Origin of the sequence: Spirosoma luteum DSM 19990 (genome assembly GCF_000374065.1) — a bacterium.
Lineage (GTDB): Bacteria > Bacteroidota > Bacteroidia > Cytophagales > Spirosomataceae > Spirosoma > Spirosoma luteum.
The window spans coordinates 57,672-115,342 of record NZ_KB893249.1; the positions used below are offsets into that span (position 1 = coordinate 57,672).

Below are 57,671 nucleotides of genomic sequence, written 5' to 3' on the forward strand. Positions count from 1 at the left end.
GGACCTGGTCCGGCGATTCAACCTATTAGTCGAAATCCATTTCCGACAGCTCCATACCGTGAGCAATTATGCCAATCTGCTGAACAAATCGCCCAAAACCCTTTCTAACCTATTTGCGCTGTACCATCAGCAAAGTCCACTACAGGTCATTCACGAACGTATTGCGCTGGAAGCCCGTCGGCTGTTGCTCTATACTGATAAATCAACGAAAGAGATCGGTTTTGAACTGGGATTTGATGAGGTGCCTCACTTTAGTCGTTTTTTCAAAAAACATATCGGTTCACCGCCTTCAACTTTTAAAGAGCAGATGAAGCACAATGTAGCCCATTACCCATACATCGGGAAGAATTGATAACAGAGCGGGAAATACAGCCATTTTAAGGGTTATTTGGGAGGTGCACCTTTGTCTTGTTAGCAAGACAAACAGAATAGCCTATCAATGAAAACGTTAGTTGTACCAAAGGCTGAACTATTGTTTTTGGCTTATACACGTAACTGTGAGACATCATTCAACGGCTGAAATTGAATCTGGGAAACGTACAGAATGCTGGAAATAGTAACCCCGAAAAGTTGCGTATATACCCACAAACCAATACCTTAACTGACTGAAAATAACCACCATGAAACGAATTGTTCACAAACACCCTTTAGCCATTCGGTGGTTTCACTGGATCAACTTTCCGGTTCTATTCGTTATGATCTGGAGTGGACTGCTTATTTACTGGGCCTATGACCCTTATAAAATCAGCTTTGGTGACTATACACTTGTATCGTTTTTTCCGGATGGGTTCTACAAGTTTCTGAACGTTCCTTTTCGGCTGGCCGAGGGGATGGCCTGGCACTGGGTGTTCATGTGGTTATTTATGTTAAACGGATTACTATACATCGGATACACCTTTCTTTCGGGCGAGTGGCGGCATCTGGTTCCTGACCGAAACTCATTCCGGGAGGCTATAGACGTAACTCTATATGACCTTGGCCTCCGCAAAACACAACCCCCGTTCATTAAGTATAACGGTGCCCAGAAAATCGCTTATTTCTCCATCATGCTCATGGGCGTTGGCTCTGTACTAACGGGATTTGCTATCTATAAACCCGCCCAGTTTTCGTGGCTGACCGCTATACTCGGTGGCTACGAAGCAGCCCGACTAGAGCACTTTATCCTGACGATTGGCTATGTCCTATTCTTTTTTATCCACGTCGGCCAGGTTATCCGGGCTGGCTGGCAAAACTTTCAGTCGATGGTAACAGGGTTTGAGTTTACCAAAAACACCGGGACGCCGGACCGCGGGACGCCGGACCGCGATCCTCCCGTAACACCCGACCCAGTCAACAACCAGCCTGTTGCTCCCTCACCAACGCCAAACCCGCTGCTACCCGCATGAGCCAGTTAAAAGAGCCAAACCTGCCCGAAAGTGATGTGCCCGAATCAACGGCCCGTCGACGCATGATTACTTCCTTCAGCCTGTTTGCGCTGGCGGCAGCCATACCGGTTGGCGTGTACGAATGGATTACCAACAGCCCAAAACTATACGGTGCCCGTAAACCCCTTCGGCGGGTGCTGGATGCCAATGCAGCCCTTGCCAAAACGTATTTTAGCAACACCCATCTGGTAGCCACATTTCCGGTAGAAGAAGCCGCTAAAAAACCTCGTCAGAACGGTTACGATGGATTAAAGACTCCCCTGCCGGAAGACTGGAAACTACAGATAGACAGACCACAGGGCGCTCCTTTACTGATTACGATGGATGAGGTAAAAGCGCTGCCGAAGCACGAAATCGTATATGAATTTAAGTGCATTGAGGGTTGGAGTCAGGTGCAGCACTGGGGCGGGGTTCGACTATCCGATTTCATGGCGAACTATAAACTGGGCACGAAAAGTGGCAACGCCCCTAATCCGGAAAGCGCTGACGATCTGTATAGCTACGTTGGCATGGAAACGCCCGATAAAGGCTATTACGTAGGTATCGATATGGAAAGTGCCATGCACCCTCAAACCCTGCTGGCCTATGAGATGAACGGTCAGCCTATTTCGGCCCCGCACGGTGCCCCGCTCCGGCTGATTATTCCGGTAAAGTATGGGGTGAAGAACTTAAAGCGCATTGGCCGGATGTTTTTTTCCGACGAACGTCCCCGCGACTTCTGGGCCGAACGGGGTTACGACTATTACGTTGGCTTATAAGGAAAACTAAACTCATTATGAACTACTTACTGATATTTCTGATAGCTGTTGGTATAGAAATCAATCCGCCTGCTGGTGAACCCATGGCTCAGCCCGTGGTGGTACTGGAATTATTTACTTCGCAGGGTTGCTCCAGTTGTCCACCTGCCGATAAGGCATTACAGGACATAACCCAGCAGGCTGCCCGCTCTGGTCAGGCAATTTACGGTTTGTCATTTCATGTCGATTACTGGAATCGGCTGGGCTGGCAGGACCCGTTCAGCACCAAACAATTTACGGATCGTCAGCGAAACTACGACCGGGCACTAAAAACCCAAACGTACACGCCCCAGCTTATTATTAACGGAAAACAAGATGAAGTGGGCGGGCAACGAGGCCGCATTGAGCAGGTTATTCAAACCATCCAAAAACAACCTGCAACAACGTTTATACGTGTAGATGGCAACGTTAGTCAGGACGCCAATCAGGTAACGGTCAAATACACCCTCTCCACCGCCGGACCATACCGGGTCAATGTAGCTCTGGTGCAAAAAGAAGCTCGAACATCCGTCAAAAATGGCGAAAACGGGGGTCGGACACTGGTTAATACGAACGTTGTACGACAGTTCAAAACGATTGACGAAGCCGACAAAACCGGTAGCATTTCGCTCCCTCTTCCTATTAACCTTCCCGCCAGCCAGACAGCCGTACTGGTGTACGTGCAGCGTACGGATAGCGGGCAGGTTGTGGGCGCAAAAATGTTTTAGACGCTCACTTTCGGGCTCTAAAGTCGAGGTCGTAATCGACGTTCAGCCGGAAGCCAGTGTCTATATCGAAGATGGGTTTTTTAGTCACCGGCTCCGGTTCAGCGTGCTGTAGGATGCGGCTAAAGTAGTTGAACTCCAACCTAAAGTTATCCCGAATCTGGTAGCCTAACCCGCCCGATATACGGTTCTGGTTAAACACATTATTACCCACGTTCCGACCAAAACTGATAAATAGTTCATCAAACGCATTGAGGTAAAACTCTCCGTCGTCAATAGTAGAACCACGGAGCGGAAAGGTGGCTGCTATCTGGTAACGGGCCCGGTGCTGGTATTCCCAGTCAGCTATATCACGCGGATTAGTATCGGACGATTGCCCAATCCATCGCTGCTCCAGCCGGAAGCGGTGCGTTAGTTTTAGCCGACCAAACGTATCTGCCAGACTAATGTCTTCGTAAATACGGTGCTCAGGTTTCGGTACTCCCGCATTGGCAGATGGGTAGTTGCCGTAGGGATACGTGACAAACAGCGTATAGCCACCCGATACCTTAACCCGATCGGCCAGTTTATACACCAACCCCACCCGTGCCAGTGATTGCTGCCACGAACGGATAAGGTCAATCCGGCGCCATTGGTATTCGGTATGCAGTTCCCAGCGGCTGGCCAGTTTATGGTCGCCGTTGTAGGTATACCAGCCAACCGTATTACGCTCCAGTACTCTATTTCCCTGAGCAAACCCATTGCTTGTTTGCAGCGCAAAGAAGAGTACCACCTGGTACCACCTTATGCGTGTTATTTGTTCGAAAGTGTAACGTATCATCCGAGAGTAGACTCATCCCGTTGATAATATGTTTTATCAATGCACTTTAAGAGGCTATAAAAGTGCAGTTGTTTCATTGTAAACTCACTGTTTGTAGACCACCCTTTAGCTGAACCGTTTTTCCCTTCCAGCGTAGGGTGCCGGTGAGTTTTTCGGGCAGCGTAACGATGCCCGTCAAACCGCCCGTCGCGGTTTTCTGAAACTGCACAGCAATGTCACCCAATGGATGCGGCATTTTGCCTTCTACACGGGTCAAATCACCGAAAGCTGGCTCAATAGTGACGGATGTAAAACCGGGTTCGGCCGGTCGAATGCCGCAGGTAATGGATAGAAATTCGTAGAGGGGCGAGGCACTCCAGGCGTGGCAGTCGGAGCGGGAGGATGGTCCGTCAATACGGTCTGGTTGCTCGGCAAAGGTGGTCAGCCCCAACGCCAGCATATCGCGCCAGGGTTTCAACTGCGGGATAAACTGGTCGCCGAGGCCCGTTTTTTTAAGCGCTTCGAACAGGTAGAATTTAAAGTAAAATGTAGCCTGAGTCAGGGAGTCGGAACCATCGTTACGGGTTGCCATCGTTTGCTGCAATAAAGCCGCCTGCTTCGCGACGGGTACAGCATCGGTCAGTACAGCCAGAATAGTAGCGTGCTGGCTGAACGAGTTCTTTGCGGGTGTATCGGCAAACAGGCCACGTCCGGCATCCCAGCACTGTTCATACACCGCTTTGTTCAATTGGCGGCCCAGGGCGCGGTAATGCTCGGCGCGTTCATTCTGCCCGTAGTGCGCCAGCAAATCACCCGCCCGAAAGTAGGTGTACGCCTGTTGCAGCGTCAGTACACTAGACCCGCCCGTACGCGCCCCATTTGGTACGCCCCCGGCAATTTCCTGTTTCGCATTTTTCCAGTCGGCCCAATCCACAAAATTCCACCATTCCAGCGGCCCGTTCAGTCCGGTTTTGGCGATACGCTGCTCGTGCCAGTCCAGCACGGCCAGCATACCGGGTAGCATGGACTCTATGAATGCATCGTCCTGCCGGTGCATCCAGTAGTCATGAAGCATACACACCCAGAATAGGGAAAAGGTTGGAATCACCTGAAAATCGGCCGATGGATAGCGGCTTTGCGTTAGCCCATCGTTGAACCGGCTATGGTCATAATCCTGAATGGCCTTGCGCATAAGCCGGTCATCGCCCGCCACGTACAGCGAAATCAGGGCCTGAATCCGCGTATCGCCGGTGTATTGCAACTGTTCGTAATAGGGGCAGTCATAATAAGTTTCACCCGCACAGAGCTGGGCGGTTCGCCAGCCTACATTCCAGATGGGGGTAAGGGTAGTGTCACTGGTCGCAAACCGCGCTTTCTCTTCGAATGGGTACCCCGTAAACTTCCCCACCAAATCATTCAGCACCACCGTATCATTCTTCGTTTCTACCGTCAGTTGCAGGTAGCGATACGTACGAAACCAGAGCGGACGAAAAATACGTTTGCCCCACCCCGCCGAATCACTGCCATCGGCAATAAACTGGTCGTCAAAACCGCGCATCGTCCGCCCCTCCACCTCATTCCGGTTACCCTTCCGTCCTTTGGCGTCGAACAGCGCTTCGGCATACGATAACGTTATAACAGCACCCTTTCCCCGGCTGACGGTCAGTTCAGGGTAGGCATTCGTCAATACGCCGTTATCGAGCAAAAAAACGGCTTTTGTGTTTTTGGGCACCTTAACGGGGGATTTTCCCTCTAAAAAGTCATTGCTCATGGTGCCGTTCTCCACCCGCCGAACGGTTGCCAGCCGGGTTGTCCGTTCGGCCATCATAGGAATGGTGCGTGGTACCAGTGCCCAGTTACCATCCGTACCCAGCCCGCGCGGTTTGGTGGGGAAGCCAAAAACCCTGGCCGCTACCCAGGCTTTGTCATCAAACTCCGGCTGCTCCCAGCCCCAGGGATAGTTGGCCGCATCAACCCGGTCTCCGTCGCCCATTACGATGTAGGTACGGAGTTTTGGTATATCGTTTTTAATGGGTGAGTAGGCCGGATTCTGATACACTTTCCAGGTAGCGTCGGTGTTGGCTATTTTTTCCGTTTCGCCATCACCCTGCAACAAGAAGCCAAGCTGGTAACTCATCTGGGCAAAGGGAGCGCTCTCACCCATGTACCACACCTGTGCTGCCAGCACGTTCCGGCCTGCCTTCAAAAAAGGAGAGAGGTCAATGGTTTCATAATTCCAGTTTTGAGTATCGCTCCGGGCCGGACCTAGTGCCACCGCTTTCCCATTCACAAACAGCCGGTAGCGGTTATCGGCTGATACATGCACCACAAACCGGGTGGGTTTTTGCGGCAGGTCGATGGCTTTGCGGAAGTGAAAAATACCGTACTGTCGGGCGGGCGCCGTGGGATGCACCAGCCAGCGGGCAGGCCAGTACTGGTTGGTCCAGTTGGTTCCTTCCAGTACTTTCGTTTGTCCAAAAGAAATCGACAACGACACAAAAAAAAGGATGGCAAGTCGCAGAGCAGGTTTCATACGGGGCTGTAAAGTATAGCCAAGATAAGGTACATTTTAGTTACACTTACTGATTTTGCGGTTCTCGTTGTACTTTAGCAACGGATTTTCCTAACTCCTCAACCGCATGTATTTTATTGGATTTGATCTTGGTAGTTCGTCTGTCAAAGCCTGTTTACTGGAAGCTGATAGTGGTCATGTCGTTGCTTCGGCCTTCTTCCCTGAAACCGAAATGCCCATCGAAGCCCCTCAGCCGGGCTTTGCCGAGCAACAGCCGTCAGCCTGGTGGAAAAACGCCTGCCGGGCCAGTAAGGCCGTTATGCAGCAGGCCAACGTCCGGCCCGAGGATGTAAAAGCCATCGGCATTTCGTATCAGATGCACGGACTGGTCATTGTCGATAAAGAGTTCAATGTACTGCGCCCGTCTATTATCTGGTGCGACAGCCGGGCTGTTCCCTACGGCAACCGGGCTTTCGACAAACTGGGCCATGAATATACGCTCCATCACCTGCTCAACTCGCCGGGCAATTTTACGGCTGCCAAACTGGCTTGGGTGAAAGAGAACGAGCCTGATGTGTACGCTCAGGCAACGAATTTTATGCTGCCTGGCGATTACCTGGCGGCTTGTATGACAGGTGAGATTGTCACGACTGCATCGGGTTTATCAGAAGGGGCTTTCTGGGATTTCCAGGAAAACCAGCCGGCCCAATTTCTGCTGGACTATTTTGGTTTCGACCCCGCCCTGATACCGACCATTAAACCCACATTTGCGCCACAGGGAGAGATAACCGCGTCGGCAGCCGCTGAACTGGGCCTTGCCGCCGGTACCCCCGTCACCTACCGCGCGGGCGACCAGCCCAACAATGCCTGGTCGCTAAATGTGCTGGAACCGGGTCAAATTGCCGCCACTGCCGGTACATCGGGGGTGGTATACGGCGTTAGTGACCAGGCCAAATATGACCCGCAATCGCGGGTGAACACGTTCCTGCATGTTAGCAACACCAAAGAAGCCCCACGCTACGGCGTTTTGCTGTGCGTGAATGGTACTGGTATTCTGAATAGCTGGTTACGAAATCAGGTACTGCAACGGTCCATTAGCTATTCCGACATGAACAAATTGGCCCACGAAGCGCCCATTGGCGCTGATGGGCTGTTCTGTTTACCGTTCGGCAACGGGGCCGAACGGATGCTCGAGAACGCTGATTTAGGTGCGTCTTTTCACGGACTGCAGCTAACACGTCACGGCCTGCCGCACCTGATTCGGGCTGCGCAGGAAGGCATTGTGTTTGCGCTCTACTACGGTATTCAAATCATGGAAAGCGTTGGCGTTGGGCTGCAAAAAATTAGGGCGGGAGAGGCTAATATGTTTCAGAGTCCGCTCTTCCGCGATACGCTGGCCAACCTCACCGGAGCTACCATCGAACTCTACAATACCGACGGTGCCCAGGGTGCCGCCCGTGGCGCCGGACTGGGACTGGGCCACTACAAAAACGCGCAAGAAGCCTTCACCGGCCTGCACGTAACGAAAACCATCGAACCCGACATGCGGGCGCAGGAAGCCTACCGGGATGCCTATGGAAAGTGGCTGGTCAAATTAAATCACCTTTGATATACCAATTAGAGTATTAGTATAAATTTGCCAGAAACAATGCGCTATGAAATTCACCTTGTTTCTCCTTGCTTCACTAGCACTGTTAACCAGCTGCAGCCCTAATATCCAGGTTGTTACGTTGCGCGGGTCCAACGTTCAGCCCGTTGAGGAAGGGCTGGTACTCGATAACGATACCCTGACGCTGCAGTACAATTTTGCCAGCGAACGGGGCCGCATGAACTTGTCTATCGTTAATAAACTTGATCGGCCGCTCTACATCGACTGGAAGCGATCGTCATTTATCATTGGTCAGGACAAAATAGATTATTGGCGTGATGTATCCGATGTGCAGTTATCGGGGTCATCCACTTCCTACGCTGCCCTTTACAATCGCTACGCGGTTGGGTACATGAATGGGCAAATATCGAGAGACGATGCGGTCGGGTTTATTCCGCCCAAGACCAAACTCGAAAAACAGCAGTTTGTCATCGTACCCAATGGCTCGCTCAGATTACCCGGTGACTTCACTGTTGAACAGGAAAAAGCGAATTGGGTGGACCGAAAAAAACCGGTCGATGTTAAACTGTACACCTACGATGACAACAAATCACCCCTGACGTTCCGCAACTACCTGACTCTTTCGACGGATAAAGATTTCAAAACGGAATTTCACATCGACACCAAGTTCTGGGCATCAGACGTGAAAGTACTCCCTCGTGATCAGGTCCTTACCCGTAAAATGAGTAGTGAGTACGATTACTCCCTGCCGATTCCGTTCAAAAAAGCCGATAGCTTTTACGTAACACTGCCGGTGCAATAGTTTCTGATTACAATTATGGCTTTCCCCACTGCGGCTTGCGCTTTTCCAGAAAAGCAGCAATGCCTTCTCTGGCATCGGGCGTTTGCTGAAGTCGCTGAAACTCATCCTGTAAAAAAGCCTGTCTCTGCTCCGGCGACAGGCTTTTTAGTTCCTGGGCGGCTCGCAGGCCAAACTGCATCGCTGTGGGCGAAAATTGCTTCAATTCATCGGTTAGTTGCGTAATGGCGGTATCCAGTTCGTTGGCCGGTACTACGCTGGTGACCAGTCCAACCGCCATTGCCTCCATAGCCGTCAGCGTTTTGGCACGTAGGCAAAGGTCGAGCGCGGTACGGACGGTCATGATGTCCAGTAACACGTCCAGCACCTGAAACGGAAACAGGCCGCGCTTTACTTCGGGTAAACTGAATGTGGCTGACTCAGCCGCAACGACGTACGTACTGCCTCCTACCAGCAAAAACCCGCCGGCATATACTGACCCCTGCACCCTAGCGATACAGGGTTTATGCAGGCCCGCCATCAACTCGCCCAACCGAATTGGGCCGGATGGTTCGGGAACCGAAAACGTTTCAGAATCCCCCGACGATAGGCTCTTCAAGTCCATACCAGCACAAAAAGTGTCGCCTGTAGCGGCCAGCACTACTATCCACACATCGGTAGTATAGTATGCATAAGTCAGTGCAAAAGCCAATTCGGCCAGCAGGGGCGGATTGAGGGCGTTCTTTTTTTCGGGCCGGTTTAGCGTGATGGTCAAAACATGATCATCGAATAAGGTCAATAGATAACGAAAACCGTCAACCGGTAGCTGAACTGTTTGAGAAGCCGTGTAAACCATAGCAGAAAGGTACGAATATACCGTTTACGAAACTTTTAGCGGGAGGTATATGGCTAGTTACCCATTCAGAGTTATAGGATAAATCTAACGCTTCCTGCTCACCCATGAAAACGGTTTTACTTCTGGTTCTGGTACTCTTCAGCATGGGGATGGCACAGGCTTCTCATTTGCTGGGTGGCTATATCCGGGCAACGCCCGTTTCGGGTTCATCACTCACCTACCAAATCTCAGCCGTGCTTTATCTGGATGAGGTCACTGGAAAAACAGCAACGAATCAGACGGATGCCATCCAAATCTGTCTGGGTGATGGCACTACAGCCACTGCCTACCGGGCGAGTCGGATGATACTTACCAATCAAACGACCAGCATCAACAGCTACACGCTGATTCATACCTACGTCGGGCCGGGTACGTATACGCTAACAACGTCTGTTTCCAACCGGACGCCCAATAAAGTGATACCTAACGCCGAAAATCTGTTGCTCACCCTCAATACTACGTTTACGACCAATACAACAGCCGCAAACCAAACACCAGCAGCGGGCTTCCCTCCTACTAGTTTTCGCATTGGCGTTAACAGCCGAGCGGTGCTATCATTGAAGGCTACCGATGCCGAGGGAGATAGCCTTGTTTACGGTCTGGCGAAGCCACTAACGACGCTGAGCATTAGTCAGTCCTGTACAGCGCAGGTTATTCCTACTTATCAGTATCCTAATGATATTACTAAGCGTGGTACGTTCAAAGTCAATAGTACTACGGGAGATTTAGTTTGGGATAGCCCTGTTGAAGTAGGGTTATATAGTGTTGCCCTGAACATAAGTGAATATCGAACTGGTGTTCTGATTAGTCAGACAACGCAGGAAATTACGCTGTTTGTCGATGACCTGCCCGGTACGCCCGGTGTTAGTCCACCTTACGAACCAGCCATTCAGGGCGTAGGCGGTGGCCTGGTAATGGCAACGACCTCGTATGCCGACACCGATTTCCTGCTAACTACCTTTCCCAGCCCGGTTGATGACCAGTTACAGGTCGTAATTCAGACGAGTAATCTTACTTCTCCAATGGTTGAGATGACCGATATAAACGGCCGAATTCTCCATAAACTGATATTCAACCGGCTAGCCCGGCAGCACGAGCAGGTCATTGGCATGGGTAGTATGACACCCGGAGTTTACATTCTTCGGGTCAGTATTGGGGAGCGGTCTATTTCGCGGAAGATTGTGAAACGCTAGTCAAAGCAACTGTTTCCAGGTGCCTTTCACCCAGTTGTATCTGAGCGTACTGGGCAGGGCCTGCCAGAAATATTTGCTGACTTCAACGGCAAAGGATGGCTGCATGTAGCAATTGATGGCGCAGCCCTGGCAGGCGGGTAAGCGCCCTTCCAAAGCGACTAATTTTTGTACGTCGGCCGAATTATACAGTTCGTACAGGTTATCGGCTATCGCAAATTCTTTCAGGCCCAGGTGATAGCATGGAAGCACCAGTTTATTCTCCGGCGAAATGACAATGGTGGTGCTTCCCGCCCGGCAGACAGGCTTTTCAATGTGGTTACCCCCATCCCGCCGAAGCTGAATAAACCCTTCATTCAGGTAAACCATCTTCTGCTTACCCCAGGCAGATAGTTGTTGCAACGCATCTTCCGAAAGACTCCCCCCGGTTTCAACGGTGTTATAGTCGAATACGGGATTCAGGATGAGAACAAGGTCATTAGGGCGGCAGATTTCCTCATACATCGGTCTGATTTGATGTACGTTGTGGGGAAATACCGTGAATAAAATATCCGGCCGTTCGCCCAGTTTTCGGGCTAAGGCAATGGATTCCATCACCTTATCGAAGCACTTTACCCCGCGCGACTGGTCATGTTCAGTTCCTACCGGCGAATCGAGCGAGAAGTGAAGCATATCCACCAGGCCCCGGAGCCGTTCGGCTAGTTTGGGATACAGCAGGGCGTTGGTCGTGAGAGTGGTAATGAAGCCCAGTTCTTTAGCTTCGCGGAGCAGTTCGGGCAACTGCCGATGCAGTAGCGGTTCGCCCCCGGTAAAATCAATAACCCGAACGCCTAACTTCTTGAGGTCACGGAAGTTTTGCCGGGCATTGTCGAGGGTGACATAAGGCGAGGGACGCTCCCATATATCGCAGAAACTACAGGTCGCATTGCAGCGATAGGTCAGGTAATAATTGCACAGAACCGGGTGGGAGACAAGGCGCATAGGCATGAGACTTGGGGCACAGGGCTAAGGGTTAACAGGAAGAATATCCCCTACGCTCCAAACCCCTGCCCTGTGCTACAAAAGCATTTTAAACAAACTAACCACCTTGTCTTTCAAATCTTTCCGGTCGACGATAAAATCCAGAAAGCCATGGTCGAGCACGAATTCGGCACTCTGAAAGTCTTTGGGCAGGTCTTTGCCGATGGTTTCGCGGATAACGCGTGGCCCGGCAAATCCAATCAGTGCTTCGGGTTCGGCAATGTTAAAATCACCGAGCATAGCGTACGAAGCCGTTACGCCCCCGGTGGTTGGATCGGTTAGCAACGATATATAGGGTAATCTGGCTTTGTCCAGCAGGGCCAGTTTAGCGGAAGTTTTAGCCATTTGCATCAGCGAAAAACCGGCTTCCATCATACGTGCCCCTCCCGACCGGGAAACCATCAGAAACGGGGTCCTGTGCTGAATAGCGTGATCGATGGCACGGGCTATTTTTTCCCCAACTACGGACCCCATGGAACCGCCAATAAAATTAAAATCCATAACGGCCACCGTCACGGTCAGCCCATACATCGGCCCGTGGGCAGTACGTACGGCATCGTTCAACCCGGTTTTCTCAATGGTTGCTTTTACCCGGGCCGGATACGGTTTTGTATCGGTAAACTTCAGTGGATCGGCGGAGGTCATGCTGGCATCCAGTTCGGTGAACGTATCTTCATCGAACAGAAGGGAAAAATAGGCTTCAGAACCAATCCGGTCGTGGTAATTACAATGAACACAGGTGTAAGCATTGAGCTTATGTTCCCGGGTTTGCATTGCTTTTTTACAGTTCGGACACTGATACCACAACCCATCGGGAGCTTCCCGCTTCATTTCGGTTGGGGTCTGAATACCTTTATCTTTTCGGACGAACCAGGACATTTTCAGTAAGTAATTAGCAAGAAAGGACTGTAAAGGTACAAAGAAATCAAGTCCAACGATTATATAAAGCAGTTGTCATACCTTCGCCGAAAAATGTTCCCAGCCTAAAACGTGGCTCGATTACCCCAAAACCAGATAGTCAGTTTCCGATTGCTTCGGTTTTTTTATGGCTGATAAAGTTGTTGCTTTGCTTCATGAAACATCTCTTAGCTGTCCTGTTATTGGGCTTTACCCTGTCGGCATCTGGTCAGGCATCGGTGGCCTATTACCCGTGGAGTGATTTGATTACGGTCAGTTCCAATGCCGACCGGGCTTTCTGGGTTGATGCCCGTGTTCAGACCAATACCCTGTTTGGTTCATTGAGTACTACCATCTGCCCGATGGTAAACGTGGCCCGCCGGTCGCAGGTAAATTATTATACTGGTTTGGGAATTCGATTCAACGCGTTAAACGTAATCGATAACCGCGATGTGCTGGAAGGATACTCGCTGCACGTCGGTGTCCGGATCATGCCCCTCACGTTTATGCCTAACCTGCGTGTTGCATTCGAGTTGGCACCTTATTCACGTAAGGATTTCAAGACAGGCAACTTGCAGTCGTTCCTGGGACTGGCATGTCAGTTTGGCAAAAAATAGGTTCACGGTTTACAGTAGCTGACGCATACATGTGTTTATGCGTCAGCTACTGTAAACCGTGAACCGAATACTTTAAACCGTAACCCTACTTCTGATTATACGACATTGCGCCGTGCTCCAGTTTATCGGCCCGGTCAAACAGTTGGAGGGCTTTCTGATAGGTATCGTCCGTTTGGCTGATGACCCGGAAGAATTCGTTGTTTTGGCCGGACTTGTTTTCCTTCTGATAAATAGACCGGGCTACCAGTGCTTTAATCTGGTTCCGGATGTAATTCTTGGAGCGGTTATACTCTTTCTCGTTGAATTTAATCCCTTCAGCCGTCGCATCTTTCACCAGCCGGTTCATTTGCTCATCGGTAATGGTAACGGTGCGGTTAAACTCGGCAAAAGGCATCTTTTCGAGTTTCTGCTTATTCTCATTCGTGTACTCCATCGCGAATTCGCGAATAATACTCTTTCCGTAAAGCTGCACCAGGTATGCAGTCTGCCAGGTTGAGTCACGCGGAATAAAGTAGTCGGGCGTGATACCACCCCCGCCGTACACAACCCGGCCACCGTCGGTTTTGAATTTCAGTTTAGGATCGTTTTTGATGGAATCGGCAATATAATATTCACCCCGTTTTGAGCGCAATTCGAGGTCTTTTTCATAATCGCCTTCCTGCCCCAGCACATAAGGTTTCTGGATGCTCCGGCCACTTGGCGTGTAATAGCGCGAGATGGTGAGCCGCAACTCCGACCCATCGGAGAGCGTTACCGGCATCTGCACCAGGCCTTTACCAAACGACCGCCGACCCGCAACCAGGGCACGGTCATGGTCCTGCAACGCTCCTGACACAATTTCGGAAGCTGACGCGCTACCCTCATCAATCAACACAACCAGAGCTCCCTCCTCAAACTGACCGGCAATATGGGCATAGGTTTTACGGTCGTAGCGGTTGTCTTTCCCATCCGTATATACCAGTAGTTTATTACCCGAAATAAATTCGTCGGCAATGTTGGTAGCCCGGTCCATATAACCGCCGGGGTTGTTACGGAGGTCCATCAACAATTGCGTCATTCCTTTCGATTTGAGGGAGGCCAGCGCAGTTTTGAATTCGTCGTAGGTTGTTTCGGAGAACCGGTTGATCTTGATATAGCCCGTTTTTCCATCAATCATATAAGCCGCGTCAATCGAGTACGTCGGAATACGGTCTCGGGTAACAATAAAGTCCTTAGGCTTCGGATCCCCCTTCCGCAAAACAGTCAGTTTAACGTCGGTACCGCGTTTGCCACGAAGGGCTTTAAACACGGCACTGTTCTCGATTTTACCGTTTCCCAGCGGTTTGTCATCCACCTCAATAATCTTGTCGCCACTCCGAATACCAACCGCTTCGGACGGACCACCCGCCAGGGGCGTTACCACGTAAACCGTGTCTTTATAGATGTTGAACTCAACACCAATCCCGTCGAAGCCCCCCTCCAGCTGCGACCGGGCGGCAACAGCATCCTGTGGGTTCATGTAGGCGGTATGCGGGTCGAGTTTCTCGAGCATTTTCTCGATTGAATAATCCACCAGTTCGTCGGTATTAACCGAGTCAACGTAGTTATTTTCGATCAACTGCAAAATTTCCCGGTACTTGGTATACCCGCGTCCAATCCCATTCATGCTTTTTGTTGCACCAAAGAATGTAGCGCCAATGAGCATCCCCCCGGCCAGTGTAATACCCAGCAGCATGGGTAGCCTAACCGTTGCTTTATTGTTCTGAATGCCCGATTTTGTTGATGAGGATCTACGCCCGGCCCATTCATTTTCGGCCTTATTATCTTTCTCCATTCGTTCGTATCTTCTATAAGCAATTAACGGTCTTAAGGTAGCGAAATGTTTACCGGAAATGTTATTTGTTGTTAAAAAATGTAGCTGCACCCATTGGCTATTCCAGGTTATGAACAGCCGGTTATCACCCGTCTTATACGCTGAACGATGCACGACCGGATTGACTCAGTACAGGCACGCAAATAAGATGATTTTAGCCAGAACACCCGAACCGACTGCTCAGCTAACAGGAGAGTATTTTTCATACGACCTGATAGTAACAAAAACGCCATTCCCGGGTCAAACCAGGAATGGCGTGTCTATTGACTGAGTGGACCGGCTTACACCATCACCTCAATTTTCATGTCCATATTGCCCTTCACTGCTTTGGAGTAAGGACAAACCGCATGGGCAGTTTCGGCTAACTGCTGGAGTTCGTCATGGTCCATGCCTGGTGCTTTCACCGTGATTTTCCCAGACAGAAACATGTTGTTCCCGTCTTTATTGAGCGATATTCCTACCTCCACAGCGTGCTGGGGCAGAATAACCTTTTTGCGTTCGGCAACGGCCATCAGTGCACCGTTGTAACACGCGCTGTAAGCAGCGGCAAACAACATTTCCGGATTGGGTTTTCCCCCTTCGCCATGCATTTCGAGCGGGCGTTTCACATCCAGTTCCAGAATACCATCGAGCGATTTCACGTCGCCATCGCGGCCACCGACATTACTGACGATGGCAGTATACAAGGTCTCCATTTTTCTTTTTAGTTCTCGTTTATTGTATCAGCAACTACTGCTTTTATAAGTAGTAAACCCTTCATCTATCGAAAAGTTATCTATTTAAGGTATCACCCTACACGGACATAAGTCGGATTTAACCAGTAAGTTCCTTTTTTTGCCACGTTAGAACGGGAGGATCACGAACGAAACAGGCACAATCCTGACTTGCATACCGCTTCACCGACATTCCATCATTTTGAACTACCTTTGTTTAAGGACTTTATTAACCCCAAAGCCGCAATAGAACGGCAGAGAACGCGTTTTTTTAGACAGGTTCCACTATACGCTGACCAGCATGAATACGGTATACAAATTTTACACAAGCCGGGTCCTGATTGGGTGGATTGGTAGTTATGGGTTGATCTTATGGGTCATCCTAACACCCGCCCAGGCTCAGCGTCGACGCGAAAAAATCCTTCCTGATACGAGCCTTGCCCGAGTTGTATCGACCACAACCAACCGCATTGAAGCCGAAACGCAGTTTACGGAAGGAGTCCGGTATCTGATGACCGATGAGCCAGCTAAGGCCATTGCCCAGTTTGGTAAAGTATTGCAGAAAGACCCGAACAATGCTGCCGCGCAGTACGCTACAGCCAGTGCCTTGCAGAAAACCGGCAAAGTTGCGGAGGCTATTCCGTTTGCGCTTAAAGCGTACGGGCTGGATAATCAAAACAAGTACTACACCCTCCTGCTGGCCGAACTGTACGTGAAGCAAAAACGCTACACGGAAGCCGAAGATCTTTACGAAAAGCTACTAAAAAAAGGCCCCGAAAATGCTGAATACGGGGTTGAACTGGCCGCCATTTACCTCTTTAATGACAAGCCGGATAAGGCTCTGGACACCTACAACCGGGTAGAGCGTGAACTAGGCCTGAATGAGGAAATTATCCGGCAGAAGCAACGCATCTATCTGAAGCAGAATAAAATAGACAAAGCCATTGAAGAAGCCGAGAAATTAGTGGCTTCAGAACCAGCCGAACCGGAATACCTGCTCGAAGGTGCCGAAATGTTGATTGCCAATGACCGGGCCGATAAGGCCATTAGCTGGATAGACCAGGCGCTGAAACTCAACCCTGATTTACCGCAAGCCCACGTTTTACTAGCCGACATTTACCGGCAGAAAGGGGATATGGCCCGCGTAACGCAGGAGTTGAATCAGGTGCTGGCCAACCCGAACCTCGAAGCGGGCCTGAAAGCCAGAATCCTGTCGAGTTACGTAGGCATGACCGGCGAAAGTGCAGCGGGGCAAAAAGATGCGCTGGGCATGGCGCAGAATTTAGCAAAGTCCTCCCCCAATGACCCTAAAACACAGATAATGCTGGCCGATTTGCTCATGCAGCAGGGCAAGAAAGTAGAAGCTCGTGATGCCTACGCCAGGGCCTCCCAGCTTGATGGCTCTGTTTATGAAGTGTGGGGCGCCTTGCTCCAATTGGATGGTGAACTCAATCAGGTAGACAGTTTGCTGATTCACTCTGAGAAAGCGCTGGAGGTTTTCCCAACGCAAGGATTGTTCTGGTATTCCAATGGCTCCGCCAATTTGTTCAAACGCAAGTATCAGCAGGCCGTCGATGCGCTGGAAGAAAGCCAGAAATTGTTAGCCGCCACCTCGAATAACGAACTTAAAAAAGGCATTGGCGTACAGTTAGGTGATGCCTACAACGGCCTTGGCGACCACGCCAAGTCGGATGAGTACTACGAAGCCGTCTTGAAAGTAGACCCGCTGAACGATCACGTACTCAACAATTACAGCTACTTTCTGTCATTGCGCAATGAAAAATTACCCCGCGCCTTACAACTTGCCCAGAAACTGGTGGAACGCCACCCAGCCAATGCTACCTATCTGGATACCTATGCCTGGGTATTGTACGTGTCCAAAGACTATGCGAAAGCAAAGCAATACCTGGAAAAAGCCCTGGCCGATCCGGCCAATGTGAGTGGTACAATCATTGAGCATTACGGAGATGTTCTGTATAAGTTGGGCCAGCCCGAAAAAGCCGTTGACCAGTGGAAAGCGGCTAAGGCAAAGGGGAACGCTGGCCCTGATATAGATAAAAAGATTACTACCGGAAAGTTGTAAAAATGAGGGTAGCATTTGGTAGTCGGCTTTCGGTAGCCGGTTTACGCCGGTCTGACAATCGGTAACCCGTTACCCCAATTAGTTCAAATGAATAACTACTTGTTTTTCATCCTATTGGTGAGCGTTCTGGCCAGTTCGGAAGGTTGTCGGCGCAACGCTATGCCACGCGCTTCCCGTTCTACTCAATCTTCGCCTTCGGATACATCAAACTCAGCCTCACAAACGGCAGGTATTTCTGCTGGTACTACCACTACTACCACAGTATCATCGTCAGGGTCAGTGCCTGTGGAAGCCAGCGCCAGCGTAGCAGCGGTTGATTTCCGCTACCTCACGGCCAAATCGAGAATCTCGTTCAAAAGTGAAAAGCAGGAAATTGATAATGCCAGCGTAACCATCCGTATTCAGCAGGATAGTCTTATCTGGGTATCCGTTTCCAAGCTGGGCATCGAAGCGGCCAGGGTACTAATCACCCGCGACTCCATCATGATTCTGGATAAAATAAACCGGGCGTACGCAGTAGCTGATTTTGCTACTCTGAGCAGGCAATTTTCGTTCAGCCTGAGTTATCCACTACTACAGACCCTGATTGTTGGTAACCTGCCGCTACCAAACCGCATGGCTCACAAAAGTAGATCCGCCGACGAAGCAAATTACCTGTTGCTTCGTCAACAGGAAGGCCCGGTTCTGGTTGAAAACTACATCGATGAAACCGACCGTAAACTAAAGAAGCTGGTGATGACCCAGCAACCAGCCAACAATACATTACGGATAGCCTACACCGATTTTGCCCCACTCGATAGCTTTCTGTTTCCTTTGTCCAGCGTGCTGACGCTCGATTACCGGTCACAAACGGATGGACAGTTTTCTCAGACTGTGTTGCGCAGTAAGTACACCAAAGTTGAATTGATCGACAAAAATCCGGGCTTCCCCTTCACCGTTCCGGCTACTTATCAGCGTCGGCCGTAAAAATATTCGTTAGTTTTAGGCCTATGTATTCTAACAGTCTATCTTCTTCCCGGTTTTCGTTCCGGGCCGTCATCTATCTCGCTTTGTTCGGTCTGGTATGGTGTAGCAACCCGGTACGGGCACAGCAAACCCAGCGAAGCCGACAGGTACTGGAGAAAGAAAAGAAGCAGAATCTGGAAAAAATGAACCAGATACGCACAATACTCAAACAAACATCGTCGGAAAAACAGGCTGGTTTGGGTCAGTTGAAAGCCCTGAATCAGCAGATTCAGATTCAGTCCAAACAGATAGGCCTGCTGAGTAAAGACCTCCAGTTGACCGAATCGGAAATCACCGAACTTCGCCAGGCCAGTAACTCCCTGACTCAGGATCTGGACAAACTCAAGGACGAGTACAGTTCCATGATCTATGCCGCCGACAAACGACGGCAACAGGTAAATCCGCTGGGTTTTCTATTCGCAGCCGAAAATTTCAATCAAATCGTCGCCCGGTACCGGTATTTGCGGCAGTACTCCAATGCCCGCCAGAGTCAGGTACGGCAAATGAATAATGTAAAGTCCATGTTACAGGCCAAGCAACAGGCCACGCAGCGCAAACGCCAGGAGCAGAAAAGTACCATCGGAACCAAGTTAAACGAAGGTAAAAAACTCGAAGCGCTGAAGGAAGAAAAGAATGTTGTTGTGAAGGAACTGAGCCAGAAGGAAACGGAACTTCAAACGGAGCTGACTGAAAGCCGCCGGGCCATCAATCGGCTTGAGAGTATGATTACGCGCATCATTGCCCGCGAAGCGAAAGAAAGGGCGGAGCGGGAAGCCCGCGAACGGGCCGCCCGCGTAGAACGGGAACGGATTGCCCGGCTTGAAGCCGCCCGGAAAGCTGCGGAACGGAAACGGGCGCAGGAGGCCATAGCAGCCGCCGAGAAAGTAGGCGAAAAACCCGCCCCTGCCGATGTTGCCAAGGCGGAAAAACCGCCCGAACCAGAACCTGTTGCCGCAAAACCGGACGAACGACGTAACAATAACCTTAATGACGAAGAGAGTAAACTGGCTTCTTCATTCACCGCTTCGCGGGCGCACCTGCCCTGGCCGGTTACCAAAGGCTTTATTTCCGATCACTTCGGCCGTAAACCCCACCCCGTTCTGAGAGGAATTTTCGTTGAAAATCAGGGTGTCGATATTCAAACCAATGTTGGTGAAGGAGTTCGAACCGTCTATGATGGTATTGTTCAGGATGTAACCAGTATGCCGGGTATGAACAATGTGGTGGCTATACAACATGGCGATTACTTTACGGTGTATGCCAAACTGAAGAGTGTTTCGGTTCGGATAGGGCAGCGCGTAAAGGCCCGGGAATCCATTGGTACGGTAGCTACGGATAAAAACGGTGTGTCTGAAATTCAGTTTCAGATATGGAAAGAGTTTACCAAGCTCAACCCCGAATCGTGGCTCACGCCAAGATAAGTTTGATTGGTGCGCCGATGTGGTTTGTAGTTTGATGTTTGTAGTTTTGATGGTTGGATGATAACTACAAACATCAAACTGACCGCATGTCCGTTCATAATCCCGATATCAAGCGCGTTACGACGCATACCATTCAGGAACTCAAGAATAAGGGAGAAAAAATTTCGGCCCTCACTGCCTATGATTATTCCATGGCCCGGGCCGTTGATCTGGCTGGTGTCGAAGTAATTCTGGTAGGCGACTCCGCTTCGAATGTGATGGCAGGTTACGAAACAACGCTGCCCATAACCCTCGATCAGATGATTTACCACGCCAGTTCGGTGGTGCGGGGTGTAAAACGGGCATTGGTTGTAGTCGACTTACCGTTTGGTTCGTATCAGGGTAACTCCTCCATTGCGTTACAATCGGCTATTCGGATCATGAAAGAGTCGGGCGCACACGCCGTTAAAATGGAGGGCGGTTTGGAAATAAGAGAATCGATCACCCGGATTCTGAGTGCTGGTGTACCCGTTATGGGCCACCTCGGCCTCACCCCCCAATCCATCTACAAGTTTGGGACGTATGCCGTTCGGGCCAAAGAGGAAGCTGAAGCCGAAAAATTAATGACGGATGCCCGCATGCTGGAAGACATCGGTTGTTTTGGTGTTGTACTCGAAAAGATACCGGCTTCCCTAACCAAAACGGTATCGGCCAGCCTAACGATTCCAACCATTGGTATTGGTGCCGGACCCGATGCGGACGGACAAATTCTGGTGGTTCATGATTTGCTGGGAATCAACAACGAGTTCAAGCCCCGTTTCCTCCGCCGATATGCTGACCTGCATAGCATTATGACCGAGGCCATTGCTCACTACGTCGATGATGTAAAAGCCAACGATTTCCCGAACGAGAAAGAGGCATATTAAGTTAGGTTAAAGAGGTAAGGCCCAGTAAGAAAGACAAATCGTTCGCATCTTTTCGTATGGCTTACCGCTTAGTTAAGCTATTATACGTATGAAAAAAAAACCATATCAGGTCGTTTTCGAAGATAACCACCTGCTAATCGTCAATAAAGATCCGGGTATTCTGGTACAGGGCGACCGTACCGGGGATGTTACCTTACTGGATGTATTGAAAGACTATATCAAGGAAAAATACGATAAACCCGGCGAGGTATTCCTTGGGCTGGTTCACCGACTCGACAGGCCGGTGAGTGGTTTGGTTGTGTTTGCCCGTACCTCCAAAGCCCTAGAGCGGATGAATGAAATTTTCCGCAAACGGCTGGTTCAGAAAACCTATTGGGCCGTGGTTCGGCAGAAGCCCCCCAAAGATACCGACAAGCTGGTAAACTGGCTGATAAAAGACGAGCAGAAAAACCAGGTAACGGTGTACGACTACGAGGCCCCCAAGTCGCAGAAGGCCGAATTATCATACCGGATATTGGGGAAAATTAACGAACACTATCTCCTGGAAGTAAGCCCCATTACCGGTCGCCCGCATCAGATTCGGGCGCAATTGGCCCATATGGGCTGCCCCATTCGGGGTGATGCCAAGTACGGTTACGACCGGGTTGTGGCCGACAAGAAAATCTACCTGCATGCCCGCCGACTCTACTTTATTCATCCGGTCAAACCAGCCGGAGCGCCAGACCGGCCAATTATCTGTAAAGCAGGTTTGCCTAATGATCCGTTCTGGGAGGAGTTTCTTGACCTGGACGACGAGCAGTATAAGGACAAGAACATGGATTTTATTTTCGAATAATTCACCGACCGTATCTTGCTTTTCCCAGCTTCTGACGGCTGTACCCAAAAGAAAAGAGCCGCACTATCCGTTCCCCAGATAATGCGGCTCTTTTTATATAAAAAAAGGAAAAGAAAGACTAGCTTTCTATAGTCGTTGTTGGGCTTGCTCAGAAGGCATCACGTCCGAAACGATCTGCTCCATTACCCTTTCCACCATTTGTACAATCCCACGAAGCGCACCAAAAATGATGCATAACGGCAGTATTATTGGCAGAAAGAAAACCCACTGAAAAATCATGTACAGGCGAACATTTTTCATCGGCTGAATAGTTTAAAGTTAAGGTTACGGTCTGTAGTGATTAAACAACTTAACTTTAATAAGTATAAAGGCGGGTTCTAATCATATTCAAAATTAACCTTGTTTTAGTACTAAAACAAGGCTGCCGGTAAAAAAAATAAATTAAATTTATAAACCATCAGCAACGTCAATGAAGTTGTTGTCACTTATTCAACTCCCATAATCTTATCAATTATAATGCCAGTTTTTTCTGTAGTATACCAAGTTAATGAGTAAACACCAGAAGTTTCCATATTGATTAAAATTTTAGTCAAAATGGTTAAACTACTAACATCTAGTATAGCATTTACTGTTTAAAAACCACATATGAAATGAGCCGCGCCCGAGCCACACAGAATTAGCAATAAGAAACTCGGTTAAGTTTCTAGTGTAGGGTAGCTACAGCGTCTTTGATTCGTTGTACCGCTTCAGCCAGCGATTCGTCGGAAGCGGCCGTTGAAATACGCAGACAGTTGGGCGCCCCGAAGCCAGAACCAGCTACGGTCGATACGTAAACGGTATTGAGCAACCAGGATGCGAAGTCATCTGAATTTTCGATGAGCGTTGTTCCATCCGATTTGCCAAAATAGTAGCTAATATCAGGGAAAGCATAGAAAGCTCCCTCCGGTACATTAGTACGGAAGTGGGGTACCTCCTCTAGTAATTTCACGACTAAATCACGCCGACGATGGTATGCTTTGGCCATCTCCATGGATGGTTCCAGCGGGCCATTCAGGGCGGCAACGGTTGCCTTCTGGGCAATTGAGTTTGTACCGGAGGTAACCTGCCCCTGCAATTTTTCAACCCCTTCCGCAATCCATTTGGCGGCTCCAATGTAGCCAATCCGCCAGCCGGTCATGGCATATCCTTTAGCCACCCCATTCACGGTAATGACACGCTCCGCAATTTCCGGCATAGACCCCATACTAAAGTGGCCTTCGGGCGTGAAGTTGATGTACTCATAAATCTCATCAGCGAGTACATGAATAGTCTCATGACGGGCTACTATGGCACCAATGGCACGGAGTTCGGCTTCCGAATAGATAGACCCTGTCGGATTGTTTGGCGATGCATACATGACAATTTTAGTCCGATCCGTAATAGCAGCTTCAAACTGCTCGGGAGTCACTTTAAAATTATTCTCGAACGACCCATCCACAACCACAGCTTTTCCTTCGGCCAGCTTTACCATTTCGGAGTAGCTGACCCAGTAAGGAGAGAAAATGATTACCTCATCGCCGGGATTGACCAATACCTGAATGACATTAGCCAGCGAGTGCTTGGCCCCCGTTGAGACGACGATGTTTTCAGGTTTCCAGTCGATGTTATTATCGCGCTTGAATTTGTCGGCAATGGCTTTGCGAAGGTCAGGATATCCAGCCACGGGGGAGTAGCCATGAAACCCATCGTCAATGGCTTTTTTAGCCGCTTCGCAGATGTGGGCGGGGGTTTTAAAATCCGGCTCACCTACACTCAGGCTAATCACTTTGTGGCCCAGTGCGGCTAATTCGCGGGCTTTTTTGGTCATCCCCAGCGTGGACGACTCTTCCAGCGCGTTGATGCGGTCGGCTAACAAACTCACGGTGTCAAGCGTGGCAGACATAATGGCTCTATTTTTAGGAAACTGATAACAAACTGGTCACAAAGGTACTACGTTTTCAGTGGAGGGGTGAATATTTTGGAGAATTAAAAATCGCTGACCACCTCGCCGGTATAAATCCGAAGTACCCCTGTTGATAGGCGAGGTTAGTCGGCTAAATTGTTCACTTATAGTGAACTTAGTATTGAGATAACCCGTTCCATATCAAAATACCAGATGCAAAGAGGCTGCGGACGGCTGTACAGTTCAATGCTATGTTTAACATTATAGCAAGACCCACTTTACTTGCCTATTGCCAACAATATCCTTCCGCTGCCAACGCACTAAAGCAATGGTACGCAGAATTACACGAACTCGATTTCAGTAACTTCAATGACTTGAAAGCCGTTTACGGATCAGTGAGTATTATTAGTGACAATCGAGTTGTTTTTAATATAATGGGTAATAAGTATCGCTTGGTAGTTCGTATGGTGTTTGCGTATAAAGCTGTACAGATCAAGTGGTTTGGTACGCATGCCGAATACGACAAGATTGACGTAACAACTGTACAATATCGAAAATCATGAAACTCCGGCCAATCAGGAATGAGCAGCAGTATGATGAAATGATGAAGTGGGTTGACGGGGAGTTCGACAAAAATATACCGCCCGATAGTCCGGAGGGTGAAACAGTACAAATCGCTTTATTACTGATTAAAGCGTACGAAGATGAACACTATGCAATTCCAGCTCCTGACCCAATCGAAGCGATAAGACTCAAAATGGCAGAGAAGGGATTCAAAAATAACGATTTTGTTGGCAAAATAGGCAGCAAGAGTTACGTGTCCGCCGTATTGAACCGACACAAGCCATTGACACTTGAAATGGCCAAATTCTTCCATAAACAGTTAGGCATCCCGGCAAGCGTATTGCTGAGTTAGTTAGTCTTGTTTGTTAGGCAAAACCAATGTAGCCTTACCTGTATCATTGCAATCTGCCAGTAGCTCAATAGTCGTTTTCTGCAAAACCGGATGTACAAATGCCGGTGCAATCTCAGCCAGGGGTACGAGTGTAAAGCGTCGCTGGTGTAAATAAGGGTGCGGAATGGTCAGCCGGTCGGTTTGCAGCGTGAGCTGTTCATAATACAAAAGGTCAATATCAATCAGCCGGGCGCCCCATTTCTCCAACCGAACGCGCCCCAACTCCTGCTCGATGGCCTGCGTTTGATTTAATATTTCTTCGGGTTCCCGCCTTGTTTCCACCATCAGCACCTGATTCAAAAAAGCCGGTTGGTCGATTACACCCCAGGGTGCCGTTTCGTACAGCCCCGATTGCCGAATTACCGGGCCGATGCGTTGTGTGATCAGATCGGTAGCCCGGCCTAATGTGGTTATCCGGTCACCGAGGTTTGCGCCGAGAAGGAGAAAGAGTTGCGGCATGTTCAGGCAAAATAAAGCCATTATCGGCACGAACATTATTAATAGTCTTTTATCGGCTTGATATCATAGTACGCTTTAATGTCTGCTTCGCCAGGGGTTTTAGCGGGGCGTACAATGCGGAATCCCACGAAGGAAGCGGAGGTCAGCCACCAGTCGGATTTGGGGCTTTGCGGGTCGAGCATTTTCCAGGCCGGGGCTGATGGCGTACGGGCCGCCGAGCGGAGTACTTCCGGGCCATCGTCCCACGAGCCACCCCGTACCGAGTTAGGGTAAAGTGCTGTGGTTGGTGCATACGGTTCTTTGACGGTGCCACTGTCTACCTGTTTATAATAGTCCTCGATGTACTGGTCCTGCGTCCATTCCATTACGTTGCCGTGCATATCGTACAAGCCGAATGGATTGGGCTTTTTGCTACCCACCGGCTTGTAAGCACCACCGCTGCTACTCACGTACACAGCGTACTCATCAATTTTTTTTACGTCATCACCAAACGAGTAGGCCGTTGTGGTACCTGCCCGACAGGCATACTCCCACTCAGCTTCGGTTGGTAACCGGTAAAACACACCCGTTTTGGCGTAGAGCCAGGCGCAGAATTTAATGGCCGCGTACTGGGTCATATTAATAGCCGGATACCCCGCCCGCCCCATGCCGAACGACATATCTACGTACGGCGGGCTGGGCCGTGTAGTAGCATCGGTTTTACTTAGGTTGGCCTCGGTTGTTTTGTATTTTTCGGCCATTTCCTTTTCCATATTGGTAAAGGCAAACAGGTCGTACAAGTCCCAGGTCACCTCGTACTTACCCATGTAAAACGGCTCGATTTGCACCGTATGCTGCGGCCCTTCGTCGGGGTTGTGGCCTTTTTCAGTGGCGGGGCTACCCATCATAAACGTACCACCCGGAATAGCGACCATCGCGTAAGTCTGGTTACTGCCCGGTATAGTTTGAGTATAGGATGCCAGACCGGTGGCAGTTTGAGCATGGGCAAAAACTGATATGCCGGTTGTTATCAGGACGGTCAAAAAAAGAGAGTTCAAACGCATTTTTGGTTTGTAGTATCAGGAATTGTAATGGATTAGTAAAAGTACGAACGATTTTCTTTGTTGTACCTTTGTGTTTTCAAACCCACCAGGTTTCCAAAACCTGACTGGCATCGCTTAGTATGAATTACCTATCAGCCGAAAATCTTACGAAGTCCTACGGTGACCGTACCCTGTTCAAAAATCTCACTTTTGGGATAAACCGGGGCGATAAAGTGGCCATCGTTGGCGCCAATGGGTCGGGCAAAACGACCCTGCTTTCCATTCTGGCTGGTGCCATGCCTCCCGATTCAGGCATTGTTACCCATCGGAAAGACATAACCATTGGCTATCTCGACCAGCAACCAGACCTGAACGATGCCCTAACTGTGATGGAAGTGGTGCTGGCGGGCGAAAGTGCCCAGCTCGATGCCGTACGCGCTTATGAGCATGCCCTCGCTACGGAAGACCATGCCGCCCTCGAACAGACAATGGTTGATATGGAGAAATTGGAAGCCTGGGACTACGAGGCCCAGATCCGGCAGATTCTGGGCGAATTGGGTATTCAGGATGTCAACCAACCGGTTAGTTCGCTCTCGGGTGGACAACGCAAACGGGTAGCTCTGGCACGGGTACTGATTCAGGCACCCGACCTGGTAATTCTGGATGAGCCGACTAACCACCTTGACCTGGAAGCGATTGAATACCTGGAAAGCTATCTCAATACTAACAATGGTACTCTGCTGATGGTATCGCACGATCGGTACTTTTTAGACCGGGTCTGCAACCAGATTGCCGAGATGGATAACGGCCAACTTTTCACCTATAAAGGCAACTACGCCTACTTTCTGGAGAAAAAAGATGAACGGGAAACGGCCGCAGCCTCTGAGTTGAGTAAAGACCGCAACACATTTCGGCGAGAGTTGGAATGGATGCGTCGGCAGCCGAAAGCACGGGGCACTAAGGCCCAGTACCGAATCGATGCGTTTGAAGACCTGAAAGAAAAAACCAGCGGCAAGCGAAACGACGGCGAACTGGACCTGAACCTACGCATGGCTCGCCTGGGCAGCAAGATTCTGGAAGTCGAGAACCTGAGCAAACGCTTTGGCGATAAAGTGCTGCTCGACCATTTTAACTACACCTTCAAACGGCCCGACCGGGTGGGGCTGATTGGCAAAAATGGCATGGGCAAAACCACGCTCATGAACATGCTTACCGGCCAGATTCGACCCGATTCAGGCAAAATATCGACTGGCGGCACCGTAAAATTTGGCTACTATACCCAAACCGAACTGGACTTACCCGAAAACCAGCGGGTCATCGATGTGGTGCAGGACGTGGCCGAAGTAATGAAGCTAGCCAACGGCGACACGATAACGGCTACACAACTCTTGAGCCGTTTTCTGTTCGACCGCTCGAAGCAGTACGATTTTGTGGCTAAACTGAGCGGGGGAGAAAAACGACGGCTGCAACTCTTACTGGTGCTGGTTCAGAACCCGAATTTCCTGATTCTGGACGAGCCCACCAACGACCTCGATATCACGACCCTGAATGTGCTGGAGGATTTCCTGCTCAACTTCCCGGGCTGCGTACTAATCGTTACCCACGACCGGTATTTTATGGACCGGCTGGTAGAGCACGTTTTTGTGATGGAAGGCGAGGGTAAAGTCCGTGACTACCCCGGCAACTATACCGACTACCGCGAATGGCGGGATACCCAGCCCAAAAAGTCGTCGGCTCAAAATGGGAAAGCGACCCCGGCGGTTTCGCAGATACAAGCAGCCCAGCCCGTAAACGCACCCGGTATGATTGCCGAGACCGGCAACAAGAAAAAACTGTCGTTTAAGGAGATAAAAGAACACGAAACGCTGGAAAAAGAGATTGAATCGCTGGAGGAGCGGAAAGTTGAGGTGGTGAACCTGCTCAATACGGGTGGTCATCACGAACAACTAATCGACTGGGCGCGTGAAATTGAGCAGATTGACCAACAGATTGCCGAAAAATCAGATCGCTGGCTGGAACTGGCGGAGTTTATATAAAGAGTGAAAGAGTGAGTATGAATCATTCTCTTTCGCTCCGCACCGGCGGCCCGGTTTCACTCATTAATCATGTCTCAAATCGTCGACTTTTTCCAGTACCTGCTCAATTCGGAAGAAATTATCCGGACGGGGGGACTGGTACTGATAACCCTTATCGTACTAATTGAAAATGGGTTCTTTTTCGGCTTCTTTCTGCCGGGAGATTACCTGCTGTTCCTGTCGGGTGTATTCGCGGGGACCAAGCTGCTGAATGTTCCGCTCTGGCTGTTGCTATCGTGTATTTTCGGGGCTGCGGTGATAGGGGCCCTCATTGGCTACCTGACAGGCTACTACTTTGGAGGCCGGATAAAAGAGCGGCCCGACTCGCTCTTCTTCAAACAAAAATACATCGACAATACACGGGAAGCGTTTATAAAATACGGCAACGGAGCGTTAATCATTTCCCGGTTTCTGCCCATTGTGCGCACGTTTGCCCCCCTGCTGGCGGGACTGATACACATGCCGGTCCGTTTTTTCATGCTCTACAACGTTATCGGCGGGGCAATTTGGGTAATCACACTGGTGGGAGGAGGGTTTTTCTTCGGCGAGCGGTTTCCCTGGATTGTCGATTATGTGCAGTACATCGTCATTTTCTTTCTGGCCATTACTACCTTCACCGTTATTAAAGGTTATCTGAACGCCCGCAAAGAGAACAAAACAAAGGAAGCTTGAACTACTCCTGTGGTCTGTAATGACGGCTTCAGGAATCGGTCATTACAGACCACAGGAGTAGGGGCTCACTCTTTCTCCACCCATACCGTCTTCACGTTCACGAACTCTTTCATCCCTTCTTCTGATAGCTCACGGCCAAAACCGGAGGTCTTGATACCGCCAAACGGAACTCGGGCATCGGAACGCATCAGTCCGTTTACAAATACGGAACCCGCCTGAATTTGCCGGGCCAGCCGGGCACCCTTTTCGATATCCTGCGTCCATAGGGCCGAGCCAAGGCCAAAATCGGATTGATTGGCGAGCCGGATGGCATCGGCTTCATCTTTCGCTTCGATGAGCACCGCCAGCGGGCCGAATGTTTCTTCATCGAAGGCCGCCATGCCGGGCTTTACCCTGTCGAGCAGGATTGGCTGCATGTTGCACCCATCCCGTTGCCCGCCAAATAGCCGTTTAGCTCCTTTGGCTATAGAGGACTGACTCTGGCGTTCGATATCGTCGGCCAGACTGGTTCGGGCCATTGGCCCCATGGTCGTATCGTCGGCCATGGGGTCTCCTTGTCTTATCTGCTCGATGTGGTGGAGTACCAGGTCGGTGAACTGTTTTTTTACGGACTTTTCGATAATGAATCGCTTGGCCGCAATACAGCTCTGCCCCGCATTCTGCATACGGGATTTTACCGCAGTTTCAGCCGCTTTTTCCAGGTTGGCATCCGCCAGTACGACCAGCGCATCGGAGCCACCCAGCTCCAGTACCGATTTCTTGATCTGACTACCGGCAATACTGGCTACCGATGCGCCCGCCGGGCCGCTGCCCGTCAGCGTAACGGCTTTCACCCGCTTATCTTTCAGAATACCTTCTACCGATTTAGAGCCAATCAGCAAGGTCTGGAAAGTTCCTTCCGGTAATCCGCTTTCCCGGAATATATCTTCCAATGCCAGGGCGCACCCCATTACGTTGGATGCGTGCTTGAGTAAGCCTACGTTGCCCGCAATCAGTCCGGGAATGGCGAAACGCATCACCTGCCAGAAGGGGAAGTTCCAGGGCATCACGGCCAGTACTGGTCCCAGCGGCTGATACGCGATGAAGCTTTTCTGAGCCGGTCCATTGCTGCGGTCTGTTTCAATGGATTTGTCAGCCAGAAAAGCGTTGGCATTATCGGCATAGAAGGTGCACGTAGTGGCACACTTCTCCACTTCCGCGATAGCCTCCTTGAGCGTCTTCCCCATTTCGGCGGTCATCAGTTCACCGTACTGCCGCTTATTTTTAGTTAGCGTGTCGCCTACTTTTCGCAGGTAATCGACACGGTCTGCCAATGGCAAAGCCGACCAGTCGGCAAAGGCCCGGTCGGCTTGTTTCAGTTTCCGCTCAATGGCCGTCTGGCTATCGGGGCGGTATGTCTTCAGTTTCTTCTGATTGTATGGGTTAACGGAGGTGAACATACAGTTTGCGGGTTTACATTTCCAGAAGCAGAAGCATCCAGCTAAAGGGCTGCGGGGCTACTATACCGATAAAACCTCAAACGCCCTTACACTGTTCTTCGCTCTCCAGGGTGTTGGCTAATAACAACATGGTATCAATGACCTGTTCCATGTGGTCGTGTCCTACAATACCATCAAATTTATCCCGGACTTCCTGCATGCATTCCCGAAGCGCGATGAAGAGTTCTTTACCCCGTTCATTCAGGAAGATGATGCTGGACCTTGAATCAACGGGGTTTTTCTTCGTATAGATATAGCCCTCGTTCTCGAGCAGACCAACAATTTTACTCATCATCTGCTTAGTCACGCAGGCTTTCCGGGCCAACTCATTATTCGTCGTTCCCTCCTCCTGAATATTGGCCAGAAACATCAGGTAACTCATCTTGAAATCCGTATAGCCCAACTCCTGCAACCGTGGCTCCATAAAGCTATCCGTGTACCGCTTGAGCCGCCAGAATAAACGGCCCATTGCCCGCTCACGGACAAGCTTGTATTGGTCAAAATCAAAGGACTTGTTATCTGTTTCCACGATCATGAAATAAAATTAACGAATACTGAAACAATTCGCTTTAAAACATTGTACAAAAATAGTCAACTTATTTGACTTCATAGTCAACCTGGTTTACTTTTGCACCGTGATAGTAAAACAAGTTGACTACACATTAGCGTTCAGACCGACGGCTGACTACGATTAAAACGATACAGAACGAATGGCAACCTTAACAGAGGAAATGACAACCACAGAAGAAAAGAGCAGCTTCAGAACCTACTTACCCCGAATCATCATTGCACTCGTCGTGCTGGTTGGTGGCTATTTCGGCTATCAGGCGTACCAACACAGTCAGCAGTACGAAACAACCGACAATGCACAGATTGACGGAAACTCAGCCCCAGTACTGGCCCGTGTAGCGGGCTATGTAACGTCGGTAAACGTGAGTGATTACACAACTGTAAAACAGGGGCAGTTACTAGTGACGATTGACTCACAGGAGTATGACGTGGCCATGGCCCAGGCCGAAGCCGACTATCAGCAATCGATGGCCGATTTGGCCAACGCCCGCGCTGATCTCCAGACCGCACAGGCCAATGTGCGTAATGTAGCGCAGAATGTTCGCCTGGCTCAATCGAACGCACAGGTACAGGATGCCCGGCTGGACAAGTCAAAACAGGATTTGCAGCGCGACCAGAATCTGTACAAAGCGCAGTCGCTGACCAAGAAACAACTGGAAGATGCCCAGAACAACGCCGAAGTGCAGAATCGCCAGTATGATGCCAGTAAAGAGCAGATCGGTCTGGCCAAAACGGCGCAGGGCGTGGCGCAGGCGGGCATTGCCAAAGCACAGGCCACTATTCAGAAGATTCAGGCAGTACTAAAGGTGAAGCAGGCAGCTATCGACAATGCCAGACTGCGGCTTGGCTACGCCCGTGTAACGGCCCCGATTGCCGGTAAAATTGGCCGTAAAAACGTGGTGACTGGCCAGTATGTTCAACCCGGTCAGAATATGTTCACCATTGTGGCCGATTCTACATTTTGGGTCATAGCGAACTTCAAAGAAACACAACTGGAAAAAATGAAGCTGGGTCAGGAAGTCGATGTTAAGCTGGACGCCTACCCAAACTTGGACATCAAAGGGCGGGTGTCCTCCTTATCCGACGCTACCGGAGCCAAGTTTGCGCTGCTTCCTGCCGACAACGCATCGGGCAATTTCGTTAAAATCACCCAGCGCGTGCCGGTGAAAATCGAAATCCTCAATCCAGAGAAATACAAAGAGCAATTACGGGCCGGCCTGAGCGTGGAGGCAGAAGTACGGGTACAGGAATAAGTTTGCAACCTATGGTTTATGATTTTTTCCTGCTTCAACTGACCGTACGCTATAAGCCACGAACCACCAACTTATAATTATGGCAACGCAAACCCTGACCGCACCTGCTCAGACGGATTATCCTACCGGCCTTAAACGGTGGATTATTGTCCTCACAGCTATTTCGGCAGCCATCATTGAACTGATTGACATTTCTATCGTAAACGTCGGCCTGACCGACATTGCCGGGAATCTCGGCGTCACGATTGAAGATGTAGCCTGGGTAGTAACCGCCTACGCCATCGCCAACGTCATTGTAATACCAATGACAGGTTTTTTACAGCGGTATTTTGGTCGCAAGAATTACTTCATCACCTCTATCATTATCTTCACCGTAGCTTCGTACGGCTGCGGCTTTGCGGATAACCTATGGACGTTGGTTGCCTTTCGTTTTTTGCAGGGTATTGGCGGTGGCGCCCTACTTTCCACGTCGCAGGGTATTTTGTTCGATGCGTTTCCACCGGCAAATAAGGCATTGGCCTCAGCTTTGTTCGGTATGGGCATCGTGCTTGGGCCCACGCTTGGCCCTACCCTGGGTGGTTATATTATCGACAATTACCATTGGAGTTGGATGTTCTACATCAACGTGCCAATCGGTATTCTGGCCGTATTCCTTAGCTACACGTACCTGGACAAAAAGCCCGAAGAGGAAAACATCAACCGAAGTACTATAAAAATTGATTACTTTGGTATTCTTCTTCTGGCCGTTGGGATTGGTAGTTTGCAGTACGTGCTGGAGCGGGGTGAAGCCGACGACTGGTTCGATAGCTCGTCTATATTATGGCTCTCGGTAGCAACCGTCATATCTATCCCACTTTTTGTATGGTGGGAGTTGCGCGGCACCAAAGACCCGGTGGTGGACCTGCGCGCGTTGAAAAACCGGAACCTGGCCGTTGGTTCGCTGCTGATGATCATTATCGGCTATGGACTCTTTACATCGGTGTTATTGTACCCCCTGTTTGCCCAGCGGATTGTGGGTTTGACGGCTACGCAAACGGGTCAGTTGCTGATTCCCGGCGGGCTGGTAACCTTACCCATGTTTGCACTGGTGGGGCGACTACTGTCCAAAAACGTGTCGCCAACGTTGCTGGTAGGCATTGGATACGTCGCTTTTTCCAGCTTCTGCTTCATCTTGTCTACCTACAATATGGATGCCTCCAACGGCGATTTTATCGTCGGGCTTATCATCCGGGGTATTGGACTCGCCTTTGTAAACGTGCCGCTCATTAATCAGTCGGTCGCTACGCTGGAACCACGTCAACTGCCTACGGGTATTGCTATTGTAAACATGACCCGCCAGATTGGTGGCGCCTTTGGGGTAGCTATTACGAACACGTACGTTACGCAACGGGTAGCCGTCCACCGGGGTGATCTGGTATCCAACCTGCAACCGGGGGATATACTCACCACCGAGCGACTCAATGCCCTGACGCAGGGCCTGATGGCCAGAGGAATAAACGCCTTCGATGCGGTGACGGGAGCCTACAAAAACCTCGATCTGATTATATCGAGGCAAGCCCTGATGCTGTCTTATCTGGATACTTTCAAACTGGCGGGGCTGTTTTTCGTTGTCTCGTTCCCGCTGTTATTTCTGTTACAAAATAGAAAAATGGACGCTGCCCGGGCGAAAGCCGTGGCCGATGCCGCACACTGATTTTATCGTTTGTTGTTCGACGTTTGTCCTTCTTCCGGCCGTATCTATTCTGGCAACGACAAACGTCGAACAACAACTCTCAAACTACGATTACATGAACCTACAATTTTTCATATTTGCTTCCCTGCTGACAACGGGGATTGTTCGGGCGCAAAGCCAACCGGTGGTAACAGTTCCCGACGAACTTCGGACGCTGGTACAGCAGGCGAATACCAATTATCCGGTGCTGAAGCAACAGCAGGAACAGATCAGGGCGGGTGAACTGCGGGTCGATATTTCCCGTACGGCCATGCGGCCCAATGTCAATCTGAATGGGAACTACACCTATATTACACCCGTACCGCAGTTTGCCGTGCCGCTCAATGGTCAGGAGGTAATTGCGAAACTGGCCCCCAACCACAGCCTCAATGGCAACGTGTCGGTCGGGCAAACGATTTACGATTTCGGGCGTACCGATGCGGCCATTCGGCAAGCCCAGGATAATGTGCAGGTGCTGCGTCGGGGTCTGGAAATTAGCCAGCAAAATCTGGCGTATCAGGTGGCCGCTACGTACTATGGCATTGGCTTTTTGCAACGGAGCCTGATTGTGCAGGATTCAGTCATTAAAACGGCGGGGGCCAATGTGCAGTTGCTGATTACGCGGCTGCAAAATGGAGACGCACTGCAATACGATGTACTGACGCAGCAGGTGCGGGTTAAGGCGGCTCAGAATCGCAAAATCGATATTCAGAATCAGTTGGACCGGCAACTGGCCAACCTGACTTTCCTGACCGGCAGTACAACGCCCAGCGTCAGTCAGGCTATCAATCAATTTGATTTAGGCTCGGCCATGAACATAGCCACGCAACCGTACGCACTCGACGGCGACCTGACAGTAGCGTTGGCAGGCAACAAAGACGTTCAACTGGCGCAGGACCGGCTCCGGTCGGCCGAAACGGATATCGTCGTGACTAGCAAAACCGGTAAACCCAACATCGCTTTCAGCGGGAACGCGGGGTATAAAAACGGCTATCCACTAAATGTTCAGGAGTTGAGGCCTAACCTGGCCGCTGGTGTAGGGCTGGTTGTGCCGCTATACGCCGGAAAACGCTACCAACTGCAAAACCAGGTGGCGCAACTCAACCTAAACGCCAGCCGGTACGCCGTTGAAACAGCCAATGCCCAGTTTCGGCAGAGTATTGCCCAGCTCAACGCCGATATTCGAAGCAATCAAACCCGCCTGACTAACCTGGAAACGCAGGTGCAGCAGTCCCGGCAAGCCCTACAGATTGCCAACGCCCGGCTACAGAACGGGGTCATTACGAACGTAGAACTGCAAAGTGCCGAAACGGGTGTGGAAGAAGCCGAACTGGGCCGCCTGAATTTCAAGTATCAGTTATTGCTGAATCAGCTGGAGTTAAAGCGGTTATTGGGAGAAAGTTTGTAGAAACGTGAGTACGGGAGTAAAAATGGCCTGTATTGACGTTAAAGAAAGCCTCTGGCTATACGGTTCCTGACAACTACTTTCTACTTACTAATCAGGAACAACTATCATTGACCATGAAGGAGTCAGATTGACCGCTTCCTAAAAAATGGTAAGAATCCGGTTCTATTTATACTAAATCGCCCCGAAAGTCCCTTTACTAGAGAAGAGCATAGGTTGTAAAAATAGAAAGATCGTTATGAAGAAGCAGGTAACTGAGATTTTGAAACAATTCGGCATACCCGAATCAGCCATCACCGACCAAACTCATTTCTCCCGCGATCTGGGCCTGGACAGCCTCGACAATGTTGATCTGATCATGCGGCTCGAACAAACGTTCGGCATCCGCATTCCCGACGAAGATTATTCAAAACTAACCACCATGCAGGAGGTTATTGACTACCTACAGGCCGAACAGTCGGTGGCGTAAGCCGTCTATCTGCTTTGTGCCCGTCAGCCATTCAACGGAACTAACTTATGTGTCCGTTGAATGGCTGACGAGTTTAGAAACGGTATGAAAACGCACACCAGGCTTTCTTCATAAACCGATTTGACATGACCATAACTACCCCCTTATTTTTCCTGTTATTTTTCCCAGCATTAACGTTTGCGCAGGCGAGTCAGCCCAGGCAAACAGATAGTAGTAAACCGTTCGTGCTGGGGCGTATTGAGGAAATCAACTCCATGCAGCTAGCCGAGAAACGAACGCTGAACATTTATCTGCCCGCAGGGTACAACGCTAACGATACCCTGCGCTATCCGGTTATCTATCTACTGGATGGCTCGGCCGATGAAGATTTCATTCACATCGTTGGCCTGGTTCAGTTCAATAATTTTTCGTGGATTAACCGCGTCCCAAAATCCATTGTTGTGGGTATTGCCAATGTAGACCGAAGGCGGGATTTCACATACCCTACAACCATTGAAGCAGATAAAAAACGCTTCCCTACCACGGGTCATTCCGACAGGTTCATCGCCTTCATGGGCGACGAGTTACAGCCGTTTATTGACCAGAAATACAAAACCACCACGGCTAAAACTATCATTGGTCAATCGCTGGGCGGGCTACTGGCAACGGAAGTTTTACTCAAACAACCCCGCCTGTTCGATAGATACATCATCGTCAGTCCAAGTTTATGGTGGGATAATGGCTCGCTGTTAAATCAGCCGTCTGCGCTGTTGCAGTCAGATTATGCCAAAGAGACCGCCGTTTATATTGGTGTTGGAAAGGAGGGATTAACGCCTGGCGATGCCCCCCGGGTGATGGAAGTAGATGCCAACGTGCTGGCTGAGAGGATAAGGAAGACGAAGAGTAGACGGGTAACGGTGTACTTCGATTACCTGCCTCAGGAAGACCACGCCACCGTAACGCACCAGGCCGTTTTTAACGCCCTGCGCCTGCTATATCCTGCGCCAGTAACCAATAAATAAAGAGGGGCTACAGATTGTAAAGTCTGTGGCGTAAGGCAATCCATTTGCCTGATATATACCATTCTGTCACTCAGTAGAAGCAGCCCTGAACGCTTGCTATATATTAAGACTCAGAACGTAAATTTCAACTGTGTCTGCAAACCGAACAGGTAGTCGTTGAAGCGGGTATAATTTAACGGATAGCCTGAAGATGGTTTGTTCAATCGGTAAGCGGCTGTTGGCTGAACAATCAGCGCAAGCCGGGGCGTAATTCGGTAGTGCGCTCCGATGCCAATCATGGCGTAAGTCGTTAACGCATTAGGCGCATCTATTTTCTGATTTGTCTGCGTACCATTCGCTGTTATGCGGTAGTTATAATTGGTTAGTAAGCCTGCTGACAGATAAGGTGACAGTCGATGAGACGATGGCGTGAAATTCAATAAAACAGGTACCTGGAAACTTTGCAGCTGCCTAGAATAAGTTGTTACGCCCGAAGCATTCTCAAAGCGGCTATCGCCCGAAAAACGGGTGTGTAACAAACCCGCCGACAGCGACCATTTAGGCGTAAATGCGTAATAGGCGATCAAGCCCAGCGAAAGCCCCCGGTATGATTGTGACCCGCTGGCTAGGTTAACATCACCCAGAGAAAAATCGAGATTATGAAAACCCGGCGTGACAGTTGCCGCTACAGAAAACCGCCCCTGCCCTACTGTGATTGTCGTTGTGAGTACACTAACGACAATGGTGGTGAAAATAATTTTTGCCCGGTTTTTCATACGAGAAGTAAATAAGGTTGATATGAAAGTTGGTTTTAAAACTAATCAATAGACCCTCGTTAAGCGTAAAGGGTTGTACGGATACAGTGTTTAGTTTCATCCTTCGGGCAGCTACAGTTGAAGTAACTGGTGCGGTTCGTAGGTAACCATAATTAACATTACATCACTTGTACCCCTGGCAGGATGGCTCCTGGCGTTCGTTGTACTCGCAGCTACAACCAGTTGGGAAGGTTGACACCTGGCTTCTGGTAGCATTTTACTATTGAAACAATATGCTGGTCCAGCGGTATAGAACAGATTTCCTAAATCTGTTCCTGCATTCTCCCTAATTCAACGGTACAATAAACAAGGCTGACGACCCAGGGGCCGAAGTCCAGTAAGAAGCATCAATTGACGTAGAATAATCTGCTGGCGAAGTGGAAAATAGCCTTTTGTAAAAACTATGCCTGTTCAAGGGATATACAGCCATTTTATGCCGCGTCTTATGGACTGCATAATACTCATTAACAGGCAATGAAACTGGTTTTATATTGACAATCTGGTCATCAATTGAAAAAGAAGCCTTCTGCAAGGCTGGTTTTTTACTCATTTCAAGTATTTTTCTACTCTTTTCAACGGCGCTTTCAGGGGGAATATACTGACCGGACTGGTAAAACTTATACCAACGTTCCGAGTAATATTTTTCGGTAAATGGCGGATATATGTCTAACATACCGCTATACCGCCAATTAAAAAAATGAGCGAACAACAGCCGGGAATGTATGTCGAACATAACAGTATAACGACTGTAACTTGTTAACCCAAAAAGTAATCCCGCTATTAACGCAATCCTGACAATACGTTGACTCTTCTCAATCCAATTTATTAGCAAAATATAGGTTAAAGAAATAACTATCGTAGAATATAATTTATAGCGGCTTACGGAGAGGACACTATGTACGTCCCGATTAAAGCTAATTGCTGCAATTGTTAGCAGAGTAAAGGCTAAGCAGCATATAAGAAATTGTTGAGGCTTATTGTGCCTGATAGGGTGAACAATGAATCTGTGGTAGCCTACGAATACAAGCGCACCTAGTACAGAAAGCCCCAGCAATAAAGATAAAAAAGAGAAAGTTTGTGTGTAAATGATGCCACCAACTAAACTTGTAAATACACGTAGAAAATTAAAAATATGGAATGATTCGCCAAAACCTTTTCCTGAATGCTCATTGGCAGAAAACCCTTGCCAATACAAATAAATACTGCCGGCACCCACAATAAGCCATACTATTCCCAAAAACCACTCTCTTTTGTAAAGCAGCAATAATATGCCTATGAGGAACACAAACATGCCATTCGCACTGGTAAAGACAGCCAATATGGCTACAATAACAGGTAAGAATTTATTGTTTTTAAGGGTTAACTGATAAAAAGCTATTGTAGATAGGGCAATAACACCAATATTCTGTAGAGCAGCCATACCCCAATACATTAATTCATAATGCACTGGCTGGAGTAAGACTAATAAAACTGGTATAAATAGTTTTATGCGATGATTTGTAAACTCCGTTTTGAAATACAGATAAAGAACCAGAAACAATAACACATTCCCAATAATAATCCACCCTATTACATTAATGACCTGACCCTGAATATGGTAAATCAGAATAGTTACAAGACGAGGAATTACGATTCTGTGCTCGTTATGGAAAGCAAATAAGGTTTTGTATTTCAGATACCAACTGGGTTCATGGTGAATATCGTAAAGGGAGGCCAATACTGATAAGTCGTCAGCAAATGGAATATTCTCCGCGTAGACTACTATGGTTAGCAAATAAATTAGTGCTACAAGTACCCCAACAACATACCACCTGAGCGGATACACAGTGACAAAAAGCTGTTTTAACATATAGAACTTTAAGGTGTGGCAGGGAATAAAAATTCCTTAATTATCAACTAATTATCTCTAAAAATAGCTAGTTCAAAACGTATTGAAGGCTGAGATTTCTCTGCAAGTCATAAGAGGATACCTTATGCCGACAGATGGCTAAATGAACCAGATAAAAACCCTTGATGTGTTTATTAAAAATAAGAAGACGGGTAATTAATTTGCCCAAAAATACATCAATAGAGGGTACTTTACATGATGAAATCCAGAAGCTGGAAATTTGTGGTGCCCAGGGATGTGTTCCCAATTGCAGCTAAGCGCCTGTTACGCATGAATACAGCTCCGTGTAGCCCCTGGCCAACTGCCAACCCGTCGGCAACCACCACAGGCTCAGCTAAGCAATTATCTATCAACCCATTAAACTACCTTTCAGGCATCTCCGCCGGTGCCTGCTCCTCGAAAAAGTACCCTGGCTGACTCAGTTCAGCTATTCTATCGCGTGATGAAACTGGGCTGTCGGCACGGCCTACAATTAGGGAGCCGTTAGATTGGATTTAACCATTAATTAACGTAGCCAGGGCTGATCGTCTCCGAGGAAGCCAGCGTAGCTTCCTGTGATTTGCGAGTATCTACTTACACCCTGTACCAGCGGTTAAATGGACCAGCGTATTCCTAGTGAATACAATGACAGATAGTAAATAACTGTGCGTGAAGCACATAAGAAATGGGAAAGCAGCATAGAGAGCAACAACGTATAAACTTGTTGAAACCTGGGACGTTGGTCAGTAAGTTTACGCGTTGTTGCAAAGTACGAACCAGTAATCTCCCTCAGCCAACCAATAAACAAGCGATGTATATACCGGCTAAGCTTACATATTATATCAACCTTTGGTGGCTATTAATCAGCATTATTATTTCGTTGGGAGCACAGGCGCAACCAACCCGTAATCAACCAGCCAACGGCCCGAAAAAGCAACTACTCACTAAGCCAAACGCGACCGGGCACGGCCCGATTGAGCGCAGCCCGACTGACCGTAGCCCGACCCGGCGTTTTTTCGGGATGCACTTCGATTTCCACGCTAACTCCAGCGATGCTCAACTTGGTCGGAACCTTTCGGAGCAAAGCCTGGATTCGTTCCTGACAGCCGTAAAACCAGACTTTATTCAGATTGACTGCAAAGGCCATCCGGGCGTTACCAGTTATCCCTCCAGGGTGCCTAATGCCACCGCAGCCCCGGATTTCGCTAAAGATCCACTGGCGTTTTACCGGGCTGTAACCCGAAAACACGGCGTAGCTTTGTACGTGCATTATTCGGGTGTTTTTGATATCGCTGCTCTGCAAAAGCATCCGAACTGGGGTGTTGTAAAAGCAGATGGCAGCCTGGACAAAGCCAACACATCCGTATACGGGCCCTACGCCGATTCCCTGCTCATTCCGCAGTTGAAGGAGGTAGCCGATTACGGTGTTGATGGCGTTTGGATAGACGGCGACTGCTGGGCAACGATCCCGGATTATTCACCAGTTGCTCTCGCCCGGTTTCAGGCAGCAACGGGCATACCTGTTGGTCCTGGGCATGACCCGCCCCGCTCAGAAAAGGATGCGAATTACGACGCGTTCAAAAACGCGGCCCGTCAGGCATTTATCCGGTACGTTGGGCATTATACCGACGAACTGCACAAACACAATCCTGCCTTTCGGGTGGCTTCCAACTGGGCGTATTCGTCCATGATGCCGGAACCAATCACCACTAATGTCGATTACCTGTCGGGCGATTTAACGCCTGGCAATAGTGTCAATACGGCCGCCATGGAAGGGCGGATTCTGGCGGCCCAGGGCCAACATTTTCATAAACCGTGGGATTTGATGTCGTGGACTTTCTGGTATCAGTTCGGCCCTACCATGAGTGGCGACCAGAAAACGGCGGTACACATGAAGCAGGAGGCTGCCGAAGTCATTGCGCTCGGTGGTGGCTTTCAGGGCTACGTCCGCCAGAAGGGCGATGCTTCTATTCCACTGAACGAACTGCCGGTTATGACCGAACTCAGCCAGTTTGTGCGGGCGCGGCAACCGTTTTGTCAGGGCATCACCCCTATTCCGCAGGTAGCCGTTTTGTATAGCGATGCCACCGTCAGGAAGTTTGACCAGAAACTGTTCAGTCGGGATCAGGCCTACCGGATGCAGGGCGTACTGACTGCCCTGCTGGATGCTCAGTTTCCGGTGGGGGTTCTTTCGGAGCATCACCTGACCGGCCGCATGAGCCAGTACCCGCTCATTGTGGTGTCGCAGCAAGATTCACTGGCTCCGGCGTTCCGGCAGGAGTTGCTGGATTATGCCCGGCAGGGGGGAAACCTGCTCCTGATTGGAGTAGAAACAACCAGGAACTTCGCCAATGAACTGGGCGTCGAACCCATTGGTCAGGCGACGGCCAGTAACCGATGGGTTCATTACGGCGGGGCTACAATGGTACTCAACTCGCTGTTTCAACCCGTTCAGCCAAAGGCCGGTGTGGCTTCTTTTGGGCAGATAAGCGCCCGCGAATATGATGCGATACTGCCGGGCGTTGCGGCAAGTACCGTACCCTTCGGCAAGGGGAAACTGATGGGCGTATACGCCGACTTAAGCCAGGATTATATTCAGCACCAATCATCCAAGGCCCGTGATTTTATAGCCACGCTGACCCATACCCTACTACCCAATCCGGTAGTGACCGTAACAGGCTCTCATCTGGTGCATGTCATAGCCAACCGATTGGGGAGTCAGCTAGCCATAAACCTGATCAACACCGGCGGCCGCCACGCCGACCCACGCGTATTTACGTACGACGAAGTACCGCCCCTCTCGAACCTGACCATTACGATTCGCACCGAAAAAAAACCCTTCAAGGTTGTACAGCAACCGGAGAATACTGCCCTAGCGTTTACTTATCAGGCGGGTATCGCCACTGTTACGGTACCAAACCTGTTGATTCATTCGGTTTTGGTTGTGGAATGAAGCTATTAACACAAATGAATCCACCAGATCAGTTCCGGTCAGAAAGCCCGTAGCCTATAAAAGACATTGCCCAAATAACAGGAGAAACTACCTTTGACTTTCTTTGGTACGTACTACCTCAATTTTCATTTTCATGTCTGACATCAAACTAACACTTGGCGAAAAAACATATTTCCCATTCGTCGAGAAACCGATTCAATACGAAGGCCGCGAGTCTGATAACCCGATGGCGTTCAAATTCTACGATGCCAATCGTACCATTCTGGGAAAACCCATGAAGGATCTGTTCCGGTTTGCAACCGCTTACTGGCATACCTTCTGCGGTACCGGGGCCGACCCCTTTGGTCCGGGAGTGAAGCATTTCCCCTGGGATGCCAACGCCGACCCACTCGCTGCGGCCCACGACAAGATGGATGCAGCGTTTGAGTTCATCACCAAAATAGGCATGGAGTTTTACTGCTTTCACGATGTGGACGTGGCGCCGGAAGGCAACTCGAATGCGGAGTTTGAGAAGAATTTCCGCGCCATTGTGGATTACGCCAAACAAAAGCAGGCGGCTAGTGGCGTCAAACTACTCTGGGGTACGGCCAACCTGTTCTCGCACGAACGCTACATGAACGGAGCCTCTACCAACCCCGATTTTCATGTGCTGGCGCATGGCGGCTGGCAGGTGAAAAACGCCATCGACGCCACCATTGAGCTGGATGGTTCGGGCTACACGTTTTGGGGAGGTCGTGAGGGATACATGTCGCTGCTGAATACGAACATGAAGCGCGAAACGGAGCACCTCGGCAAGTTCCTGCAAATGAGCCGGGACTATGCCCGCAAGCAGGGGTTCAAAGGAGCGTTCTACATCGAACCGAAGCCCATGGAGCCCAGCAAGCACCAGTACGATTTCGACGCGGCTACGGTTGTTGGCTTCCTGAATCAGTATGGTTTGCAGGATGATTTCGAGTTAAACATCGAAACCAATCACGCCACCCTGGCCAACCACACATTCGCCCACGAATTGCAGGTAGCCGCCGACAATAACATGCTGGGTAGTCTCGATGCCAACCGGGGCGATTACCAGAACGGCTGGGATACCGACCAGTTTCCGGTGGACGTATATGAGCTGACCGAGGCCATGCTGGTCATTCTGGAAGCCGGTGGACTGAAATCGGGCGGGGTAAACTTCGATGCTAAAACGCGCCGGAACTCCACCGACCTCGAAGATATTTTCATCGCCCACATTGGCGGGATGGACACCTTTGCACGGGCGGCCATTGCTGCTGAAGCCATCCTGAATAAATCCCAGTATAAAAAACTCCGTACCGACCGGTATGCCAGCTTCGATTCGGGCGAGGGAGCAAAGTTCGAAAAAGGGGAGTTGACCCTCGAGAACCTGCGCGAGTACGCCATGAACAACGGCGAGCCAAAACAACGCAGCGGCCAGCAGGAGTTGTACGAAATGATTGTAAATCAGTATATTTAGCCTCCAAACAGCCCTTATCGGTGTTGAAAACCGATAAGGGCTTTACACAACAATCGGATGTACACACTTATAGGTATAGGCGTGCCGGAACTCATCCTTATCCTGCTGGCAGGCGCCGTAGTTTTTCTCTTGCCTATAATGGCCCTTGTAGATGTAGTCCGGAGTGAATTTCGGGGTCAGAACGATAAAGTGATCTGGGTCATTGTGATCCTCTTCCTGAATATAATTGGGGCGGCTCTTTACTTTTTCATTGGTCGAAATCAGCGAATATCATGAAGCACTTATTCCTGCTAATCACGCTCCTGTCGGGTATTTCGGCATCTGCTCAACATAACAGCAGCGAAGAAGCTGCCGTGAAAGCAACCATAAACAAGCTTTTTGCCGGCATGCAGAAAGCGGACTCAACGCTGCTAAAACCACTATTTACCCCAACGGCCCGGCTTCAGACAGTAGTAAACAAAGACGGAGCCGTAACGGTACGTGATGATGCCATAGGGGCGTTTATCAACTCTATTGGCAAAGCGAAAGCCGGTACGCTGGATGAGCGTTTATCGGGAATGGAAATCAGGATTGATGCCGACCTGGCAACGGCCTGGACGCCTTACGTTTTTTACGTTCAGGACAAAAAAAACCATTGTGGTGTCAATGCCTTTACCCTCGTAAAGGTGAACGGCAACTGGACGATTCAAACCATCATAGACACGCGCCGAAAAGACAATTGCCCGGATTTACCGAAACAATAAGCTTTCCCATTTTGTGTCCGATAAGGATCTATGCCGCCGGGACACTCTCCTTATCACCTATCTTCATCAGCCCCCATCCTACTTTTCGCCTGACTACCCGGCGAGCTACTTCGAACATACACGCCCGTTCTTCCCGCGTTTGTTATCAGGAAATTCAGTAAAATGCGTTTCTTTGACTATCCAAAAGCACTCATTCACTCAACTGGTGCCAACATCACAACAGATAATCTATTTTACCGGCTAACAATCAATGAATGCTGACATTGCCTTTGACGAGGAACGCCCTGAGCAACAATCGGTCGTTGATTACAAGAAAAATCAGAAACAACGAAAGTTGCTGGCCTATCTCTACGCCGAAGAAACCTGCACCTTGGCCCGTCTGACCAAGGTGCTCCACAGCAGTGTGCCCTCCGTAACAAATCTGGTCGATGAACTGATTCAGGACCAGTGGGTAACACCCATAGGCATGGGGTCGGGCAGCAATGGTAGGCGACCCGTACTTTTCGGTCTGAATAACCAGTATCATTATACGGCAGTGCTGGATGTCAGTACCCACGATACTAAAATCCTGTTTATGAATACGCAGCGGATTGTTGTCCACCGCTCCGACTATCCGCTCCAGTTAATAAACAACCCTGATTACATACTCTCGCTGGTCGATTGTTTTACCCTGGCCCTGACCGATTCCGGCCTGTTGCTAGCTCAACTCGTTGCCGTTGGTGTATCCATGCCGGGTTTGGTCGATGCCCGGCGCGGGATAAATCTGACGTATAAAAATCTGAGCAATGGCTACGACTCCCTCACGCAATGCCTGTCGGAGAAGCTGAGCAAACCGGCTTATATACTGAACGATACAAAGGCTACGGTGCTGGGCGAGAGCCGGTTTGGCAATGCGAAAGGTAAACAACAGATGCTGGCAATCAACATCGACTGGGGTGTTGGTTTGGGTATCCTGGTCAATGGCCACGTATTTCAGGGAGCCAGTGGATTTGCTGGTGAGTTAGGCCATATTCAGGTTGAACCGGAGGGAGAATTGTGCCACTGTGGTAAAATTGGCTGTTTGGACACTGTCACGTCAGCGTCGGCACTGGTCCGGCGGGTACAGCGCGATGTGCAGGCGGGTCAGGTGTCCAAGCTAGCTGTTTTCCGCCAGGAGGCAGACAGGATTGATATCGACGAAATCATTAGCGCGGCCCGTCATGGGGATTCGTACGCCATCGATATTCTGCACGGAGCCGGCTTGCAGTTGGGCAAGGGCCTGTCAGTGGCAATCAGCCTTTTCAACCCCGAAGTTATAATTATTGACGGCGTACTGGCCGAAGCCGCTACGTTCATCCTGAACACTATTGAGCAGGCCCTCAGCAAATACTGCCTGAGTGATTTTAGAAACGACTTAACCATTGAAATTACGCAGTTGAACGGAGCCGCCAAATGGCTGGGTACTCACGCGTATATGATGGAAGATATTTTTGCCAACTATTGACGGAAGGGACTGCAGGGGCGAGCCTGAAAGAAAAATAAAAATGGATAATGAGTAAGCAACAAGGGATAATGACAGGTTTAGCTGGTCAATGCCGGTCATTTTTCGTCATCCTTTGTACCCTGTTCACTTGTTTTCTCGTAACCGGATTTGTCCCGCAGCAACATTCGTTGCGACAACCTCCATTCCGGCAACTTCCGTTGCGAGTCCTTATTTTTCTGGATACCGAATGCCCTATTTGTCAGCAAACAGCCCGCAGGGTTCAGGAAATGGCTACCCGGTATGATAACCGGGTGCAGTTTTTAGCCATATACCCCACCGAAACGGTTACGCTGGCTGACGTGACCGAATTTAACCGGGCGTATAAACTGACCATCCCTCACCAGCTTGATCCGGCCCACAAACTGGTAAAGAAGTATAAGGCCACCACTACGCCGGAAGTCCTGCTACTCTCCGCTCAGAACAGGATTTTATACCGGGGCAGTGTCGATAACCAGTTCTACCGGTTGGGAAGAAGTCGCCCGGAACCCACCGAATTTTACCTCAACGATGCGCTGACGGCCGTTATGGTCGGCAAACCGGTCGCCATCCGGCAAACCAAACCCACCGGCTGTTTGATTAACCAGCCTTGAATTTCCTGACCGGTACTTACGTTGACAGGCTGTACGCGGCAACCGGCCAGAATAAATAACCCATTAGCAGAAAAGCCCCGACAGACCAAATGAGTAGACCAGCCAACGTGATTCCGGTGTTTGTATTGCTGTCATTCCTGACGGTTATTCAGGTATCGTTCCGGCAGCTGGACAAGCACGAAGGCGCCCAACTGGCCCGGCAGTATTGCGGCTCATGTCACCTGCCACCCAACCCTAAAAGCCTGCCCAGCCCCATCTGGCAACTGAATGTGCTACCAGCGATGGGCAGTTATGTGGGCATTCGCTACATGGGCTACGACCCGTATTATAAGCTAAAGCCAGAAGAAGTTATCCGGCTGAAAGAAGCGCATATATTTCCCGAAAAGCCGGTTATTGACGACGAAACGTGGCAGAAAATTGTGGCCTACTACGTCGAAAACTCCCCTGCCAAAAGTCCACTCGATTCAACGCGACGTTACCGCAGTAAGCCCCTTTCGCTGTTCCGTGCTCAACCCGTAGCACTGGGCAAACCAACGGGTTCGCTGGTAACCGCCGTTGCGTTTGATTCACTCCGCCAGGAGCTATGGGTGGCCGAACCGGACAAACTTTACCGCTGGAATTACACAAAGGGACTAACCCATAATTACGACCTGCCCGGCACGATTGTAGACGTATCCTTCCGGCCAGACAACCGGTTGTTTACCGAAATTGGTACGCTGCTCCCCTCCGAAATCGCCAAAGGGTCTGTTTTCTCCTTCACCGGCGATAGCCTGAAAGCCATCCTGACCAATAGTCATCGGCCGGTCTGTTCGTTGCTGGTGGATTTGAATAATGATGGGACCGATGAGTTGATTACGGCTAACTATGGTCATCGGACCGGCTCGCTTTCGCTGTACACCATTCATAACCAGAGTGATAACTCAGATGAACTATCGGAAACGGTATTACTGAAGCAACCGGGGGCTATTAAACTGTATGCGAGGGATATGAATAATGACGGCCGGAAGGACATTATTGCTCTGTTTGCCCAGAACGACGAAGCCATCTATATTTTCTACCAGACGGGTAATCTGCAATTCAGGGCCGAGAAAGTGCTTCAGTTTGAACCGCAGTACGGCACCAGCGATTTTGTCTTGCTGGATTATAACAACGATGGCATCAACGATATCGCCGTTGTACACGGCGACAACGCCGACTATTCGTATTGCCTCAAACCATTTCATGGCCTTCGCCTGCTGCTGGGCACTAAAGACCATCACTATAAAGAAGCGTTCTTCTACCCACTATACGGGGCCACCCGCCTACAGGCCGACGATTTTGATCAGGACGGCGATATTGACTTTGCCGTTTCAGCCTTTTTTCCGGAACTGACGTATCTGGCTACGGAGAGTTTCGTATTCCTGGAAAACACTAACGCCAGTCGGTTCCGGTTCACAGCCCGCACCCTGAACATGGCTACTCCCGTTAAATCACTCACTCTCGAAAAAGCGGACATCGATCACGATGGCGACCAGGATTTAATTCTGGGACAGTTCGGGTATTCGCCGGTAGCGGTGCCCCCGGCTTTGCAGCAGCAATGGGATACGGTTCCTTATAAACTCGTCGTGCTCATCAATCAACTCCGCCCCTAGTAGCCAGTGGATGGCATTACCACAATCCCTGCACCAGTTTGTTCAGTAGTTTATCCTGCTCCAGATCGTGGTTATACTCCCAAAACATAACCCCGGCCAGTTTTTTGGCTTTCACGTAGTCAATCTTGGGTCCGAATGATTCCTCATCAGCGTAAGAAATGAAGGTTTTCAATGTTGGATTCCATAGGTATGGAGCCTTTGCATCATTATCCCAGTAGCGCACATACCCGTTTTTGTTGATATACTGCTCCGTCAGCTTGTCATGACTGATAAACGAATGCTCCCCCGCAGCCGGTTGAAAAAGGCCGTTGTTCTTATCCTGCACCTTACCCCAGCCTCGTCCGTAGAACGGTAGGCCCAGTACAATTTTACCCGCAGGTATCCCCGCCCGGATGTGGCCGTCCACTGCATCGGCAGAACTGTTACGCGACTGATCACCCAGTTTAGACTGGTACAGCGGACTATGATGGCCCGTAACAACATCATTCCCATGATAGAGGTCATAGGTCATGATATTAACGTAATCCAGATACGCCTGCGCCTTACCCAACTCCGTATGGCTCACAAAAGCGGTGTCGCCACCGGTAGCCGCTGTGAGCAGGTAATGGTTAGCATCGGTACGATTGTCCCGCTTTCCCTGCACATCCAGCCCATCCCGGATTGCTTTTAAGAACAGGGTAAAGTTTTGCTTGTCGACAGGTCGAAAAATATTGCCCGCACCCACCTGCGCCGGATATTCCCAGTCAATATCAACCCCATCGAGCTTGTGTTTAACCAGTAAATTCACGGCACTAGTAGCAAATTTCGTACGGGCCGCATCGGTTAGAGCCGCATCCGAGAAATACTTGCAGCCACCCCATCCACCAATGGAGATAAGTATTTTCAGCTTCGGGTTGGCGGCTTTTAGTGACACGAGCGTAGCCAGATTGGCCTCATCCTTCTTCGATAGGGGGGCCAGTTCGCCATTTTGGGCGGGCACGGCGAAAGCGTAGTTGATGTGTGTCAGTTTGTTGGGATCAATCTGGCTTTTGGTCCAGCCATTACCCGTTACGTACCCAATAATAACGTACGGTTTTGTTGCACTCGCTGGCTGTCCGCTCACAGACGAACTGGTAGAGATGGTCAGTATCTGAACGCTGACTGTGGCCAAAAGAAGGAGCAAAAACTTCATCTGAAAAGGGTATGAGTAATTATGCTTATTTAACAATAAAATTACAGTAAAGTCCAATAATAGTAAATATTTTAAAATTCTTAGATATGTTTCGAAATATTTTTAAAAATAAGAAGATATTTGCGGGTAATCTCATTTACACCAAATAGTATGGAGATCAACAAAAACTACTATTTTCGTATAAGTGACAGACACGTAATTATTATTACTTAACCAACTAGCAGTCCTACTTATGAGACAAAAACTACGCGAAACCTTCAAGGAGGTTTTACTCTTTCTGGGCGTCTGGAGTTTGCTGGCCCTATCGCCTGCATTTGCTCTCGACAGCGAGGTAACGGGGCGGGTAACGGATGAAAAAGGCACCGATGTAATTGGCGCTTCTGTCACCATCAAAGGCTCTACCCGTGGTACCAATACCGATGCTAATGGCCAGTATAGAATCAGTGTTCCCGATGGAAATGCAGTGCTGGTATTCTCCTACATTGGCTACAACAAGCAGGAGGTAACCGTTGGAAACCGGTCGGTTATCGACGTAAGACTGGAGCCCGGCAGTTCTGTTCTGGACGAAGTGGTGGTAACGGCCCTGGGCGTAACCAAAGATACCCGCAAAATAGGCTATGCCGTTACTACGATCAATGGTGATGCGCTGACCAAAGCCCGCGAAACTAACATCGGTAATTCACTGGCGGGCCGGATAGCGGGTGTAAACGTGAAAGGAACCAATGGTGGGCCGGGCGGAACATCCAAAATTCTGCTCCGGGGCGTTCCCAGTATCAACTCGCCGGGTTCTCCCCTTATCATTATCAATGGCGTACCCATGGACAACACCCAGCGGGGTAGTGCCGGTGAGTGGGGTGGTGCCGATGGTGGCGATGGCCTGGGTAATATAAACCCGGACGACGTTGAAACCATGACGGTATTGAAAGGTCAGGCTGCTTCGGCGTTGTATGGCGCGAGAGCCTCGAACGGGGTTATCCTGATTACGACCAAAAAGGGGAAGCGTGGAGATTACGCCGTCGACTATAATATGAATCTGGTGGCCGAACAAGCCATCAACTACACGGATTTCCAGTACGAATACGGTCAGGGAATCGGTGGCGCAAAACCTGCTACGGTGGCAGCCGCTCAGGCAACGGCGCGTTTTAGCTGGGGTGCTAAACTGGATGGGACGCAGGCTATCCAGTTTGATGGCAACCAGTATGCATACTCGGCCCAGCGCGACAATATCAAGAACTTTTACCGAATGGGGTCCACCTTTACCAATACGGTATCGGTTACGAAAGGGGGCGATAATGGCTCGTTCCGTCTGTCGGCATCCAACCTCGACAATAAGTCAATTCTGCCCAATAGTGGGCTGGGTCGTAAAACCTTCACACTCACCATTGACCAGAACGTAACGCCTAAGCTCAGTGTGAGCGTACTGGCCAACTACATCGACGAGAAGGTGATGAACAAGCCAATCCTGAGCGATGGTCCGATGAACGCTAACAACGGGCAGCTGTTGGCTACCAACATCGACGAGCGGATTCTGTCTCCGGGTTTTAATCCGATAACGGGCCGGGAGATTATTTTCAGCGATGATGAGTACGTTACCAACCCGTACTTTGTTCTTAACCAGTTTGTCAATGATGTAAGCCGGAAGCGGTTGATTTCGATGCTGTCTACCCGGTATCAGTTTGCCGACTGGATTTATGCGCAGGGACGTGTTGGCTACGACAATTCTGCCGACCGTATCTTCAAGGTAACCCCTTACGGAACAGCTTTCTCGAATGGTACGAAAGGAGGGCTGGACGAACTATCAAACGCCCAGCGTGGGGAGTTGAACATCGACGGGTTGATTGGTATCAACAAATCAATCACGTCCGATTTGACCCTCGATGCCCTTCTGGGCGGTAACATCCGGAGGAACAACTACGAGAAAATCGGCGTGAGCGGTAGTCCCTTCGTACTGCCTTACCTGTACAGTTTCAACAACGTTGTCAATTTTGGCCGTAGCTATGATGTGGCCAATACGGAAGTGCATTCGGGTTATTACAGCGTTGACTTAGGCTATAAAAACTTCCTGAACATTACCACAACGGGTCGGTATGATGCGTACTCGACCCTACCATCGTCGGCACGGACCATCTTCACGCCCTCTGTAAATGCGGCCTTTGTTTTCAACGATTTCCTGAAAATACCAAGCCTGAGTTTTGGTAAGCTGCGGGCGGGTTACGCCGTTACCAGTGGTGAACCCACCACCCCTTATGGTACCAGCATATACTACGGCGTAGGCAACGCCATCAATAGCATTGCAACGGGTAATTTCAGTTCTAATCTGCCCAACCTGTTTTTGAAGCCGTTCACCAAAACCGAACTGGAGGTTGGCCTGGAGCTGAAGTTTTTCGGCAATCGCCTGGGCTTCGATCTGGCTTATTACACCCAGCAAACGCACAACGAAATCCTGCCGGCTCAATACAGTGCGTCGACCGGATTTACCAGTGGTGTGGTGGGCACCGGTTCCATCCAGAACCGGGGTCTGGAAGTGCTGATAACGGGCACTCCCCTCAAGACTGCCAGTTTTGGCTGGAACACCTCGCTTAACCTCACATCGGTACAAAACAAAGTGCTGCAAACCGATGCCAACAATAACCCAATCGGCTTGGGATCCAACCGGGCCACGCTGGGCAATGCTACTACGGCGTTTGTAGTGGGTGAGGCCGGGCCGCAAATTCGGGCGTACGACTACAAATATGCCGCTAACGGGCAAATTGTGGTGGATGCTTCCGGGCTACCCGTTCGAGGAGAATTAGTCAATTTGGGTACCGTTCTGCCAACGCTTTACGGCGGCTGGAATAACGATTTCACCTACCAGGGATTCAATCTGTCGTTCCTGATCGACTACAACTACGGTAATAAAATCCTGTCGGCTACTGAAAACTACGCTTACCGCCGGGGGCTACACCAAGCCACACTGGTAGGTCGCGAGGGCGGTATCACTACGGGCGTTGCAGAAGGGGGCGCAGCCAATGCGGTTACAGCCACCGCTCAGGCTTACTACACGGCCTTAGCCAACAACGTAACCAAAATCAGCGTAGTGAACGGTGATTTCATCAAATTCCGTCAGTTCTCGTTAGGCTATACCATTCCGGCCAGTGTACTGACCAACGTACCGCTGATTCGGACGGTGAGCGTATCGCTCGTGGGCAGAAACCTGTTTTACATCACCAAAAAGGCGACCAACATTGACCCCGAATCTACGTTTGGAGCCAATCTGCAATACGCCGGTATCGAAGGCGCCAGCCTGCCCGCATCCCGTACGTATGGCTTCAACCTGAACATTAAGTTTAAATGAAATCAATCATGAAAAAAACGCTCATAGCCATAGTATTCCTGACCGGGCTGTTGCAGGTGTCGTGTACGGAAAATTTCGATGCACTCAACACCAGTCCAACCCAGTCATCGGCGGCAAGTTTCGACGCTAACCTGCTGCTACCCAGTATTGAGTTCAACAGTGCTAACACGTTAACCGGGTATGCAGGGGCTATTCTGTTCCAGAGCATGTGGGTACAGATTCTGTCCTCTACCAGTTCCGGAGCGGCCACGTATTACTCCAACGGCGATAAATACGTGATTTCGAGCAACACGAACGCGTATATTCAGAGTGTCTGGAATAACGATTATAGTGCCGCCAGCTACGCTTTCCAAATGGAGCAGCTCACGGCCGATAAGCCAGCGCTGGTTAACCTGAACAACATTGCCAAAATTATGCAGGTGTACTGTTTTGCAACCGTTACGGATGTGTATGGCGATGTACCTTATACGCAGGCTCTCCAGGCTAAATCGGGTACGACACTACCCGCCTACGATTCGCAGCAAAGTATTTATATGTCGATGCTGGCCAAACTTGAAACCGCTACGGCTGCTTTGAGTGCTGCGTCTCCATTACCGACGAATGACGCGTATGCCTACAAGGGCGACGTCAGCAAATGGAAAAAATTTGGCTATTCGATGATGCTCAAATTAGCCATGCGTCTGACCAAGGTGGACCCCGCTACGGCTAAAACCTACGCCGAAAAGGCCGCTGCCGGGGGTGTGTTTGCCAGTATCGATGATGACGCTTACATTATGTCCGACAACTCGAAAGGGTTTACCAATGGAAATGGTGCGGCCCTGAGTACGCTGGCCGACATTTACTCGGTGCGCTGGAGCAAAACGCTGATTGACTACCTGAAGGCTACCAATGACCCGCGCCTGAGTGTGTCGGCTGAGGTGCCTCCCGCTGGCTTAACTGCTAACCAGAGCATTGACGTAGTGGGCGATAAGACCCCGGCTGCGCAAATAGGCCAGCCCAATGGCTACGACCTGAACGGGGGCGCCACCGACATAACCAAGGCTCCCAATTATCCGGGTGGTACGGGGACAGGGGCCGATGCTACCCCCATCGGGAAATATTCGCGTCCTACGCTGATCTACCGTAACCGCGACGCGCCAATATTTGTGCTGACTTATGCGGAGACCGAACTGCTGCTGGCGGAAGCCGCTACTCGTGGCTTTACTGTACCGGGCACGGCCGCCAGTCACTACAAAAATGGCATAGTAGCAGGCATATTGTCGCTGGCCAAATATGGTGCGACAGCCGCCATTAGTCCAGCCGTGGCAACCGCTTATGCTGATGCCAATCCGCTGGTAGCGGCCAATGCGCTCAAGCAAATCAACGAGCAGTATTGGGCTACCACTGGCCTGCAAATGAACTTTGTAGCCGCCTGGAACAACTGGAAACGGTCAGGATTTCCGGTGCTGACCCCCGTAAATTATGCCGGCAACTTTTCGAATGGCATGATTCCCCGTCGGCAACCGTACCCAACCGGCGAAGCAACGCTGAACGCGGCTAACTACAATGCCGCAGTTGGTAAACTGACTGGCCCATCAGACTGGATCACCCGGATGTACTGGGACAAATAGAACACATAACGACCCGACCCGGCACTAATTCAATTCCTGCCGGGTCGTTTTTTTACCGTTATAGCTTTCACTTCATCAACAAATTGTAGCCTAGCCGGATGGGGGAAATTTCCTGCATCCGGCTAACTTTACTTACTGGTTCGTTATAGGAGCATCTATGAATACACTGTTTCTCCCCTTAACACCGCTCAGAAAACACTGCTATAGGGTACTTACGGCCGCTTTGTGCCTGCTTGCTTCACCCCTCCTTGCCCAAACGACACTTTTTCAGCTTCTTCCCGCTTCCAAAACGGGTATCGACTTTACCAATCAGATTGACGAAAACGAAAGCCTGAATGTGCTGGCTTACGAATATTTTTACAATGGCGGGGGCGTAGCCGTTGGCGATATAAACAACGATGGCCTGCCCGACCTTTTCTTCACCGCCAACCTCAAACCGAACAAACTCTACCTGAACCTGGGTGGGCTAACATTCAAAGACATCACTACCGAAGCAGGTGCAGCACTCGCTGGCCGGTCCGGCGGCTGGAAAACGGGGGTCAGTATGGCCGATGTAAATGGTGATGGACTCCTCGATATTTACGTGTGCTACTCCGGTAAAACGGACGACGATAAGCGCCGGAATCAGCTTTTTATCAACCAGGGCAAATCAGGTAGCGCAGCCGTTCGATTCATTGACCAGGCAGCCCAGTATGGTCTGGATGACCCCAGCTACAGTACGCAGGCTACTTTTTTTGATTACGACCGCGACGGCGACCTGGATATGTTTCTGCTGAACCATAACGTCAAAAAATACGACAACATGGAGCTGGCCCGACTGCACGGCGAAACAGACGAACGGGCGGGCAACAAACTCTACGAAAATCAGAAAGGGCATTTTGTCGATGTCTCCAAAAAAGCGGGCATTTTCCAGTATCCACTCACCTTTGGCCTGGGCATGATTACAGCTGATGTGAATCAGGATGGCTGGCCCGATATCTACGTCACCAACGATTATAACGAACCGGACTACCTGTACATAAACCAGAAAAACGGCACCTTCAAAGACGAAACACAGGCTCGCTTCCGGCACCTGTCCCAATTCTCGATGGGGGTCGATATTGCGGATTTCAATAACGATGGCCTGCCCGACGTAATGACCCTCGATATGTTGCCGGAAGATAACCGGCGGCAGAAACTGCTCCAGTTGCAGGAAAACTACGAATCGTTTGAGCTGATGGTGCAGCAAAAACTCCAGCACCAGTTCATGCGGAATATGCTGCAACTGAATAACGGCGATGGCACTTTCTCCGAGATTGGACAACTGGCCGGGGTATCTAATACCGACTGGAGCTGGTCTCCCCTGCTGGCGGATTTTGACAACGATGGCTACAAGGACCTTTTCGTAACTAACGGCTACCTGCGGGATTACACCAACAAGGATTTCCTGAAGTACTGGGGCGATTACAAAGTGCGGAAAGCCATTGACCGGGAACCCGTCCAGCTCATGGATTTGGTAAAAGCCATGCCCTCAACCCGTATTCCAAACTACATTTTCCGGAATAATCACGACCTTACCTTTACTAACAAGCAGCAGGATTGGGGTGTAAATACGCCCGCTATCTCCAACGGGGCCGTCTACGCTGACCTGGATAATGACGGCGACCTCGAACTGATTGTCAACAACATCAATGAACCGGCTTTTGTCTATCAGAACCTAAGCCGGGAGCAGAACAAGTCGGCCTATCTCCAGCTAAAACTCGTGGCAACGGGGAATAACCGAAACGCCGTGGGCGCGCAGGTAACGGTGTATGCCGGAAAAAACCGTCAATACCAGGAGTTGAACCCCGTTCGCGGATACCTGTCCAGCCAGTCGGGTACCCTGCACTTTGGCATGGGCACCGCTACCGTAGCCGACTCTATCCGTATCATCTGGCCCGACCAGTCCCGGCAATCACTCACGCAGGTGGCCATAAATCAGCAGTTGACCATTCAGCAGCAGGCCACGCCGGAACAGAAAAAAAGTCCTTCGCCCAAACCGGTAGAAACCGTTTTAACGAAGGTCGACCCCATGTTGCCATACACGCACGAGGGCTACACCGAAAATGACTTCAAACGCCAGCCGCTCATGCTCTGGATGTACTCGCACACGGGACCGGTACTGGCAAAAGGAGACGTTAACAAAGACGGACTGGATGACCTCTTTACCAGTGGCGACCAGCAAAAAACGGGAGCCGTGTGGATTCAGCAGTCGGGGGGTACATTCAAAAAAGACGAGGGACTGACTATCGGCGACGAAACCGTTTCGGCTGTTGCGGCCGCCGTTTTCTTCGATGCCAACGGCGACGGATTCGATGACCTCTACGTGGCTAAAGGCGGCTATTCGCTGTTTGAGGTCAATACGCCATCCCTACAGGACGAGCTTTTCCTGAATGATGGCAAAGGCCATTTGAGCCTGTCGCAGAACCGGCTTCCTAACCTGAGTGCCAGCAGTAAATCCTGCGTTCGGCCCTGGGATTATGATGGCGATGGCGACCTCGATGTATTTGTGGGCGGGCGGGTTGTTCCGGGGCGTTACCCTGAAGCCCCTCTATCGTACCTGCTTCAAAATGACGGTAAGGGAACGTTCACCGTTATCCAAACACCTTTCTCAACAGCTGGCATGGTTACCGATGCCAAATGGGCCGATATGGACAGCGACGGACGGGCCGACCTGGTGATGTGTGGCGAGTTTATGCCGGTCAAAATCTACCACAATACCACCGCTGGTTTCGTCGACAAAACCGAACAGTACTTCCCGGAAGCAGCACCCGGCTTCTGGTTCTCGCTGGCCATCACTGACCTCAACGGCGACGGCAAAAATGACATTGTTGCCGGCAATCTGGGGACCAATTCGCAATTAAAAACGTCCGTTCAGGAGCCGGCGGAATTACTCTACGCCGACTTCGATGATAAC

Annotated in this window: 48 protein-coding genes (2 of these 48 cut by a window edge); 32 read left to right on the plus strand and 16 right to left on the minus strand. The window is 50.1% G+C overall.

All coding sequences use genetic code 11. From position 1 onward, the window contains the following. The 4 genes from B156_RS0108455 to B156_RS0108470 form a co-directional block, all read left to right on the plus strand. A protein-coding gene (locus tag B156_RS0108455; RefSeq protein WP_018619247.1) for an AraC family transcriptional regulator crosses the window boundary here: on the plus strand, positions 1–352 show its end. 524 nt of this gene lie to the left of the window's left edge; 352 of the gene's 876 nt are visible here — the last part of the coding sequence; its start codon lies off the left edge, out of view; the stop codon is at positions 350–352. Positions 353–620: 268 nt separating this feature from the next. Next, complete coding sequence (locus tag B156_RS0108460) at positions 621–1,385, plus strand: cytochrome b/b6 domain-containing protein (RefSeq protein ID WP_018619248.1); 765 nt, start codon at positions 621–623, stop codon at positions 1,383–1,385. Further along, a complete protein-coding gene (locus tag B156_RS0108465) occupies positions 1,382–2,182 on the plus strand; it encodes a molybdopterin-dependent oxidoreductase (protein ID WP_018619249.1) in 801 nt (266 codons plus the stop codon). Before B156_RS0108460 ends, B156_RS0108465 begins: the two co-directional genes overlap by 4 nt. Positions 2,183–2,199: 17 nt before the next feature. Next, positions 2,200–2,928: a DUF1223 domain-containing protein gene (locus B156_RS0108470; protein WP_018619250.1), complete on the plus strand. Its 729-nt coding sequence runs from the start codon at positions 2,200–2,202 to the stop codon at positions 2,926–2,928. Positions 2,929–2,932: 4 nt separating this feature from the next. On the opposite strand, the gene B156_RS0108475 is transcribed toward B156_RS0108470, so the two are convergent. Further along, positions 2,933–3,697, minus strand: coding sequence for a DUF2490 domain-containing protein (locus B156_RS0108475; RefSeq protein ID WP_245563703.1), 765 nt, complete (start codon positions 3,695–3,697; stop codon positions 2,933–2,935). Between the two features lie 121 nt (positions 3,698–3,818). Continuing rightward, the gene (locus B156_RS0108480) at positions 3,819–6,257 is read right to left on the minus strand and encodes an alpha-L-rhamnosidase-related protein (RefSeq protein ID WP_018619252.1); all 2,439 of its coding nucleotides are present in this window, start codon (positions 6,255–6,257) and stop codon (positions 3,819–3,821) included. Positions 6,258–6,363: 106 nt separating this feature from the next. Here B156_RS0108480 and B156_RS0108485 point away from each other — a divergent pair, with 106 nt between their 5' ends. Further along, positions 6,364–7,845 carry a xylulokinase gene (locus B156_RS0108485; protein ID WP_018619253.1) on the plus strand — a complete coding sequence of 494 codons (1,482 nt, stop codon included), beginning with the start codon at positions 6,364–6,366 and terminating at the stop codon, positions 7,843–7,845. A 46-nt stretch (positions 7,846–7,891) separates the two neighbouring features. Then, positions 7,892–8,647, plus strand: coding sequence for a hypothetical protein (locus tag B156_RS0108490; protein ID WP_018619254.1), 756 nt, complete (start codon positions 7,892–7,894; stop codon positions 8,645–8,647). Between the two features lie 13 nt (positions 8,648–8,660). Here the strand turns inward: B156_RS0108490 and B156_RS0108495 are convergent, their stop codons facing one another. Further along, a complete protein-coding gene (locus B156_RS0108495; protein WP_018619255.1) occupies positions 8,661–9,479 on the minus strand; it encodes an enoyl-CoA hydratase-related protein in 819 nt (272 codons plus the stop codon). Between the two features lie 104 nt (positions 9,480–9,583). Between B156_RS0108495 and B156_RS0108500 the strand changes: the two genes are divergently transcribed. After that, a complete protein-coding gene (locus B156_RS0108500) occupies positions 9,584–10,711 on the plus strand; it encodes a T9SS type A sorting domain-containing protein (RefSeq protein WP_018619256.1) in 1,128 nt (375 codons plus the stop codon). Here B156_RS0108500 and B156_RS0108505 read toward each other — a convergent pair whose 3' ends face one another. Both B156_RS0108505 and accD read right to left on the minus strand, forming a co-directional pair. Further along, positions 10,712–11,689: a radical SAM protein gene (locus B156_RS0108505; RefSeq protein ID WP_018619257.1), complete on the minus strand. Its 978-nt coding sequence runs from the start codon at positions 11,687–11,689 to the stop codon at positions 10,712–10,714. Positions 11,690–11,764: 75 nt separating this feature from the next. Continuing rightward, positions 11,765–12,607, minus strand: coding sequence for an acetyl-CoA carboxylase, carboxyltransferase subunit beta (accD, locus tag B156_RS0108510; protein WP_018619258.1), 843 nt, complete (start codon positions 12,605–12,607; stop codon positions 11,765–11,767). Between the two features lie 194 nt (positions 12,608–12,801). On the opposite strand from accD, the gene B156_RS0108515 reads away from it, so the two are divergent. Continuing rightward, positions 12,802–13,242 (plus strand): hypothetical protein, encoded by a 441-nt coding sequence (locus B156_RS0108515; RefSeq protein ID WP_026260697.1) that lies wholly within the window; start codon positions 12,802–12,804, stop codon positions 13,240–13,242. 85 nt (positions 13,243–13,327) lie between these two features. Here B156_RS0108515 and B156_RS0108520 read toward each other — a convergent pair whose 3' ends face one another. Both B156_RS0108520 and B156_RS0108525 read right to left on the minus strand, forming a co-directional pair. After that, positions 13,328–15,055 carry a S41 family peptidase gene (locus tag B156_RS0108520; protein ID WP_018619260.1) on the minus strand — a complete coding sequence of 576 codons (1,728 nt, stop codon included), beginning with the start codon at positions 15,053–15,055 and terminating at the stop codon, positions 13,328–13,330. A 320-nt stretch (positions 15,056–15,375) separates the two neighbouring features. Further along, on the minus strand, positions 15,376–15,789 hold the full coding sequence (locus tag B156_RS0108525; RefSeq protein WP_018619261.1) for an Ohr family peroxiredoxin: 414 nt from the start codon (positions 15,787–15,789) through the stop codon (positions 15,376–15,378). Between the two features lie 319 nt (positions 15,790–16,108). Here B156_RS0108525 and B156_RS0108530 point away from each other — a divergent pair, with 319 nt between their 5' ends. The 5 genes from B156_RS0108530 to B156_RS0108550 all read left to right on the plus strand — a co-directional run bounded on the left by B156_RS0108530 (position 16,109) and on the right by B156_RS0108550 (position 22,056). Beyond that, positions 16,109–17,890, plus strand: coding sequence for a tetratricopeptide repeat protein (locus B156_RS0108530; protein WP_018619262.1), 1,782 nt, complete (start codon positions 16,109–16,111; stop codon positions 17,888–17,890). An 87-nt stretch (positions 17,891–17,977) separates the two neighbouring features. Further along, positions 17,978–18,856, plus strand: a complete 879-nt coding sequence (gene lolB1, locus B156_RS0108535; protein WP_018619263.1) for a lipoprotein insertase outer membrane protein LolB1 — start codon at positions 17,978–17,980, stop codon at positions 18,854–18,856. 23 nt (positions 18,857–18,879) lie between these two features. Continuing rightward, the gene (locus B156_RS0108540; protein ID WP_018619264.1) at positions 18,880–20,316 is read left to right on the plus strand and encodes a murein hydrolase activator EnvC family protein; all 1,437 of its coding nucleotides are present in this window, start codon (positions 18,880–18,882) and stop codon (positions 20,314–20,316) included. A gap of 86 nt (positions 20,317–20,402) precedes the next feature. Then, a complete protein-coding gene (gene panB / locus B156_RS0108545; RefSeq protein ID WP_018619266.1) occupies positions 20,403–21,221 on the plus strand; it encodes a 3-methyl-2-oxobutanoate hydroxymethyltransferase in 819 nt (272 codons plus the stop codon). Positions 21,222–21,309: 88 nt separating this feature from the next. Then, positions 21,310–22,056, plus strand: a complete 747-nt coding sequence (locus tag B156_RS0108550) for an RluA family pseudouridine synthase (protein ID WP_018619267.1) — start codon at positions 21,310–21,312, stop codon at positions 22,054–22,056. A 126-nt stretch (positions 22,057–22,182) separates the two neighbouring features. Here the strand turns inward: B156_RS0108550 and B156_RS31280 are convergent, their stop codons facing one another. Both B156_RS31280 and B156_RS0108560 read right to left on the minus strand, forming a co-directional pair. Beyond that, positions 22,183–22,356: a hypothetical protein gene (locus B156_RS31280; RefSeq protein WP_018619268.1), complete on the minus strand. Its 174-nt coding sequence runs from the start codon at positions 22,354–22,356 to the stop codon at positions 22,183–22,185. 403 nt (positions 22,357–22,759) lie between these two features. Then, positions 22,760–23,977, minus strand: a complete 1,218-nt coding sequence (locus B156_RS0108560; RefSeq protein WP_018619269.1) for a pyridoxal phosphate-dependent aminotransferase — start codon at positions 23,975–23,977, stop codon at positions 22,760–22,762. A gap of 251 nt (positions 23,978–24,228) precedes the next feature. On the opposite strand from B156_RS0108560, the gene B156_RS0108565 reads away from it, so the two are divergent. Further along, positions 24,229–24,540 carry a type II toxin-antitoxin system HigB family toxin gene (locus tag B156_RS0108565; RefSeq protein WP_018619270.1) on the plus strand — a complete coding sequence of 104 codons (312 nt, stop codon included), beginning with the start codon at positions 24,229–24,231 and terminating at the stop codon, positions 24,538–24,540. After that, positions 24,537–24,893 (plus strand): helix-turn-helix domain-containing protein, encoded by a 357-nt coding sequence (locus tag B156_RS0108570; protein ID WP_018619271.1) that lies wholly within the window; start codon positions 24,537–24,539, stop codon positions 24,891–24,893. Before B156_RS0108565 ends, B156_RS0108570 begins: the two co-directional genes overlap by 4 nt. Here the strand turns inward: B156_RS0108570 and folK are convergent, their stop codons facing one another. Further along, complete coding sequence (folK, locus tag B156_RS0108575; protein ID WP_040585391.1) at positions 24,894–25,391, minus strand: 2-amino-4-hydroxy-6-hydroxymethyldihydropteridine diphosphokinase; 498 nt, start codon at positions 25,389–25,391, stop codon at positions 24,894–24,896. 38 nt (positions 25,392–25,429) lie between these two features. Further along, on the minus strand, positions 25,430–26,434 hold the full coding sequence (locus B156_RS0108580; protein WP_018619273.1) for a formylglycine-generating enzyme family protein: 1,005 nt from the start codon (positions 26,432–26,434) through the stop codon (positions 25,430–25,432). 119 nt (positions 26,435–26,553) lie between these two features. On the opposite strand from B156_RS0108580, the gene B156_RS0108585 reads away from it, so the two are divergent. Then, complete coding sequence (locus B156_RS0108585) at positions 26,554–28,449, plus strand: ABC-F family ATP-binding cassette domain-containing protein (protein WP_018619274.1); 1,896 nt, start codon at positions 26,554–26,556, stop codon at positions 28,447–28,449. Between the two features lie 69 nt (positions 28,450–28,518). Beyond that, positions 28,519–29,160, plus strand: a complete 642-nt coding sequence (locus tag B156_RS0108590) for a DedA family protein (protein WP_018619275.1) — start codon at positions 28,519–28,521, stop codon at positions 29,158–29,160. 65 nt (positions 29,161–29,225) lie between these two features. On the opposite strand, the gene B156_RS0108595 is transcribed toward B156_RS0108590, so the two are convergent. Together B156_RS0108595 and B156_RS0108600 are read right to left on the minus strand one after the other, a co-directional pair. Next, positions 29,226–30,599 carry an NAD-dependent succinate-semialdehyde dehydrogenase gene (locus B156_RS0108595; RefSeq protein ID WP_018619276.1) on the minus strand — a complete coding sequence of 458 codons (1,374 nt, stop codon included), beginning with the start codon at positions 30,597–30,599 and terminating at the stop codon, positions 29,226–29,228. Positions 30,600–30,675: 76 nt separating this feature from the next. After that, entirely contained in the window at positions 30,676–31,173 is a 498-nt protein-coding gene (locus B156_RS0108600) for a MarR family winged helix-turn-helix transcriptional regulator (RefSeq protein ID WP_018619277.1), read from the minus strand. A 175-nt stretch (positions 31,174–31,348) separates the two neighbouring features. On the opposite strand from B156_RS0108600, the gene B156_RS0108605 reads away from it, so the two are divergent. The 5 genes from B156_RS0108605 (at position 31,349) to B156_RS0108625 (ending at position 37,047) form a co-directional block, all read left to right on the plus strand. Next, positions 31,349–32,461 (plus strand): HlyD family secretion protein, encoded by a 1,113-nt coding sequence (locus B156_RS0108605; protein WP_026260698.1) that lies wholly within the window; start codon positions 31,349–31,351, stop codon positions 32,459–32,461. Positions 32,462–32,540: 79 nt separating this feature from the next. Continuing rightward, a complete protein-coding gene (locus tag B156_RS0108610) occupies positions 32,541–34,154 on the plus strand; it encodes a DHA2 family efflux MFS transporter permease subunit (RefSeq protein WP_018619279.1) in 1,614 nt (537 codons plus the stop codon). Between the two features lie 94 nt (positions 34,155–34,248). Further along, positions 34,249–35,580 (plus strand): TolC family protein, encoded by a 1,332-nt coding sequence (locus tag B156_RS0108615; protein ID WP_018619280.1) that lies wholly within the window; start codon positions 34,249–34,251, stop codon positions 35,578–35,580. 235 nt (positions 35,581–35,815) lie between these two features. After that, complete coding sequence (acpP, locus tag B156_RS0108620) at positions 35,816–36,046, plus strand: acyl carrier protein (protein ID WP_018619281.1); 231 nt, start codon at positions 35,816–35,818, stop codon at positions 36,044–36,046. A gap of 125 nt (positions 36,047–36,171) precedes the next feature. After that, positions 36,172–37,047, plus strand: a complete 876-nt coding sequence (locus B156_RS0108625) for an alpha/beta hydrolase (protein ID WP_018619282.1) — start codon at positions 36,172–36,174, stop codon at positions 37,045–37,047. 110 nt (positions 37,048–37,157) lie between these two features. Here B156_RS0108625 and B156_RS0108630 read toward each other — a convergent pair whose 3' ends face one another. Together B156_RS0108630 and B156_RS0108635 are read right to left on the minus strand one after the other, a co-directional pair. After that, entirely contained in the window at positions 37,158–37,802 is a 645-nt protein-coding gene (locus B156_RS0108630) for an outer membrane beta-barrel protein (protein WP_018619283.1), read from the minus strand. A 325-nt stretch (positions 37,803–38,127) separates the two neighbouring features. Continuing rightward, positions 38,128–39,690: a hypothetical protein gene (locus B156_RS0108635; protein WP_018619284.1), complete on the minus strand. Its 1,563-nt coding sequence runs from the start codon at positions 39,688–39,690 to the stop codon at positions 38,128–38,130. A gap of 829 nt (positions 39,691–40,519) precedes the next feature. Between B156_RS0108635 and B156_RS0108640 the strand changes: the two genes are divergently transcribed. From B156_RS0108640 to B156_RS0108670, 7 genes are all read left to right on the plus strand, one after another. Continuing rightward, entirely contained in the window at positions 40,520–42,661 is a 2,142-nt protein-coding gene (locus B156_RS0108640; RefSeq protein WP_018619285.1) for a type 1 glutamine amidotransferase family protein, read from the plus strand. 133 nt (positions 42,662–42,794) lie between these two features. Continuing rightward, positions 42,795–44,135 carry a xylose isomerase gene (gene xylA / locus B156_RS0108645; protein ID WP_026260700.1) on the plus strand — a complete coding sequence of 447 codons (1,341 nt, stop codon included), beginning with the start codon at positions 42,795–42,797 and terminating at the stop codon, positions 44,133–44,135. Positions 44,136–44,192: 57 nt separating this feature from the next. Continuing rightward, positions 44,193–44,411 (plus strand): PLDc N-terminal domain-containing protein, encoded by a 219-nt coding sequence (locus B156_RS0108650; protein ID WP_018619287.1) that lies wholly within the window; start codon positions 44,193–44,195, stop codon positions 44,409–44,411. Next, positions 44,408–44,878, plus strand: coding sequence for a nuclear transport factor 2 family protein (locus B156_RS0108655; protein ID WP_018619288.1), 471 nt, complete (start codon positions 44,408–44,410; stop codon positions 44,876–44,878). Before B156_RS0108650 ends, B156_RS0108655 begins: the two co-directional genes overlap by 4 nt. 250 nt (positions 44,879–45,128) lie before the next feature. Next, on the plus strand, positions 45,129–46,361 hold the full coding sequence (locus B156_RS0108660) for an ROK family transcriptional regulator (protein ID WP_018619289.1): 1,233 nt from the start codon (positions 45,129–45,131) through the stop codon (positions 46,359–46,361). 167 nt (positions 46,362–46,528) lie between these two features. Then, positions 46,529–46,990, plus strand: a complete 462-nt coding sequence (locus B156_RS28930; protein ID WP_245563704.1) for a redoxin domain-containing protein — start codon at positions 46,529–46,531, stop codon at positions 46,988–46,990. An 89-nt stretch (positions 46,991–47,079) separates the two neighbouring features. Next, a complete protein-coding gene (locus B156_RS0108670; protein ID WP_018619291.1) occupies positions 47,080–48,621 on the plus strand; it encodes an FG-GAP repeat domain-containing protein in 1,542 nt (513 codons plus the stop codon). Positions 48,622–48,637: 16 nt separating this feature from the next. On the opposite strand, the gene B156_RS0108675 is transcribed toward B156_RS0108670, so the two are convergent. After that, positions 48,638–49,792: a glycoside hydrolase family 18 protein gene (locus tag B156_RS0108675; protein ID WP_018619292.1), complete on the minus strand. Its 1,155-nt coding sequence runs from the start codon at positions 49,790–49,792 to the stop codon at positions 48,638–48,640. 232 nt (positions 49,793–50,024) lie between these two features. On the opposite strand from B156_RS0108675, the gene B156_RS0108680 reads away from it, so the two are divergent. The 3 genes from B156_RS0108680 to B156_RS0108690 all read left to right on the plus strand — a co-directional run. Beyond that, positions 50,025–53,126, plus strand: coding sequence for a SusC/RagA family TonB-linked outer membrane protein (locus tag B156_RS0108680; protein WP_018619293.1), 3,102 nt, complete (start codon positions 50,025–50,027; stop codon positions 53,124–53,126). Then, on the plus strand, positions 53,123–54,736 hold the full coding sequence (locus tag B156_RS0108685) for a SusD/RagB family nutrient-binding outer membrane lipoprotein (RefSeq protein WP_018619294.1): 1,614 nt from the start codon (positions 53,123–53,125) through the stop codon (positions 54,734–54,736). The genes B156_RS0108680 and B156_RS0108685 overlap by 4 nt, the downstream gene beginning before the upstream one ends. 223 nt (positions 54,737–54,959) lie before the next feature. After that, positions 54,960–57,671 carry the 5' portion of a VCBS repeat-containing protein gene (locus B156_RS0108690; protein WP_018619295.1) on the plus strand. The gene runs 567 nt beyond the window's last position, so 2,712 of the gene's 3,279 nt are visible here — the first part of the coding sequence; its start codon is at positions 54,960–54,962; the stop codon falls past the right edge of the window.

What these genes read in the sequence shown, in the direction of transcription:
- B156_RS0108610 (WP_018619279.1), top strand. Translation starts at nt 32,541, where the DNA reads ATGGCAACGCAAACCCTGACCGCACCTGCTCAGACGGATTATCCTACC.
- B156_RS0108530 (WP_018619262.1), top strand. Translation starts at nt 16,109, where the DNA reads ATGAATACGGTATACAAATTTTACACAAGCCGGGTCCTGATTGGGTGG.
- xylA (WP_026260700.1), top strand. Translation starts at nt 42,795, where the DNA reads ATGTCTGACATCAAACTAACACTTGGCGAAAAAACATATTTCCCATTC.
- acpP (WP_018619281.1), top strand. Translation starts at nt 35,816, where the DNA reads ATGAAGAAGCAGGTAACTGAGATTTTGAAACAATTCGGCATACCCGAA.
- B156_RS0108590 (WP_018619275.1), top strand. Translation starts at nt 28,519, where the DNA reads ATGTCTCAAATCGTCGACTTTTTCCAGTACCTGCTCAATTCGGAAGAA.
- B156_RS0108465 (WP_018619249.1), top strand. Translation starts at nt 1,382, where the DNA reads ATGAGCCAGTTAAAAGAGCCAAACCTGCCCGAAAGTGATGTGCCCGAA.
- B156_RS0108625 (WP_018619282.1), top strand. Translation starts at nt 36,172, where the DNA reads ATGACCATAACTACCCCCTTATTTTTCCTGTTATTTTTCCCAGCATTA.
- B156_RS0108685 (WP_018619294.1), top strand. Translation starts at nt 53,123, where the DNA reads ATGAAATCAATCATGAAAAAAACGCTCATAGCCATAGTATTCCTGACC.
- B156_RS0108460 (WP_018619248.1), top strand. Translation starts at nt 621, where the DNA reads ATGAAACGAATTGTTCACAAACACCCTTTAGCCATTCGGTGGTTTCAC.
- B156_RS0108550 (WP_018619267.1), top strand. Translation starts at nt 21,310, where the DNA reads ATGAAAAAAAAACCATATCAGGTCGTTTTCGAAGATAACCACCTGCTA.
- B156_RS0108570 (WP_018619271.1), top strand. Translation starts at nt 24,537, where the DNA reads ATGAAACTCCGGCCAATCAGGAATGAGCAGCAGTATGATGAAATGATG.
- B156_RS0108595 (WP_018619276.1), bottom strand. Translation starts at nt 30,599, where the DNA reads ATGTTCACCTCCGTTAACCCATACAATCAGAAGAAACTGAAGACATAC.
- B156_RS0108560 (WP_018619269.1), bottom strand. Translation starts at nt 23,977, where the DNA reads ATGTCTGCCACGCTTGACACCGTGAGTTTGTTAGCCGACCGCATCAAC.
- B156_RS0108515 (WP_026260697.1), top strand. Translation starts at nt 12,802, where the DNA reads ATGAAACATCTCTTAGCTGTCCTGTTATTGGGCTTTACCCTGTCGGCA.
- B156_RS0108650 (WP_018619287.1), top strand. Translation starts at nt 44,193, where the DNA reads ATGTACACACTTATAGGTATAGGCGTGCCGGAACTCATCCTTATCCTG.
- B156_RS0108635 (WP_018619284.1), bottom strand. Translation starts at nt 39,690, where the DNA reads ATGTTAAAACAGCTTTTTGTCACTGTGTATCCGCTCAGGTGGTATGTT.
- B156_RS0108615 (WP_018619280.1), top strand. Translation starts at nt 34,249, where the DNA reads ATGAACCTACAATTTTTCATATTTGCTTCCCTGCTGACAACGGGGATT.
- B156_RS0108675 (WP_018619292.1), bottom strand. Translation starts at nt 49,792, where the DNA reads ATGAAGTTTTTGCTCCTTCTTTTGGCCACAGTCAGCGTTCAGATACTG.
- B156_RS0108565 (WP_018619270.1), top strand. Translation starts at nt 24,229, where the DNA reads ATGTTTAACATTATAGCAAGACCCACTTTACTTGCCTATTGCCAACAA.
- B156_RS0108490 (WP_018619254.1), top strand. Translation starts at nt 7,892, where the DNA reads ATGAAATTCACCTTGTTTCTCCTTGCTTCACTAGCACTGTTAACCAGC.
- B156_RS0108600 (WP_018619277.1), bottom strand. Translation starts at nt 31,173, where the DNA reads ATGATCGTGGAAACAGATAACAAGTCCTTTGATTTTGACCAATACAAG.
- B156_RS0108505 (WP_018619257.1), bottom strand. Translation starts at nt 11,689, where the DNA reads ATGCGCCTTGTCTCCCACCCGGTTCTGTGCAATTATTACCTGACCTAT.
- B156_RS0108495 (WP_018619255.1), bottom strand. Translation starts at nt 9,479, where the DNA reads ATGGTTTACACGGCTTCTCAAACAGTTCAGCTACCGGTTGACGGTTTT.
- B156_RS0108500 (WP_018619256.1), top strand. Translation starts at nt 9,584, where the DNA reads ATGAAAACGGTTTTACTTCTGGTTCTGGTACTCTTCAGCATGGGGATG.
- B156_RS0108605 (WP_026260698.1), top strand. Translation starts at nt 31,349, where the DNA reads ATGGCAACCTTAACAGAGGAAATGACAACCACAGAAGAAAAGAGCAGC.
- lolB1 (WP_018619263.1), top strand. Translation starts at nt 17,978, where the DNA reads ATGAATAACTACTTGTTTTTCATCCTATTGGTGAGCGTTCTGGCCAGT.
- B156_RS0108525 (WP_018619261.1), bottom strand. Translation starts at nt 15,789, where the DNA reads ATGGAGACCTTGTATACTGCCATCGTCAGTAATGTCGGTGGCCGCGAT.
- B156_RS0108580 (WP_018619273.1), bottom strand. Translation starts at nt 26,434, where the DNA reads ATGCGTTTGAACTCTCTTTTTTTGACCGTCCTGATAACAACCGGCATA.
- B156_RS0108655 (WP_018619288.1), top strand. Translation starts at nt 44,408, where the DNA reads ATGAAGCACTTATTCCTGCTAATCACGCTCCTGTCGGGTATTTCGGCA.
- B156_RS0108585 (WP_018619274.1), top strand. Translation starts at nt 26,554, where the DNA reads ATGAATTACCTATCAGCCGAAAATCTTACGAAGTCCTACGGTGACCGT.
- folK (WP_040585391.1), bottom strand. Translation starts at nt 25,391, where the DNA reads ATGCCGCAACTCTTTCTCCTTCTCGGCGCAAACCTCGGTGACCGGATA.
- B156_RS0108520 (WP_018619260.1), bottom strand. Translation starts at nt 15,055, where the DNA reads ATGGAGAAAGATAATAAGGCCGAAAATGAATGGGCCGGGCGTAGATCC.
- panB (WP_018619266.1), top strand. Translation starts at nt 20,403, where the DNA reads ATGTCCGTTCATAATCCCGATATCAAGCGCGTTACGACGCATACCATT.
- B156_RS0108485 (WP_018619253.1), top strand. Translation starts at nt 6,364, where the DNA reads ATGTATTTTATTGGATTTGATCTTGGTAGTTCGTCTGTCAAAGCCTGT.
- B156_RS0108660 (WP_018619289.1), top strand. Translation starts at nt 45,129, where the DNA reads ATGAATGCTGACATTGCCTTTGACGAGGAACGCCCTGAGCAACAATCG.
- B156_RS0108680 (WP_018619293.1), top strand. Translation starts at nt 50,025, where the DNA reads ATGAGACAAAAACTACGCGAAACCTTCAAGGAGGTTTTACTCTTTCTG.
- B156_RS0108470 (WP_018619250.1), top strand. Translation starts at nt 2,200, where the DNA reads ATGAACTACTTACTGATATTTCTGATAGCTGTTGGTATAGAAATCAAT.
- B156_RS0108540 (WP_018619264.1), top strand. Translation starts at nt 18,880, where the DNA reads ATGTATTCTAACAGTCTATCTTCTTCCCGGTTTTCGTTCCGGGCCGTC.
- B156_RS0108630 (WP_018619283.1), bottom strand. Translation starts at nt 37,802, where the DNA reads ATGAAAAACCGGGCAAAAATTATTTTCACCACCATTGTCGTTAGTGTA.
- B156_RS31280 (WP_018619268.1), bottom strand. Translation starts at nt 22,356, where the DNA reads ATGAAAAATGTTCGCCTGTACATGATTTTTCAGTGGGTTTTCTTTCTG.
- accD (WP_018619258.1), bottom strand. Translation starts at nt 12,607, where the DNA reads ATGTCCTGGTTCGTCCGAAAAGATAAAGGTATTCAGACCCCAACCGAA.
- B156_RS0108480 (WP_018619252.1), bottom strand. Translation starts at nt 6,257, where the DNA reads ATGAAACCTGCTCTGCGACTTGCCATCCTTTTTTTTGTGTCGTTGTCG.
- B156_RS0108640 (WP_018619285.1), top strand. Translation starts at nt 40,520, where the DNA reads ATGTATATACCGGCTAAGCTTACATATTATATCAACCTTTGGTGGCTA.
- B156_RS0108670 (WP_018619291.1), top strand. Translation starts at nt 47,080, where the DNA reads ATGAGTAGACCAGCCAACGTGATTCCGGTGTTTGTATTGCTGTCATTC.